This window comes from Streptomyces sp. NPDC006385 (assembly GCF_040612485.1).
Taxonomy (GTDB): Bacteria; Actinomycetota; Actinomycetes; order Streptomycetales; family Streptomycetaceae; genus Streptomyces.
On record NZ_JBEXQG010000003.1, the window covers coordinates 1 to 56,275 of the forward strand.

The following is a 56,275-nucleotide window of genomic DNA, read 5'->3' on the forward strand; positions in this document are numbered from 1 at the left end:
GGTCCACCGGGTGAGCTCGCCGATGGCCACGATGACGCCGAAGGCGAGGGCGATGCCGCGCTCGTCGAGCCCGTGGCGCAGGGGGCAGCGCCCCTTCAGGATGGGACGGGTGGGGGCGGCGGGGGCGAGAAACCCGGCCGCGCTTACACGGCCGTCGCGATCACCAGCGCCAACATCCCCAGCCCGAGGACCACCCCCGCCGCGCCGCAGATGATCCCGGCCAGGGCCTGCCCCGGATTCGTCGCCTCGCCCCGGCGTGCCTTACCACGCCCGATCGCACCGAAGATCAGGGCCAGGATGCCCACGACGATCGCCACCGGCCACAGACAGAAGATCACCGCGGAGCTGATCCCGAGCACGAGCCCGGCCGTGCCCATCCCGTTGCTCGGCATGGGCGCCATGCCGGGCCAGCCGTAATAGCCCCCCGCGCCCGGCCCCGGAGCGTAGCCGTGTCCGCCGGGATAGCCGTAGGGCACCTGCCCCGGCCCGTCGGGCGCGATCGGCGGCGGAGGGACGTGCTCGCCGTGCGCGGCGTAGGGACCGGGCGCCGACGGAGGTGCGAAGGGGTTGGCCGGTGGGCCGTGCCGCGTCGGAGTCGTGAGCCCCGGCGGCGCGAAGGGGGCGGCTGTCGAGCCGTACGGCTGCCCCGCCGTGTCCTGCCCCGCAGACGGGTACGTCCACGGCGAGGCCGGCGGCACCGCGTCCCGTGGCTCGGACGGCAGACCCGTGGACGGCATGGACGTGGACGGCATGGACGTGACCGTCTGCTGGTCGTGCACGGACGGCGTGGACCAGGCCGGCGGCTCCTGCGAGGCGATCGTCTGCCCGGGTCCCGCGGGGCCGGAGGGCGTGGCGGGCTCGGCGGATGCGAAAGGCGCGGAAGAGGCTGAGGGCGCGGAGGGCGCGGAAGACGCGGCGGAAGGCGCCTGCGCGTTCACGCTCGGAGCCGCCCACGGGTCCCGCTCGTCGCGAGCGCCCGATCCCCCCGGCACCGCATCACCCCGCGAGCGCTCCGGCTCCTTGTCCAACGAGGTCCTCGACCCCCCGCCCGCACCACCCGACGGCGAAGCCGCGCCCCCCGCGCCCTCCCCTCCCGGCGCCTCGGAGGCTTCCGGTGCCCCCGACTCTCCCGACCCCCTCGACACCCCCGACACCCCCGATACCTCCGGCGCTTCCGGCGTCCGTTCGTCGTCGGACATGCGCGGGACCCCCTCTGTCGTACGTGCCGTCATGCTAAGGCCCCGACTCCGGCGGTACCGTCCCGGCCTACGATGATCCCGAGTCACCGATCAGCCGATCACCCGCGTCCCGCCGCCCACACCCCGGCCGCGGACGCCGTTCCTGGGGAGGAACCTTGACCGACCGTCTCGTCGACCCACACGCCCCGCGCGATCTGAAGGCGTTCATCGCCGGACTGCCCAAGGCCGAACTGCACGTCCACCACGTCGGCTCCGCCTCCCCCCGCATCGTCGCGGAACTGGCCGCCCGCCACCCCGACTCCAAGGTCCCCACCGACCCGGAGGCCCTGGTCGACTACTTCACCTTCACGGACTTCGCCCACTTCATCGAGGTGTACCTGTCCGTAGTGGACCTGATCCGCACTCCGGAGGACGTACGGCTGCTGACCTACGAGGTGGCCCGCGACCTGGCCCGCCAGCAGGTGCGCTACGCCGAGCTGACCATCACGCCGTTCTCCTCCACCCGCCGCGGCATCGAGGCGGGCGCGTTCATGGCCGCGATCGAGGACGCCCGCAAGGCGGCCGAGGCCGAGTTCGGGACCGTCCTGCGCTGGTGCTTCGACATTCCCGGCGAGGCCGGCCTGGAGTCCGCGGAGGAGACCGCGCGGCTCGCCACCGACGACCGCCTGCGCCCGGAGGGCCTGGTCTCCTTCGGGCTCGGCGGGCCCGAGATCGGCGTACCGAGGCCGCAGTTCAAGCCGTACTTCGACCGCGCGATCGCCGCGGGGCTCCACTCCGTGCCGCACGCCGGCGAGACCACCGGACCGGAGACGGTCTGGGACGCCCTCACCCACCTGCGCGCCGAGCGCATCGGGCACGGCACCAGCTCGGCGCAGGACCCGAAGCTGCTCGCGCACCTCGCCGAGCACCGGATCCCGCTGGAGGTGTGCCCGACCTCCAACATCGCCACCCGCGCCGTCCGCGTGATCGAGGAACACCCGATCAAGGAGTTCGTCGAGGCCGGGGTCATCGTCACCGTCAACTCCGACGATCCGCCCATGTTCGGCACCGACCTCAACAACGAGTACGCGGTCGCCGCGCGCCTGCTCGACCTCGACGAGCGGGGCCTGGCCGACCTCGCCAAGAACGCCGTGCACGCGTCCTTCCTCGACGAACCCGGCAAGGCCAGGATCGCCGCCGAGATCGACACGTACACGGCCGACTGGCTCGCCTGAGCCACCACAATGTCCCCATGCAGAACGTGACCGCCGTCGCCCACCGCGGCGACCCCTACCGCGTCCGCGAGAACACGCTCGACTCGCTGCGCTCCGCGCTCCGACTGGGCGCGGACGCGGTGGAGATCGACGTACGCCTCACCAGGGACGGCGTGCCGGTGCTGCTGCACGACGACACGCTGAAGCGGCTGTGGGAGCAGGACCGGCCGCTGCTCGCGCTGTCGGCGGCCGAGGTGCGGGGGCTGACGGCGGGCGGGGTGCCGACGCTTCAGGAGGCGCTGGCGGCGTGTGACGGGAACCGGGTGATGCTCGACCTGCCGGGCACGCCGGATGTGCGGGCGGCGCGCCGAGTCGTGGACGTCGTACGCGAGTGCGGGGCCCAGGACCGCGTGTACTACTGCGCGGGCGCCCCCGCCATGCTCGCCGTGCGCGCCGCCGACCCGGCCGCCGAGATCGCCCTGACCTGGACGACGCTGGCGCCGCCGCGCCCCGCGCTGCTGGACGCGGTACGCCCGCGCTGGCTCAACTACCGCTTCGGCCTCGTCGACCGCGCCCTCACCGAGCGCGTCCACCGCGGTGGCTGTCTGCTGTCCGTCTGGACCCCGGACACCCGGCGCTCCATGCGCCGCCTGCTGGACCTCGGCGTCGACTCGATCACGACGAACCGCCTCGACGTCCTGCTCGGCCTGCGCACCGCTCCCGGGCGAGCAGGCGAGCCGGGCCGCTACACCCGGGAGCGCTGAGGCACCGTCGCCGGATCGGCCGGTGTCCCGCGGGTCACGTACTGCGGCACCGGCGCGGTGTCCTTGCCGTTGTCGCGGACCAGTCCATAGCGGAGGGCGCCCTGTGGGGGGCCGTACAGCACGTCCTCGTTCACCTTGTCCCAGGTCGAGGGGAAGACGGTCAGACCGTAGTCGCAACCGCGTTCGTTCTGGGTGAGGGTGACCGTGCCGTCGAGGTAGAAGTACTCGTTCTGCCACATCTGCTGGGTGCCGTCCGGCAGGACCGCGTAGCCGATGTCGGGGCCGCCCATGCCGGTGACGTAGCCGCGGTCGGAACCGTCCCCGACGACGTCGTCCATACGCCGGCCGCCGCCGGAGGCGACGTGGAAGATCTCGCCCTTCAGGCCGGTCCAGGTCGGCATGACCAGAGCGCCGGGCCGTGAGTGCGGTGAGATCTGCCAGCGCACCAGGACATAGCCCTGACCGCTGAGCGTCACGCTGTCGCCGCGGTGCTGCATCACGGCCTGCCGGCCGCCGGTGCTGGTGATGCCGGACTCGGGGCGGTGCGGGAGGGCCGCGGGCCTGGTGTCGGGCGCGGGGGCCCGGTCGACGGTGTCGACGACCGTGCCGTACAGATCGACCTTCTTCTGCGGCGCCGACGGCGAGGGCGTGGCCGCCGGCGACACGGGCGGCGAGGGCGAGGGCGGGCGGGCCGTGCTCGACGCCGTGGGGGCGGCCACACGCGGTGGGACGTCCGGGGTCTGCGTGACGACGTACGCGCCGCCCGCGACGATCGTCGCGCCGGCCGTCACCGCGACGGCGGGTTGGGTGAGCGCGGCCATCACCTTGGCCGACCAGCCGACGGAGGTCGCCGTGGCCGTGGCCGCGACCGCCGTCTTGCCGCCGAGGGCGAGGGACAGCGTGAAGCCGACCGGGATCGGGACGAGGGCGATGCCGACGAGCAGCCGTTCCGCCGGTACGACGGACTCGCGGGTGTCGCCGCAGTAGCCGCAGCCCCTGATGTGCCGGGCCAGCCGCTTGCGCCAGACGGAGTCGGGGCGGCCGTTCCAGCGGGCGGTCAGGTCGCGCAGGTCGGGGCAGGCGCCGTCCAGCGCCCGTACGATGCCGCGCGCGGTCTCCAGCCGTTCCTTCACGCGCTGGACGCGCACCGCGGCGTGCTGCCGGCTGATCCCGGCCGCCGCGGCCAGTTCGCGCCGGGTCAGCTCGCCCGCGACCTCCAGCCACCACAGCGACAGCAACTGCCGGTCCTCGTCGTCCAGCCAGCGCACGGCCTCCGCGACCTCGCGCCGCTGCCCCTCCAACTGCAGCCGCAGAACGGTGAGTTCGGCGAAGTCGGTGACCTCGTGCGCGGCCGACTCGTCGAGGTGCGCGGTCTGCCTGCGCCGCGCCCGGTCCCGGATCTGCCGCATGGCGATGGCGACGAGCCAGGAGCGGAAGCTGTCCGGGTCCCGCAGCGAGCCGAGGTTGTCGACGGCGCGCAGCATCGTCTCCTGGACGACGTCGTCGACGTCGGCATGGCCGTTCAGGGCGCGTCCGACCACGTTGTAGACCAGCGGCAGCCAGCCCTCGACCAGCTCGTCCAGCGCCTGCCGGTCACCGGCCTGCGCCGCCGCGATGGTGGAGCGCCACTGCCGGCCGGCTCCCTCGTCCACGTACGTCCTCTCCCAGGTCACTTGCTGCCCGTACGCACCTTCTCAGCCTGACCAGCACATCTGGCTATGTCAGAGATCACATTCCGCTTCCGGTACGGGCGAGGCATGGGGGCGGCTCCCGGGTGTGGGGACGGGGGGACGCGAGTGGAGACGCGGTGAAGGGGACGGCGATAACACTTTTTTCGGCAGCGCGCCCCGCGGCCGGTGGCCCGTAAGGGCGAAACCCTTACAACACCCTTGTGCTGAACGGAACTTGCTCCGGGGTTCCCCAGGGTCGGTCCCCTCCTCACCGACGATCCGGCCGGGGCCGTATCGACCGACGATGATCACGGACATCCCGTCGACCTCAGGAGCAGCAGATGCCCGTACGCCCGCTTCCCGCCCTCCTCACCGCCGCGCTCGCCCTGACCCTGACCGCGCTGCCGCTGGCCGGGGCGGCCTCCGCGCGGCCCGCGTCGTCTTCCTCCTGTTCCGCGCAGGCGATCGAAGCCGCGACTCCCGACGGCCCCGACGTCGAGGCACTGTGCGCCGCGCTCGCCGGACTGCCCGACAAGGACGCGACGGCCGCGCTGATCCGCGTCGGCGGCAAGGGGAGCTGGCACGGGGCGGCCGGGGTGCGGGACAGGAGAACCGGGGCCCCGGCACTGGAGAACGCCCGGTTCCGCGCCGGTTCGACGACGAAGATCGTGACCGCGGCGATCGTGCTGCAACTCGCCGCCGAGAAGCGGATCTCGCTGGACGGCACGGTGCAGCGGTATCTGCCCGGCCTGCTCACCGAGGAGTTCGCGCCCATCACCGTACGGCAGTTGCTGGACTTCACGAGCGGTCTCCAGCCGGGGGCGTCCCTCGGTGAGAACGTCGACGACGGCTACGAGCACCGCTTCGAGACGCTGACACCCGAGGAGGTGGTGGCCGCGTCGGTCGCCAAGGGGCCCGATCCCGACCACGCGCCCGGCGAGCACCAGCGGTACGGCAACATCCACTACACCGTGCTGGGCATGCTGATCGAGAAGGTCACCGGGGACTCGTACGCCCACCAGGCGGCCGTACGGATCTTCCGCCCGCTCGGCATGCGGCACACCTCCTTCCCCGACGGCCCCGACCCCCGCGTCCACGGCCCGCACAACCGGGGATACGACTGGATCGACGGCAAGCTGGTCGACGTGACCGAGTGGAACATGTCCGACCGGTTCGCGGCCGGCGACATGATCTCGACGACGGCGGACCTGGAGCGGCTGGTGTTCGCCCTGTTCCGCGGCCGGGTGGTGCCCGAGCCGCTGCTCAAGCGGATGCTCACGGTCCCGGACCTGCCGGGGGCGACGATGGGCATGGGGCTGGAGCGCTTCGAGCTGAACGGGCGGGAGATCTGGGGCAAGACGGGGGCCCGTCCCGGCTATCACACGGTCGTGGCGGCCACCCCGGACCTGTCCCGGACCCTGGTGTACTCCGTCAACTCGACCGACGCGAAGGGTGACGGCCTCGCCATCGTCCAGCGCTTCGGCTTCCCCGCGTTCAACCGCTGACCACGGCACCGGCGGGCGCTGACGGCACGGCCGCCGTCAGCGCCTCCAGCCGCTTGGTCTTCTTCCGTACGACGTACAGCGGGATGACCCCGAAGACGCCGAACGACATGTCGATCACCGTCCACCAGAAGGGGATGCCGCGGATGGGGCCGCAGATGAGGGCGAGCGGGACGATGCCCGCGCAGGCGATCATCCCGAACTCGACGACCCAGATGTTGCGGACCGGGTCGCGGTAGGGGCCGAGGAAGGCGACGGCGATGACGAGATGGGCGAAGGCCAGCCAGTCCGTGCCGTAGAGGAGGAAGGGGTGGTCGGCGTCGGCGGCGTCGAGTCCTCGCCGGACGCGTTCGATCCAGTCCATGAGGCCGGGGAGGTGGTCGGGGGCGGACAGGGCGCGCAACAGGTCCTCGGTCCAGCGCAGTTCGTGGACGAGAGGGAAGGCCGTGGCGCCGCTGAGCACCAGGCAGACGACGAAGAAGGCCAGCCAGACGCGGATGCCCTTGAGCAGGGCGGCTCTGTCGCTCATGCGGGGTAGCGTACGCCCGTTCTTGAACATGTTCAAAACACTTCGGGCGCTCCCCTGGCCCGTACCGACCTCCGCCGTTCGGCGCTTCACGCACCAGCCCTACGATGTCCGCGGCGAACGGAGGAATCATGGGCTTGGACCTGAGCGAGCGGGCCTACCGGGAACAGCAGTGGGCGGCGCGAGCGGCCTTGGCCGCGGCGGGGCTCGCGCTGCTCGTGCCCCTCGCCTACGGCGGGATCGGCGGCGTCCTGCTGCTGGTGGCCGGGGCCGCCGGCCTGGGCCTCAGCGCGGTCGCGGCGTGGTGGGCACTCACCCTGCGCGGCCCGGCCCGCTGGGCGGCCGCCGGCCTGGCCGTGGCGGTGCCGGCCGCCCTGGTCGCCCTGTTCGCGGCCACCCTCTCCTGGGCGCTGCCGATGTCGGTGGCGCTGTGGGCGGTGGCCGTCTGGAGCGGCAAGCGGGCGCTGCAGGGCACGGGGAGTCCTCGGGTACGGGTGATGCGGGAGCGCAAGGCGGTGCCGCCGCAGCGCCCGTATCTGATCATGAACCCCCGTTCGGGCGGCGGGAAGGTGGGGCGCTTCTCGCTCAAGGAGAAGGCCGAACGACTCGGTGCGCAGGTGGCCCTGCTCGACCCGGAGCAGCACCAGGACGTCACCGCCCTGGCCCGCAAGGCCGTGGCCGACGGCGCCGACCTGCTGGGCGTCGCCGGCGGTGACGGCACCCAGGCGCTGGTCGCGGCCGTCGCCGCGGAGCACGACATCCCGTTCCTGGTGATCAGCGCGGGCACCCGCAACCACTTCGCCATGGACCTCGGCCTCGACCGTGACGACCCCGCCACCTGCCTCGACGCGCTCACCGACGGTGTGGAACTCCGCGTCGACCTCGGGTTCGCCGGGGACCGGCCCTTCGTCAACAACGCGTCCTTCGGGGCGTACGCGGCCATCGTGCAGAGCCCCGGCTACCGCGACGACAAGATCGGCACCAGCCTGGAGCTGCTGCCCGACCTGCTCACCCGCCAGCAGGGGCCGCGGCTGACCGCCCGCGCGGGGGACAAGACGCTCACCGCTCCGCACGCCGTGCTGGTCAGCAACAACCCCTACCGCACCGACGACCCCTTCGGAGTCGGCCGCCGTGACTGCCTCGACTCCGCCGTCCTGGGCGTCCTCGGCGTAAGGGTGGACAACGCGGCCGAGGCCGCCGCACTGCTCCTGGACTCCGCGCCGGGCGGCCTCACCATCCTCACCGCGACCGAGGTGGTCATCGAGGCCGACCGCGCGCAGATCGAGGCCGGCATCGACGGTGAGGCCCTCGTCCTGCCCGCCCCGGTCCACTGCCGCATCATGCCGGGCGCCCTGCGCGTCCGCGTCCCCCGCAAACGCCCCGGCGTCCCCCAGCGCGGCCCCCGCCTGGACTGGCGCCGGCTGCGCAAACTGGCGGCGACGGTGGGGCGCACGGCGGTGCACCGACGGCCCTACTTCTGACTCCGCCCGCACCGCGGGGCCGCGTAGGCGGTCCGGTGCGTCAGCTCGGACACGCCGCTTGTCTCACACGGCCCAGCCGGCGGCGGTGGTACGCGCTCTCCCGTACTCAGCCCAGCCGTACGAACCGGGCGCACATCCAGTCGCCGATGACGACGAGATCGCGGCCGGTGCGCTGATGGTTCATCAGGGCCGGGCTCACCTTGCCGAAGAACTCGTCGTCGTTGATCTCCTCGACGCACTCTCGACGGAGATTCCCGTGCGCTTCTCGAAGGCGTCCAGCGTCGGCCGCCGCCTCGCGTCCGCGCCGTCGGTGTCCCTGTACAGCGGCCAGTCGGCCCAGGTCAGCCGCTCACCGGTGGCAGAGGGATCAGCGGCGGCCCGCTCCCCGGGAGGCACGTACGCGGCGGGCACACCACAGCCGGCGAGCCCGCCGAGCACCACGGCCGCGGCATGCCACCGCGGCCCCGGACGGCACTCGACCGATCCGGGGCCGCGCCGTCCCTCAGGGGTACGACGGTCACACGTCCAGGGACGTCATCACGTGCTTGATCCGCGTGTAGTCGTCGAACCCGTACGCCGAGAGATCCTTGCCGTACCCGGACTTCTTGAACCCGCCGTGCGGCATCTCCGCGACCAGCGGAATGTGCGTGTTGATCCACACGCACCCGAAGTCCAGCGCCTTGGACATCCGCATCGCCCGCCCGTGGTCCTTGGTCCACACCGACGACGCGAGCGCGTACTCGACCCCGTTCGCCCACTCGACGGCCTGCGCCTCGTTCGAGAAGGACTGCACGGTGATGACCGGCCCGAAGACCTCCTTCTGGATGATCTCGTCGTCCTGCTTGACGCCCGAGACCACGGTCGGCGCGAAGAAGTAGCCCTTGTCGCCGACCCGCTTGCCACCGGCCTCCACGCGCGCGTGGGCGGGCAGCCGCTCGATGAAGCCCTCGACCTGCTTGAGCTGGTTGGGGTTGTTGAGCGGCCCGAACAGCACGTCCTCGTCGTCCGGCTGACCGGTCTTCGTGTCGGCGGCGGCCTTCGCGAGCGCGGCGACGAACTCGTCGTGGATGGCCTCGTGGACGAGGACGCGGCAGGCGGCCGTACAGTCCTGTCCGGCGTTGAAGAAGCCCGCGACGGAGATGTCCTCGACGGCCTTGGCGATGTCGGTGTCCTCGAAGACGACGACCGGCGCCTTGCCGCCCAGCTCCAGGTGGACCCGCTTGAGGTCCTTCGACGCGGACTCGGCGACCTGCATGCCGGCCCGTACCGACCCGGTGATGGACGCCATGGCCGGGATCTCGTGCTCGACCATCATGCGGCCGGTCTCACGGTCACCGGTGATGACGTTGAAGACGCCCTTGGGCAGGATCGCACCGATGATGTCGGCGATCAGCACGGTCGACGCCGGGGTGGTGTCCGACGGCTTCAGCACGACCGTGTTGCCCGCCGCGATCGCCGGAGCGAACTTCCACACGGCCATCATCATCGGGTAGTTCCAGGGCGCGACCTGGGCGCAGACGCCGACCGGCTCACGGCGGACGATCGAGGTCAGGCCCTCCATGTACTCACCGGCCGAGCGGCCCTCGAGCATCCGCGCCGCACCCGCGAAGAAGCGGATCTGGTCGACCATCGGCGGGATCTCCTCCGACCGGGTGAGCCCGACCGGCTTGCCGGTGTTCTCCACCTCGGCGGCGATCAGTTCCTCGGCGCGCTCCTCGAACGCGTCCGCGATCTTCAGGAGGGCCTTCTGGCGCTCGGCGGGGGTCGTGTCACGCCAGCCGGGAAAGGCCCGGGCGGCGGCCTCCATGGCGGCGTCGACGTCCGCCTTCCCGGACAGCGGCGCGGTCGCGTACGCCTCGCCCGTCGCGGGGTTGACCACCTCGGTGGTCCGTCCGTCGGCGGCGTCCCGGAACTCACCGGCGATGTAATTGCGTAGTTTGCGCAGCCCACGCAGCTCGGTGCTCACTGCCGGCCTCCTGTCAGGTCGAGCTGTCCATTCTCTGAGACACCCACCCTAATCGGCGAGCCCACGTTTTCAACACCCCCACGGGGGCCACTTCTGCGAAATCCGCAGGTCTCAGTCACGTAAACAACGAATTTCATCAATCTGGCCTTGCGGAACTGTCGATACGTCGTGCACAGTGACCTCGTGGCCAGTCGAAGCGCAGAGCACAGGGACTCCCGCGAGTCCAGGAACGGCGGCGGTCCCCAGCTGGACGCCGTCTCCCTCGCCATCATCGAACAACTTCAGGAGGACGGCCGCCGGCCGTACGCCGCCATCGGCAAGGCCGTGGGCCTGTCCGAGGCGGCCGTGCGCCAGCGGGTCCAGAAGCTGCTCGACCAGGGCGTGATGCAGATCGTCGCCGTCACGGACCCGCTCACCGTGGGCTTCCGCCGCCAGGCGATGGTCGGCGTGAACGTCGAGGGCGACGTGGAGTCCGTGGCCGACGCCCTGACCGCCATGTCCGAATGCGAGTACGTGGTGATGACCGCCGGCTCGTTCGACCTGATGGTGGAGATCGTCTGCGAGGACGACGACCACCTCCTGGAGGTCATCAACAGACGCATCCGTGCCGTCCCCGGAGTGCGCTCCACGGAGAGCTTCGTCTACCTCAAGCTCAAGAAGCAGACCTACATGTGGGGAACCCGATAACCGTGAGGACCCGATAACCGTGAGCACCAACAGCCCTCAGGACCTCAGCAGGACCGCGTACGACCACTTGTGGATGCACTTCACCCGCATGTCCTCGTACGAGAACTCCCCCGTCCCCACCATCGTCCGGGGCGAGGGCACCTACATCTACGACGACAAGGGCAAGCGGTACCTCGACGGCCTCGCCGGCCTGTTCGTGGTCCAGGCCGGGCACGGCCGCGTCGAGCTGGCCGAGACCGCCTTCAAGCAGGCGCAGGAGCTGGCGTTCTTCCCGGTCTGGTCCTACGCCCACCCGAAGGCCGTCGAGCTCGCGGAGCGTCTGGCCGGCCACGCGCCGGGCGACCTCAACAAGGTCTTCTTCACCACCGGCGGCGGTGAGGCGGTGGAGACCGCCTGGAAGCTCGCCAAGCAGTACTTCAAACTGGTCGGCAAGCCCACCAAGCACAAGGTGATCTCCCGCGCGGTCGCCTACCACGGCACCCCGCAGGGCGCCCTGTCCATCACCGGCCTGCCCGCCCTGAAGGCCCCGTTCGAGCCCCTGGTCCCCGGCGCCCACAAGGTCCCGAACACCAACATCTACCGCGCCCCGATCCACGGCGACGACCCGGAGGCCTTCGGCCGCTGGGCCGCCGACCAGATCGAGCAGCAGATCCTCTTCGAGGGCCCGGACACGGTCGCCGCGGTCTTCCTGGAGCCGGTGCAGAACGCGGGCGGCTGCTTCCCGCCCCCGCCCGGCTACTTCCAGCGGGTACGCGAGATCTGCGACCAGTACGACGTGCTGCTCGTCTCGGACGAGGTCATCTGCGCCTTCGGCCGCCTCGGCACGATGTTCGCCTGTGACAAGTTCGGCTACGTCCCGGACATGATCACCTGCGCCAAGGGCATGACCTCGGGCTACTCCCCGATCGGCGCGTGCGTCATCTCCGACCGGATCGCCGAGCCCTTCTACAAGGGCGACAACACCTTCCTGCACGGCTACACCTTCGGCGGCCACCCGGTGTCGGCGGCCGTCGGCCTGGCCAACCTCGACCTGTTCGAGCGCGAGGGCCTCAACCAGCACGTCCTCGACAACGAGGCCGCCTTCCGCGCCACGCTGGAGAAGCTGTACGACCTGCCGATCGTCGGCGACGTCCGCGGCAACGGGTTCTTCTACGGCATCGAGCTGGTCAAGGACAAGGCGACGAAGGCGTCCTTCGACGCCGACGAGACCGAGCGCGTCCTGTACGGCTTCCTCTCCAAGAAGCTGTACGAGAACGGCTTGTACTGCCGTGCCGACGACCGCGGCGACCCGGTCGTCCAGCTCGCCCCGCCGCTGGTCTCCAACCAGGAGACGTTCGACGAGATCGAGCAGATCCTGCGCGCGACGCTGACGGAGGCGTGGACCAAGCTCTGACCGCCCGCGACCGTGATCTCCCGCAGGGTTGATCAACACCGGCCCCGGTGCCGCCCGTTCGAGTGAGAAACGGCGGTCCGGGGCCGTGTGCTGTCCGGGGTGCGGGTAACGCCTGCCTAGCGTTCCTGTGACCGATCGGCCGAGCCTTCGTTCCCCCGCACGGGGGATCAGGTACGGGAAACGGATCAGAAGCGAGGTGTACGTCATGGTGGCCCCGCCGGACAACGACGTGCTCTGGGCGCGCGCCCTGCACTTCACGTACAACGACGGCTCGCCCGCCCTCAGCGGGGTCTCGCTCGGTGTCCAGGAGGGTGAGGTCCTCGCCGTCATCGGGCCGCGCGGCAGTGGCAAGACGACTCTCCTTCGGTGTCTGTCCGGCCTGGTGGCACCGCGGCGCGGCGAGGTCTGGTTCAACAGCGTGCCGGTCCACACCATGGGCCCGATGGACCGCGAACGGCTCCGCCGCGACCGCTTCACCTGGATCGACCCCGCTCCGTCCCTCGTCCCCGAGCTGAACGTCTGGGAGAACGCCGCCCTCCCCCTGATGCTGCGCGGCACCAGCCGCCGACGTGCCCGCACGGTCGCGCTGGAGTGGCTGGAGCGCCTGGACGTCGGCGAGGCGGCCCGCAAGCGCCCGCACCAACTGGTCCAGACCGAGCGCCAGCGCGTCTGCGTGGCCCGGGCGCTGGCCCCCTCGCCCACGGTCCTGTTCGCCGACGAGCCGACGGCCCCGCTGCACCGCGCCGACCACATCCAGGTCCTGCGCACCCTGACGACAGCGGCCCGCTCGCACGGCATCACCGTCGTCCTGGCCACCTACGACGCGGACGCGGCGCCCCTCGCCGACCGCACGGTCGGCCTCCTGGACGGGCGGCGCGTGAACACGCTGCACCTGCCCCCGGTCAGCGAGACGGAAGGCCGGGCCGCGTGCTCGCTCTCCGTCTGAGCCACGGTGCCCGGCCCGCCGTACAACTGCGCCGCCTGCTGGTGGCGGCGGCGTCGGCGGGCACCGGCTTCCTGCTGCTGTGCGCCCTGGGTTACGCCATGTCCCACCCGGACTCCCCCGCCGCGTCGCTCCTTCGCCTGGCCTGGTGCGCTCCCCCACTGGCCGCGACGATCCACTTCGCGGTGGCGGTGGCCCGGACCGACCTCGGCACCCGGCCCCGCCCCGGTCTCTCGGCGATCGGCCTGAGCCCGGCCCGTCTGATGGCCGTCTCGGCGACGACCACGGCCCTGTCGTGCACCCTCGGCTCGATGCTGGCCCTGCTGTTCTTCCTGCACCTCCGCGGCGACCTGACGGGCATGCCCTTCGACGGCGCCGCCTCGGAGTTCCTGGCAGCCGACAGCCCCCTGCCGCTGCCGGCCACCTTGACCCTGCTGACGCTGGTACCGGCGATCGCGTCGGTGACGGTGGCGCTGGTCCTGCGCCCGAAGGACCCCGGGTCCGGCGGAACACGGACCGCAGGACAGTCGTACGGCCGCTTCGCAGCGCACGGCAGGTCGGCGGCACGGCAGACGGGCGGGGTGTACGGCCGCTTCGGGGCGCACGGCAGGTCGGTGACACGGGAGACGTTCGGCGCGTACGGGCGGTTCGGGGCGCACCTGAGGCGGGGCGGCGCGGCCACCGACGGCGCCGCGAAGAACGGCACGGGTTCAGCGCATGCGGCGAGAAGCCGAGCCGGTCAGTCTGCGCACGCCCACGCCGCACCGTCCACGGAAGGTCGTGCCGCCGACGCGGCGCCCGTCCCCCAGGAACACGGCACCCCGCAGGCGCCGGCGGGCGAAACTCCGACCCCGACCCCGACCCCGCCCCGGACGCCGGACGCCGACTGGACCGCCGGCTTGGCCCAGCCGGTCTCCGACCTGCACCTCGTCAGCTCCCCGACTCCCCGTCGGCCCCCCGCCGGCCTCCCTTGGGGCGTCGCCGTCCTCGCCGCGGGCCTCGCCGTGGAGTCCTACGCCGGCCGTACGGCGAGCGGCACCGCGCTCACCGTGCCCGCCGTGCTCCCCACCGGCCCCGCCGGAGTCGTGATCGGCTGGCTCCTCACCGCCCTCGGCCTCGCCCTGGCCGCCCCCGGCCTCACCCACCTCTGCGGCCGGCTCCTGCAGTCCGCGCGGCCGGGCGCCCTGCGCCTCCTGGCCGGCCGTGTCCTCATGGCGGAGGCCACCCGTATCGGCCGCCCCCTCGGCATCGTGTGCGCGGCGGCCTCCGCCGCGTACGCCATGGCACCGCTGTCCGGCACGGCGGCCGCCCCGCCCTTCGGCCCGCTCACCACGGTCGGCGTCACCCTGGTGACCTCCTGCACCGTGGCCACACTTCTCACGGCCGCCGTGGAGGCCAAGCAGGCCCGCGCCGACGCCACGGCCGCCCTGCTGCGTCTCGGGGCTCCCACGACGATGCTGCGCAGCGCGGCCGCTCTGCGCGCCGGCGTCCTGCTGGCCGTCTTCGGCCCGCTCACCCTGACCGTGGCCGAGCTGGCGGCGCTGCCCCTGGCGCGCTGACGGCGGAAAACCCGTCGGAAAAAAATCTCCCGTCCGGCGATGAGTTCGGGACGGCACCCCGGTCTACCCCCTCGAACAGCAGCCACCCCGATGGGAGAGACTCCGATGACCAAGGCATACCAGCAGATGATCTTCGTGAACCTGCCCGTGAACGACCTCGACGCCTCGAAGAAGTTCTTCACGGAGCTGGGTTACTCGATCAACGCGCAGTTCAGCGACGAGAACGCGGCCTCCGTCGTGATCAGCGACACCATCGTCGCGATGCTGATCACCAAGCCGTTCTACTCGACCTTCACCGACAAGGAGATCGCGGACGCCACGCGGACCAGCGAAGTGCTGATCGCCCTGAGCGCCGAGAGCCGCGAGCAGGTGGACGAGCTGGTCGAGAAGGCCGTCGCCGCCGGCGGCACCGCGTCGGACAAGGTCCAGGACATGGACTTCATGTACGGCCGCTCCTTCGACGACCTCGACGGCCACACCTGGGAGGTCGTGTGGATGGACCCGGCCGCCATCGAGGGCTGAAGTCCGCCGCCTCTCGCGGGGTGCCTAGCATGGGCGGGTGCAGACGATGCCCGCCCATGCGGCCCACCACAACGACCGTGAGATCGAGACGCTCGAGGAGTTCGACGCGACCGTCTCGGCGCGCGGCAGCCTCGCCGGATTCCGCGTCCAGGCCGTCGACCTGACGGACCGTACGCGCGAACTGCTCACCACGGACACGGCGGGCGCCGTCTTCCTCGGCTGCCCGATGCGCGAGGACGCGGCGGTGAAGATCCGCACCGACGGCGCGCTGGTGTTCCCGCCGATACCGGGCCTGCCCTTCGACCCGTACCGGGGTCTGGTCTACTCCCCCGACGAACTCTTCGCGTCCCTGGCGGACGGCTACGAGGAGACGCCCGACGCCCGCGCGTACGCCTGGTTCCAGCGGACCAAGGAGGACGGGGACATCTACGCCTCCATGCTCCGCGCCGTCCACGACGACTCCGTCTCGGACGCGCTCGACGAACTCCTGTCCGGCGCCCGGGTGGTGGGCGTCATGGGCGGCCACGCGATGCGCCGCGGCACGGCGGAGTACGAGGGCGCCGCGCGGCTCGGCCGGGAGCTGGCCCGCGCGGGATTCACCGTCGCCACCGGGGGCGGCCCGGGCGCCATGGAGGCGGCCAACCTCGGCGCGTACGCCGCCCCGTACGACGACGACATGCTCGCCGACGCCCTCCCGCTCCTGGCGAAGGCGCCCGGGTTCGCGCCCTCGATCACCGAGTGGGCGACGGCCGCCTTCGAGGTGCGCGGCCGCTGGCCGAAGGGGGGCCGTTCCATCGGCATCCCGACCTGGTTCTACGGCCATGAGCCGCCGAACCCCTTCGCCTCCCACATCGCCAAGTACTTCGCCAACGCCACCCGCGAGGACGGCCTCCTGGCCCGGTCGAACGCGGGTGTCGTCTTCCTCCCGGGCGCCGCCGGGACCGTACAGGAGATCTTCGACAACGCGACGCCGAACTACTACGAGTCGCGCGGCGAGCCCACCCCCATGGTCCTGGTGGACCGCGCGCACTGGACGGAGAAGCTGCCGGCGTGGCCGCTGCTGCAGTCGCTCGCCCGGGACCGGTCGATGGAGTCGCGCATCGTCCTGGTCGACGGGATCGAGGAGGCTCCGGAGGCGTTGAAACGTATCGGCGGTTAATAAGACGGCAAAGCCAACGCCTGTGGGCCTCCTACGCGTTGACACTGCTTATGTCACGCTTATAAACCAGTGAGAATCCCGGGGGTGGTGATGACCCATCACCACCCCCGTTCAACCCCCCTCTGTGGTGCAACTCGTAAGGACAAACGTGCCCATAAACCGCCGTATTGTCGCGCGTTCCGTGCGCGCTCTGGGTGTTGCCTCCGCGTCGGCCGCGCTGGCGCTCGGCCTCGCGGGCAACGCGCTCGCGTGCGACATCAGTGAATTCTCCGCCGAAGCCAAGTGCGACGGGGACAAGGGCATCATCACCGTCACCGACGTGGACCCCAGCGGTGTCCCGGCGACCGTCAGCGTGTTCCTGCAGAACAACGGCGCCGACCTGAAGAAGGTCGGCGAACAGGTGGTCAAGGGCTCGCGCGAGGGTGTCACCATCACCTTCGCCGAGAACTGGAAGCCGGACGCCGAGTACCGCGTCCACGTCAAGGCCGCCGGCTATGTCGACGAGGACATCAAGCCGAACCTGACGACGCCGTCCACGGCCTGCAAGAAGGACGAGGAGAAGCCCCCGGCTCCGTCCGACGCCCCGACCCCGTCGGACTCCGCGTCGCCCCCGGCGGAGGAGACCGACACGCCGGCCCCGACGCCCTCGGAGAGCGAGAGCACCGCCCCTGCGGACACCCAGAGCAACGCTCCGTCCCCGGCGGCCGGTGACTCCAACCTCGCCGAGACCGGTGCGAACTCCAACACCGGCCTGATCGCCGGCATCGCGGTCGCCCTGGTCGCGGTCGGCGGTGGCGCGATCTTCTTCGGCCTGCGCCGCCGCGGGGCGAGCAGCGACCGCTGACACGCCGCCCACCGGCACCACCCTTGTGGCCCGCCCCCGTTGCGGGGGCGGGCCGTCGCGTTCCTGGGCGCCGTCCGCCGAGCACCTCCAACTTGACGCTGCCCAGCGGCAGTCGGCGGTACAAGGCGAGCGAGCAATGTCATGCCCCGCACCCTGTGCGCCGGGCGATCAGCCCAGCACGACGATTTCCGCCGCGTCGAACTCCACGCCGACCGCGTCCCCGACCTCCGGCGCGTCCCGCAGCGCACAGGCCGCCTCCAGGCGCGGCGCGTCCTCCGGCTGGAGATGCACGGCGACGTGCGTGCCCTTGAAGGTGCGCGCCGCGACCGTGCAGCGCAGCCCCGCGTCGGCGGCCACGAGCCGCACCCCGGCCGGCCGTACGAGCAGCGTCCGCGTGCCCTGGCCGACGCCCTCGCCCACCGGGAGCTTGCCCCAGGGCGTGTCCGCGGCCTCGCCGGCGACCATGCCCTCGACCACGTTGTCGAACCCGAGGAAGCGGGCCACGAACTCGTCCACCGGCCGCTGCCACACCTGAAGCGGCGTGCCGCTCTGCGCGATCCGCCCGTCCCGCATCACCACGACCCGGTCGGCGAGCGCGAAGGCCTCGCCCTGGTCGTGCGTCACGGCCAGCACGGTGGTGCCCAACCGACCGAACAGCTCCCGGAGTTCGACCACCAGCCGCTCCCGCAGCGAACGGTCGAGCTGGCCCAGCGGCTCGTCCAGCATCAGCAGCCGCGGCCTGGGCGCGAGCGCACGCGCCAGCGCCACCCGCTGCTGCTCACCACCGGAGAGGGAGGCGACGGCACGGCGGGCGGCGCCCGGCAGCCCGACCAGATCGAGCAACTCCCGCACCCGCTCGACCTGTTCACCCTTGGACGCGCCGTGCATCCGCGCCCCGAAGGACACGTTGCCGCCGACGTCGCGCTGCGGGAACAGCTGATGGTCCTGGAACATCAGCCCGACCCCCCGCCGGTGGGCGGGCACCCCGGCCTGGTCCCGCCCGTCGAGCGACACCCGCCCGGCGTCGAGCGGTTGCAGCCCGGCCACCGCCCGCAGCAGCGTCGACTTGCCGCTGCCGCTCGGCCCGAGCACGCACACGATCTCGTGTTCGGCGACGTCCAGGTCGACGGCGTCGAGCACCGCGCGCCCGCCGAAGCGGACGGTCGCGCCTTCCAGGCTCAGCAGCATCTAGAACTCCCCCGTCCGGTCGGTCCGCAGCCGCTCCAGCACCAGCAGCGCCACCGCGCACACCACCATCAGTACCGTCGAAAGGGCCATCGCCTGGCCGTAGTTGAGCTCGCCGGCCCGCCCCAGCAGCCGTGCCACGGCCACCGGCAGCGTCGGGTTGTCGGGCCGCGCGATGAACACCGTCGCCCCGAACTCCCCCAGCGACACGGCGAAGGCGAACCCGGCGGCGATCAGCAGCGCCCGCCGCACCATCGGCAGATCCACCTCACGCCAGACCCGCCACGGCGACGCCCCCAGCACCGACGCCGCCTCCCGCAACCGCTGGTCCACGGCCCGCAGCACGGGCAGCATCGTCCGTACGACGAAGGGCACCCCGACCAGCGCCTGGGCCAGCGGCACCAGGATCCAGGTACCGCGGAGGTCGAGCGGCGGCTCGTCCAGCGCGATCAGGAACCCGAACCCGACCGTCACCGCGGACACCCCGAGCGGCAGCATCAGCAACGCGTCGAAACCCCGTACGAACCGGCCCGCGTCCCGCCGGGTCAGCGCGGCGGCGGCCAGACCGCCGATCAGCACGGCGATGAGGGTGGCGACGACGGCGTACTGGAGCGAGTTGCCGATCGCCTCGATCGGCGCGACGAGGAAGACCCCGCCGTCGGCATCGGTCAGCGCCCGGTAGTAGCCGAAGTCCGGCGCGTCCAGCGACCGCTGGACCAGGACGGCGAGCGGCAGCAGCAGGAGGACGACGATGACGGCGAGGACGCCGGCCAGCAGCGCCCACTGCCCCGCCCCGCGCGGCCGTCGCGCGGTCACGGACGCGTCGACCAGGCGCAGGGCGCTCTCCCGGCGCCGTACCGTCCAGGCGTGCACGGCGAGGATCGCGCCCACCGCCAGGAACTGGATCATCGTCAGGACGGCGGCCGTGGACAGGTCGAAGATCTCGGAGGTCTGCCGGTAGATCTCCACTTCGAGGGTCGAGAAGGTCGGCCCGCCGAGGATCTGGACGACACCGAAGGAGGTGAAGGTGAACAGGAAGACCATGAGCGCGGCGGCGGCCACGGCGGGCGCCAGCGCCGGCAGGGTGACGGTCCGCCAGGCGGTGAGGCGGGACGCCCCGAGCATCCGCGCGGCCTCCTCCTGGCGCGGGTCGAGCTGCGACCAGAGCCCGCCGACCGTCCGTACGACGACGGCGTAGTTGAAGAAGACGTGCGCGAGCAGGATGGCCCACACGGTGGTGTCGAGCCGTACGCCCCACAGCTCGTCGAGAAGGCCGCCGCGGCCGACGAGCGCGAGGAACGCTGTGCCGACGACGACCGTCGGCAGCACGAAGGGGACGGTCACCGCGGCCCGCAGGATCTGCTTGCCGGGGAAGTCGAAGCGGGCGAAGACGTAGGCGCCCGGCAGCGCGATCAGCAGGGTGAGCGCGGTGGAGGCGAGCGCCTGCCAGGTGGTGAACCACAGGACGTGCCGGATGTCGGACTCCCCGAGCACGTCCATGAGGCGCCCGAACTGCCAGACGCCGTCGACCTTCAGACCGCGCGCGACGATGGCGGCGACGGGGTAGGCGAAGAAGACCGCGAAGAACGCGACGGGCACGGCGACGAGGCCGAGCCCCACCGCCGCGCTCCGCGTGACCCGCTTCCGGGGAGCTGCTACTTCAGTACGAGCGAGGTCCACGACTTGACCCAGTCGTCACGGTTGTCGGCGATCTTCGCCGGGTCCATGGTCTCGGGATCCTCGGCCTGCGGTCCGTACTTCACGAACTCCTCCGGCACCTGGGCGCCCTCCCGCACCGGGTAGACGAACATGTTGAGCGGCATGTCGTCCTGGAAGGTCTTGGTGAGCATGAAGTCGAGCAGCGCCTTGCCGCCCTCGGTGTTCTCGGCGTTGCTCAGCAGTCCCGCGTACTCGACCTGGCGGAAGCAGGTGCCGGTCGCCACGCCCGTGGGCGCGGTGCTCGGCTTCGGGTCGGCGTAGATCACCTCGGCGGGCGGCGAGGAGGCGTACGACACGACGAGCGGCCGGTCGGCCTTCGCCTTCTTGCCGCCGGCGGAGCCGGAGAACTCCTCGTTGTACGCCTGCTCCCAGCCGTCGACGACCTTGACGCCGTTGGCCTTGAGCTTCTTCCAGTAGTCCTGCCAGCCGTCGTCGCCGTACTTCGCGGCCGTGCCCAGCAGGAAGCCGAGGCCGGGCGAGGAGGTGGAGGCGTTCTCGGTGACGAGGAGGTTCTTGTACGCGGGCTTGATCAGATCGTCGTACGACGTCGGCGGGGCCAGCTTGTGCTTGCTGAAGTACGCCTTGTCGTAGTTGACGCAGATGTCGCCGGTGTCGATGGGCGTGACCCGGTGCTCGTCCTGGTCGGCGAGGTACTCGGGCTTGATGGTGTCGGCGCCCTTCGGCTCGTACGACTGGAACAGGTCGTTGTCGAGCGCCCGGGAGAGCAGGGTGTTGTCGACGCCGAAGAAGACGTCGCCCTGCGGGTTGTCCTTGGTCAGGATCGCCTTGTTGACGGCCTGACCGGCGTCGCCGTCCTCCAGGACCTTGACCTTGTAGCCGGACTGCTTCTCGAAGGCGGCGAGGACGCTCTTGGAGACGGCCCACGAGTTGTGGCTGACGAGCGTGACGGTCTTGGACCCGCCGCCGCTGCCGTTGCCGCCGTCGCCGTCGGACGACCCGCACGCGGCCAGCGCGGGCAGCGCGACGAGTCCGAAACCGGCGGCGAGGACCGTGGCCTTCTTGGTGATGCTCACTAATTCCTCCTGGAGTGACCAGGAAGAGACGCGGCCCTGCCCGGGGCCTCTGGGGCTCCGGGCAGGGCGCAACAGCTCGAGTGATGACCGATCTCCCTACCCAGAATGACCTGGGCCAGGTTCGGAGGGTCTGCGGCCGGTACCGCACTCTCAGCGCTGTGGCGCTCCCCTGTCGGAATATGCAGATGTTCTTACGGCGGTCAGACTACCGCTCGGTCGCGGCGAGCTGCCCGCATGCCCCGTCGATCTCCTGACCCCGGGTGTCCCGGATCGTCACCGGTACACCATGCGCGGCGATGGCCTCGACGAACGCCTTCTCGTCCTCGGGCCGGGAAGCGGTCCACTTGGAGCCCGGAGTCGGATTCAGCGGAATCAGGTTCACATGCACCGGCTTGCCCTTGAGCAGCCGGCCGAGCCGGTCACCGCGCCATGCCTGGTCGTTGATGTCGCGGATGAGGGCGTACTCGATGGACAGCCGACGCCCCGATCTGGCGACGTACTCGAATCCGGCGTCGAGCACCTCACGCACCTTCCACCGCGTGTTCACGGGGACGAGGGTGTCGCGCAGCTCGTCGTCGGGGGCGTGCAGCGAGATCGCGAGACGGCACTTGAAGCCCTCGTCGGCGAACCGGTGGATGGCCGGGACGAGGCCGACGGTCGAGACGGTGATCCCGCGCTGGGACAGCCCCAGCCCGTCCGGCTCGGGGTCGGTGAGCCGGCGGATGGCGCCCACGACCCGGTTGTAGTTGGCGAGGGGCTCACCCATGCCCATGAAGACGATGTTGGACAGCCGAGCGGGCCCGCCGGGCACCTCACCGTCCCGCAGCGCCCGCATCCCGTCCACGATCTGGTGGACGATCTCGGCGGTCGACAGATTCCGGTCCAGCCCCGCCTGCCCGGTCGCGCAGAACGGGCAGTTCATCCCGCATCCCGCCTGCGAGCTGATGCACATGGTCACCCGGTCCGGGTACCGCATCAGCACCGACTCGACGAGCGTCCCGTCGAACAGCCGCCACAGCGTCTTGCGGGTGTCGCCCTGGTCGGTCGACAGATGCCGTACGACGGTCATGAGCTCGGGAAAGAGCTCCTCCCGCAGCTTGGCGCGCGCACCGGCGGGGATGTCGGTCCACTGCTCCGGGTCGTGCGCGTACCGCGCGAAGTAGTGCTGCGAGAGCTGTTTGGCGCGAAACGGCTTCTCGCCGATCGCTGCGACGGCGTCCTTGCGCTCACCGGGCGTGAGATCGGCAAGATGCCGCGGCGGCTTCTTGGCTCCGCGCGGGGCGACGAAAGTGAGTTCTCCGGGTGCAGGCATAACCCTTCCAGTGTGGCAGATCAACTGCGGGTGCCCAGGCCGGAGCGGGGTGGGGGCGGTCACCTGTGGATGTCGACTGTCAGCATTGCGTCGGTCGGCCTTGCACGGCCCAGGGACGGCCCAGGACTCAGTCAGCCCTCGACCGGCCGCGCCCAGGCAGCGGCACCACCGCCCGTCACTCCATCTGCACGGGAGCGACCGGGAGCTGTTCCCTGTAGGGCCACGTGAAGGTGCGGTCGGGTTCGAGGTGGGCGTCTCCCCAGTGGATGGCATGGATGCCGTTTTCGGCGTCAGCCGTGAAGAACACACAGACCAACCTGGTGGAAGCTCCGAGCTCCTCGAACGCTTCGTGCAGCCCCAGGTACTCCTCACTCGCCAAGTCCTCATCGACGTCGAACAGACCTTCCGGAGGCTGCGGCCCGTGCGCCCGGAACAGCCGCTGCCGAGTGGGCGACGCATTAGCGGGCAACCGCGCTCGATCCAAGGGCCTCGGCCTGTCCGCGTACCGGAACGGGAAGAGTGCGTGATCGTTGATCACCGCATACTCATATCCGCGGACGTCTCGCACGGCTTCCCCCAGCTCCCGCGCCGTCTCCGCCAGGTTCTCGCGCACCACCCCCGCAAGGGCGACCCCGTACGGACTCCGCTTCTTCAGCCCCGCGGCGAGGTGCGCGGCATGAGCCTTCGCGTGTGCCTTGGCCAGTTGCACCGGGACTGCGGCGGCAAGCGCGCCGGCATGCCGCCCGAACCGCTCTACGGCCCAGGCCGACGGCCCTACCGGATAGCCACCCCACACCGACATGAAGTTGCTCCCCTCCCCAAGGTCCCGCCTTTGAACTGTGTGACACGTACACGAAGGGCACACAAGGGGGCGATCTGGCCAGGAGGCTGGCGCACGCTTGTTTCTCATCAGGGTCAAGAACATGAGATGCCGGGACAGCGAGCAGAGCCTTGTGCTGGAATATCCAGTCACAGCGGTCGCTAACCTCACGATAAGCCGACGCGAATGGAATGGACGTGACCGGGCCTACAGCAGATGACCTCGACAAGGATCAGCTCGATCAACTTCACGCAGCAACAACTAAGGCTTCCGAAGCCTGCCTAGAACTGAAAAAGTTATGTGCTCTGATTCTGGCCCCCGTCGGAACTGTCGTCGCTTCCTTCGGCGATAAAAAGCCGGGGCCTTCATTGTTCGTGGCCGGACTTTTGGTGATCATTGGATTCTGGATAGCCGACAGCTTTAGTTACTATTACCAAAGGAAGCTCCGGGGGCTCATGATCCCAATCTGGCATCGCAGGGCGGATCGCTGCGGCGTTCCGCACTCATTGGTCCCCAGCTCGGGCAAAGTCAAGCCTTGGCGGGCAGCCTTCAATGCATCGATGGCGTACTATCTAATCCTTGCGCTGCTGTTCGTTGTGGCGGCGTGGGCCTACGTGGTTGGCTGGCTGGACGGATAGGGTGTCACCAAATGCGCTACTTCGTTAGCTACGCGAGGCGCGACAACAGCACGGAGCGCTTGCGTGAAATCGGAGCGTTTTTGAGTTGCACCGCCAGTGACGTTTATATAGACGATCTAGAGCCTCACCTGTCGGGTGCAGATAGGGTGCAAGTAGTAGTCGACGCGCTTGCGCTAGCGGATGTCTTCGTAGCCGTGGAATCGAGTAACTACCTCAAGTCGGAATGGACTCGTTGGGAATTCGAGACGGCATTTCGTATGGGGATCGAAGTTGTTGCACTGCGTTCGACATCAACTCTGGTCCGCGCTGCCGACCTCGATTGGCCATGGCCGAATTACTCGCTGACTGGCGGCGCAGCGCATCCCCAGTAGGTCGGCGGAGCGGCTTTGGGCTGGAGCTGCTTCGGGTCGAGTGATCATGGCCCCGTAAGCTTCCGGCGAGCCGGGCAGTCTGTGGACCTGCCCGTTACCCGGGGACGACGACGGAGGAGTCCGCCCAGCTCAAGGCAAAAGATCTGGCGGCACCTCAACCGCCAGGGCCACGAGGTGGCCCGCTGCACCGTCGAGCGCCTGATGCGCGAGATCGGCATCGCCGGCGCGGTGCGCGGCAAGAAGGTGATCACCACCCTCCCGGACCCGGCCGCCGCCAAGGCCCGGACCGCATCGACCGCGACTTCGTCGCCCCGGCCCCCAACCGCACCTGGGTGGCCGACTTCACCCACGTCGCTGCCTGGGCGGGCGTCGTCTATGCCGCGTTCGTCGTGGACACCTTCTCCCGCCGCATCGTCGGCTGGTCCGCATCGATGTCAAGGAGACCCAACTTGTCCTGGACGCCTTGGACATGGGGCTGTGGCAGCGCGACCGCGACCGCCGCCCGCCCGTCCCCGGCGAGCTGGTTCACCACTCCGATGCAGGGTCGCAATACACGTCATTCCGCCTGGCTGAACACCTTGATGCGGCCCGGATCGCGGCCTCGATCGGCTCGGTCGGCGACGCCTACGACAACGCCCTCATGGAGTCCACGATCGGCCTGTTCAAGACCGAGGTCATCAAGCCGCAGCGGCCGTGGAAGACGCTCTCCCACGTCGAGCTCGCCACCGCCGAGTGGGTCGACTGGTACAACCACCGCCGGCTCCACGGTGAGATAGGGCGCATCCCGCCCGACGAATACGAAGCCAACTACTACCAAGCAACCACGAAACCCCAGCCCACAGCCACCAACTGAGATCTCCAACGAACCCGGGGCGGTTCATCTCGGTCGTCGGCGATAAGTCCTGTCCCATCTGGCACAGTGCCCGGTCCGTACGGGTGCGGTTTTCCGCAGGGTGAGTACTGCGGAAAACACCACCGGACCGGACGGCAATCCGCATACCGCCGCTGAGCTGCGGTTTCTAGCTTGGAGGCCAGTCGGGGTGCTTGCCCCGGCCGACCCGCCAGCTGGGAGACTCGCATGCACCTCATGACCTTGGCTCTGCCGCATGAACCCGCCGACGGCATCGCGGGCTGGGCCGCCGATCTCGTCGACACCCTGGGCGGCCCCGGAGCCGGCCTGGCCATCGCGCTGGAAAACCTCTTCCCACCGCTGCCGAGCGAGGTGATCCTGCCGCTGACCGGGTTCGCCGCCGGGCAGGGAGTTCTCACCCTGGCCTCAGCGCTGTTCTGGACCACGCTCGGCTCCGTGGCAGGAGCCGTGGTCCTCTACTGGATCGGCATGGTCTTCGGCCGTGAACGCATGCACGCGATCTGGGCGAAGCTGCCGCTGGTGAAGGCTTCCGACCTGGAGCGCACGGAGCAGTGGTTCGTGAAGCACGGAACCAAGGCGGTCTTCCTCGGCCGCATGGTGCCGATCTTCCGCAGCCTCATCTCCGTCCCCGCCGGGGTGGAGCGCATGCCCCTGGCCGTGTTCGTCATGCTGACCACGCTCGGCAGCCTGATCTGGAACTCCGTCCTGGTGACGGCCGGTTACTGGCTGGGCGACCAGTGGGAGGTGGTGGAGACCTACGTCGGGATCCTCTCCAAGGCGGTGCTGATCCTGGTGGTCGCCGCCTTTGCGGGCTACGTGGCCGTACGGCTGCGCGGCCGCAACCAGGCCCAGCACCGCCGCACTTCCTGACACACCGCAGGCAGGCTCGCACAGTGGCCCCGCCCAGCGCACAGCCTGAGCGATCTTGCTCCGGCTGTGCAGCCCCACTAGGCTCTCCCCTCGTGCAGGGGGATTCCGCAGGCAGCACCGCCGATCACCTGCCGCGCTTATCGGTCCAGGACGACCCCGGCGAGGGCCAGGACGCAGCGGTTCTGCCGGCCTCCTGGCCGCGTCGGAGCATCGGTACGTTCCTCGGCTGCGTCACGGCCTTGCTCAGCTTCCTCTACTTCCTCGTCGTAGGCACCGCCCTCGGCCCCTTCCTGCTGTGGCCGCTCACCCGCGCCAGTGCCCTCGGCATCCTCATGACCGGAGCCCGTCGGCTGACGACCCTGGAGCGGATCCGCCGGGCCGTCTTCTTCGGCGACCGCTTCCCCGAGCATTACAAGGCATCCGACCAGAAAATGCTTCGCTATCTGGCGGTCCGCAGCTACACGGGACTGCTGTGCGGCGTCGTGCTCGGGCTGCTGGGTTTCGGCATCGTCCTGGCGGGGCTGCTGGTGAGGGGAATAGCCCAGGGAACCGTCCTTTGGGACGAGTTGGTGATGCAGATGCTCCTCGGCAGTGTGCTGCTCTTCCTCGATGTCCAGGGGCTCCACTCACTCGCAACCCTGGACGCGCGCACTGCCCGCGAGTGTTTCGGCCCCTCCGAACGGGAACTGCTGGAGCGGCGCATCCATGAACTGGCTGCCAGCCGGGCAGCGGTCGTGCAGGCGGTGGATGTCGAACGCCGGCGCATCGAGCGGGACCTCCACGACGGAATCCAGCAGCGGATGGTGGCACTGGGCATGCTGCTCGGCCGGGCACGCAGGGGACGCAGTCCTGAGCAAGCAGACGCCCTGCTGCGTCAGGCGCACGAGGAGTCCCGGGACATCCTCGCGGAACTGCGCGAAGTGACCTGGCGGGTCTATCCCTCGGTGTTGGACAGTTTGGGGCTCAAGGAAGCGCTGGGCGGAGTGTCCGAGCGGTGCAGCATCCCCGTCCGTACGGAGTTCGACGTTGGTGGGCCACTTCCACAACCGGTGGAAACCGCAGCGTACTTCGTGGTGTCGGAATGCGTGACCAACACGGCCAAGCACTCCAGTGCCACGGCCGTCGCCGTGCGGGTGGTGCTCCGCGGCAGAGTGCTCACGGTGCAGGTCCAGGACAACGGCAAGGGCGGCGCGAACCCTGCGGGCAGCGGGCTGAGCGGACTGCGCAGCAGGACGGCCGCGCTCGATGGCGTCCTGCGCGTCGACAGCCCTGAAGGGGGACCCACCACCATTACCGCGGAGCTGCCATGCGCCTGATGATCGCCGAGGACTCGACCCTGCTGCGCGAGGGGCTGGTCCGGCTCCTCGTCGAGGAGGGACACCAGGTCCTGGGCGCGTTCGGCGACGCCGTTTCCCTGCTGGAGGAGATGGCCTTGCGGCAACCCGACATCGTCGTCCTCGACATCCGGATGCCTCCGACGCACACCGACGAGGGGCTGCGCGCAGCGCTGGAGATCCGCGAGCGGTGGCCGGAGGTCGGCGTGCTGGTGCTGTCTCAGCACATCGAGCGCAACTATGCAGTGCGACTGCTGGCCTCCCATGCAGAACGCGTGGGATACCTCCTCAAGGACCGCGTTGCTCAGGTGGAGGAGTTCCTGGACGCGTTGGAACGCATCAAGGCGGGGGGCGCTGCCATCGACCCCGAGGTGGTGCGGCAGCTGGTCGTCCGCACGACGCACGCAGATCCGCTGACCCGTCTCACGCCCCGCGAACGCAGCGTTCTGGAGACCCTGGCCCAGGGGCATACCAACACGGCGATCGCGCAGAAGCTGCACATCTCGCTGAGCTCGGTGGAGAAGAACCTCAACGCGATTTTCGACAAGCTGGAGTTGTCCCATACCACCGGTTACAGCCGGCGGATCCTGGCGGTCCTGAGGTATCTAAAGTCGTAGGGACGCCGGTCGCAGGTCACGCCCGCGCTCCTCGCCTGGACCGCCTCATGTTCCCTGGTTCAGCGGTAGGGAGTGGGCCCTTCCCCGGTGCCGATTCAAGATTCTGGTGCACTCCGCACGTCATGGATGCGCGGCTGAGCGCAGTTGGCTGAGCGCCTCTGTGATGCCTGATCACCGAGGCGAGCGTCGGCATACGACCGTTTCCCGGCACTCACACCGCTGCGGGCATCTTCTCGGCCGCGCGACGGCGCTTCCAGTACGCGACGGTCAGCACGGCCAGCAGCGGCCCCCAAAGGATCAGCGGCGCGTAGCAGAAATAGAACCAGGCAGCCTCCCAGCCGGTGGCCTGGCCCGGGTAGCCGGCCGGCAGGTCGTCGCCTCGGATCGTGGTGCCCCTGATCTCAGAGGCAATGAACAAGACGGTGAACAGGAGGGTGAGGATCGTGGCCCCGACGGCGGCCGGGATGACCGCTGCCTTCGTCGGGACACGGCGGCCGCGCAGGAACGGGACCCCGCGCGGGAACACTTCGCCCCAGCGGGCGATCAGGCCGATCGCGGTGAACGCGAAAACCTCGGACACTATGGACAGGAAGACAAGGTACGCCCGCTCACCGACCCCGATCCCGTCGTCGAACGCGGCCGGCAGCCGCCAGATACTCGAGGGCAGGACGGTTAACGGCACGGCGTAGGCCACGAGTTGCATCTGTCGGGACACTCCGGCAACGGGCTCGTGGGCCGCCCGCCATGCAGCGCGGAGTCGTCCGGGGCGGGCGGCAGTGAGTTCTTCGACGTGCAGGCGCGGCTGCATATGCGGTCCTCGGTTTCGGTGGACTGGTGGCCAGCCCGTTCAGTAATGAAGATCCCAGCCAGGGGTGCCACCGAGGATCGCTCTGCGGGCTGAACTCGGCTCCGCCTGAAGGCCGAAGGCCGGTAGAGCGGTGCGACCGAAGGATGACGGCAGGTGCTGCCCGGCAACCAGAGGTCGGACTGTGCAAGCCTGGCCAAGATACGGATCTTCATCTGGCCCTCCGAGTGCTTGACAGCCAGTGGAACCCGCTCCCCACGCCGCCTCCAAGGTGGGCAGGCAACCGGGTTCGTCGTCCTGCCAGTGCCAGAATCCACGAACCCGCGCGTTTCCGCCCGTACCGACAACAAGACCGCCTTGCTGCTCGCCTTCGTCGGCGCCACCCTGGCCGGTGCCTGGACCGTCGCCAAGGACGCACCACTGAACCTCGCCACTGTCCTCGTCGGCGGCGCGGGCATGGTCCTCCTGGTCGCGGCCATCGGCCTTCTGCTCAGCTCCGTCCGCCCCAACCTGGGCGGGACTCACCACGTCGGCTTCCCGCTGTGGGCCACGCTGACCGCCGAGCAGATCGCCGCCGAACTGGCCGACGACCGGCACGCCCAGCAGATCGCCAACCTGTACCAGATCGCCATCGCCAAGTTCACCGGCCTGCGACGGGCAGTCGACCTCACCCGCATAGGCGGCGCACTGCTGATCACCGCAGCCCTGATCGCAGCCAGAGGCGCCGCATGACCCACCCCGCGACCATCGCGGGCCTGGACCCGACCACCCTGGGCGATCTGCTCCGGGTGGCCGGGTCTCCCGGCTTCGACCGCCCTGTCCACATCGGCGAGTTCGTGCGGGACCTGGAGAACGACTCGATAGGCGGCACCTACGCCCGCAACATCTACGCCAACGTCCGCGCGGTGTTGTCAGCCGCAGTGGATGACGGCTCTCGAGTGCTCGCGGTCCGCGACGCCCTGCCCGAGCGCTACCGAGCCATCGTCGACGTGGGCAGCGGCTGCGGCCCCCGACAGGGCGAGATCATCGGCCTGGCCGGAGACACCCTGCAGCTCGACAGCGACACCCTGCGGGTCACCACTCAGGTCAAGCTGATCCGGGGCGTCGCGGTCTTCGCTCCGCCCAAGGGCAACAAGGAGCGGGACGTGCCACTGCCGTGCTCGGCTGCCTCGGCCCTGCGCCAGCGCATGGAGCACTACCCGCCCGTGACCATCAAGCTGCCGTGGGCAAGGCCGGACGGCCCGCTCACCGAACGGCGCCTGATCTTCACCAACACGGCCGACGGAATATCTGGCGAAGCAACTTCAACATCCAGGAATGGAAGCCCGCCCTCGCGGCCGCCTGCCTCATCCCGACGCCCGAACCCGGCGAGCCGTGCGCCTCCGCTCGACAGCACGGAATGCACGCCCTACGCCACTTCTACGCCTCGGTCCTCCTGGACGCGGGCGAGAGCATCAAGGCCGTGAGCGAATACCTCGGGCACTCCGACCCGGCGATGACGCTGCGCGTGTACGCCCACCTGATGCCCAGCAGCAGCGAGCATGCCCGGCCGGGCCTTGGACGGGGTCTTCGGCACGGCCCAGGAACCCTGACGGCCCAGGGACGGCCCAGCGGGCATAAGACGGCCCCCTACACTCTCGTGGCTCGCGGCCCGAGTGCCGCCCCGGCCGCGTGCGGGCATCCTGAAGGCCCGCACGCGGGCGAAGGAGGCAGCGATGATCGCGAGGGTGGCCGTCTGGGAACCGATGCCGACCGATGACCGGGACTGGGTGCTGGAGGCCGCCGCCACCGTGCCCGGTGCGCACGGCGCGTAGCACCTCGTCGATCCCGCGACGGGCAGGGGGCTGTCCATCGCCTTCTTCGAGGACGAGGCGGCGGCTCAGGCGGCACGGGCCGCCATCGAGCGGCGTGCCGAAGAGATCGGCTGGAACGACTCCCCGCACCCGGCGCCCGTCTCCCACACGATCCACCACGTCATCCGGCACACATAGTCCGGCCCAGGTGCGCCCTCAGCCGCTCGGGCGCTCCAGCTTGTCCTTGAGGAGTTGCTCGTCGCGGGGCAGTTCCTTGCGGATCTGTGGGCGGACGACGAGGGGCACCAGGAGCTTGCCGACGCCGTGCCCTTCGAAGTCGATGTCGATCGTCACCCGGGAGCGGCGGCCGTCGTCGAGCGGCTCTATCTCACCGTGGGTGCGTGGCCTGACGGGGCCGTCGACTCCGTGCAGGTCCCAGCTGCGCGGAGGGTCGAGCTCGTCGAACTCGACGGTCATCTGCCTCTCGCGGGTGCCGATGCGCCGGGTGACCCGGACTCGGGAGCCGGTGTGGACGGGTCCCTCGTCGAGTTGTTCCGCCGATACGGCGCTCAGCTGCCATTCCGGCAGGTGGGACGGGTCGGTGATGTACGCGTAGACCTCGTCCGGCGGGCGGTCGACGTCGATGACTTCTCGGATGGCGGTCATGATGACCCCCTTTTTGAAGTGCTGTGCGGTGCCTTGCGGGCGTACACGGAAATCGTCCCACCAGGCGACCCGCGACACCATCGCGCACGTCGCCCGGGGACGCGCACCGCACCCGACGACGCGCACCGCACCCGACGAACCGAGGAGCCCCCGCTCGGGAAGATCGGAGGCTCCAGCAGCTGTGGACCGGGGGGACCTGTCAGCCCGACCCCACGAAGATCACCATGAGCAGCCACACCACGGGCGCCGTGGGCAGCAGCGAGTCCAGCCGGTCCATGATCCCGCCATGCCCCGGCAGCAGCGTGCCCATGTCCTTGATGCCCAGGTCCCGCTTGATCATCGACTCGCCGAGATCACCCAGGGTGGCGCTCGCCGCGACCGCGAGGCCCAGCAGCAGCCCCTGCCACCAGGTGCCGTCGTCGATCAGGAACTCCATGCACAGCGCGCCCGCCACCATCGCGAAGCTCACCGCGCCGAGCAGGCCCTCCCGGGTCTTGCCCGGGCTGATGCGCGGGGCCAGCTTGTGCTTGCCGAAGCGCCAGCCGACGGCGTACGCGCCGGTGTCGCTGACGACCGTCAGGAGCAGGAACGTCAGGACACGGAACGCCCCGTCGTCGGCGGTGAGCATCATCGCGACGAACGTCGCCAGGAACGGCACGTAGAACGCCGCGAAGACGCCCGCCGTGACGTCCTTGAGGTAGCCCTCGGGCGGTTCCGTCATCCGCCAGACCAGCACGGCCAGCGCGGTCAGCGCCATCGACACCCAGGCGCCCTCGGCGCCCCGGACGTACCCGGCGACGACCATGGCCGCACCGCCGACGGCGAGCGGGACGAGCGGCGCCTTGATGCCCTTGCGCTCCTCGAGCCGCTTGGTCAGCTCCCACAGGCCCACGACGACCGCGACCGCGACCACGCCGACGAACACGGCCTTGACGACGAACAGCGACGCGACGATCACCACGCCGAGCCCGACGCCGACCCCTATGGCCGCACCCAGATCGCGCCCCGCGTTCTTCTTCTGCGGCTGGGGCGCCGGCTGCGGGGCGTCGGGCATGGGCTCCGGATTCTGCGGCGCCGCCTCGAAGGACCGCGCCTGCGGCGTGTCGTAAGGCCGCGCATGCGGCGGCTCGTCGCGGAACAAGGGGCCGCTCAGCCGAGCGGCCCCCCGGTCGTCATCCTGGTCTCCGCCATGCGCGGGAACGTCGGGCACGATGGGCATGGGGCGAGTCTGCTGCGCCTCAGGCGCATCGTACGCGGGACCCGCCGGGGCAGCCCCCTGGACAGGTCCGCGCTCGGCGGCCCCCCAGTACCCGGCCTGCCCGGCTTGTGGCGGCGCACCCCAGGAAGAGTCGTTCATCAGACCTCGAGCAGCTCTGCTTCCTTGTGCTTGAGGAGCTCGTCCACCTGAGCGACGTACTTGTGCGTGGTGTCGTCGAGCTCCTTCTCCGCACGGCGGCCCTCGTCCTCGCCGATCTCGCCGTCCTTGATCAGCTTGTCGATGGCGTCCTTGGCCTTGCGGCGGACGGAGCGGATGGACACCTTGGCGTCCTCGCCCTTGCCCTTGGCGACCTTGATGTACTCGCGGCGGCGCTCCTCGGTGAGCTCGGGGAACACCACTCGGATGATGTTGCCGTCGTTGCTCGGGTTGACGCCCAGGTCGGAGTCCCGGATCGCCTGCTCGATGTTGCGAAGCGCGGTCTTGTCGAACGGGGTCACGACCGCCATGCGCGGCTCCGGCACGGAGAACGAAGCCAGCTGGTTGATCGGCGTCGGCGCGCCGTAGTAGTCGGCCACGATCTTGTTGAACATCGCCGGGTGCGCACGGCCGGTGCGGATCGCGGCGAAGTCCTCCTTGGCGACCACGACGGCCTTCTCCATCTTCTCCTCGGCCTCGAGGAGGGTCTCTTCGATCACCACTTGCTCCTGCGTGTCTTGAGTAAAAGGCCCGGCTGCGGTTCCTGGGTGGGGGCGGCGGCCGGCTGCGTCGCGTCTTCTTCCTGCACGGTTCCCGACCGGCAGGACATTGTCCATCCCCCGGTCAGGGTCCGTCCCGTCCGTCCCCCGGACGGGGTGGTTCTCGGGCGTCAGCCCTGACTTCCCTGCTCACCCACAAGCGTGCCGATCTTCTCACCCTTGACGGCGCGGGCGATATTGCCCTCCGTCAGAAGCTCGAAGACGAGGATCGGCAGCTTGTTGTCGCGGCACAGGGTGATCGCGGTGGCGTCGGCGACCTTGAGGTCGCGGGTGATGACCTCGCCGTAGCCGAGGGAGTCGAACTTGACCGCGTCGGGGTTGGTCTTGGGGTCGGCGTCGTAGACCCCGTCCACACCGTTCTTGCCCATGAGCAGCGCCTCGGCGTCGATCTCCAGGGCGCGCTGGGCGGCGGTGGTGTCGGTGGAGAAGTACGGCATGCCCATACCGGCACCGAAGATGACCACGCGGCCCTTCTCCAGGTGACGCACGGCGCGCAGCGGGATGTACGGCTCGGCGACCTGGCCCATGGTGATGGCCGTCTGCACCCGGCTGTCGATGCCCTCCTTCTCCAGGAAGTCCTGGAGGGCGAGGCAGTTCATGACCGTGCCGAGCATGCCCATGTAGTCGGAGCGGGCCCGGTCCATGCCGCGCTGCTGGAGTTCGGCACCGCGGAAGAAGTTGCCGCCGCCGATGACGACCGCGATCTGAGCGCCGTCCCGTACGACCGCCGCGATCTCCCGGGCGATCTTGTGCACCACGTCGGGGTCGACACCGAGACCGCCGCCACCGGCGAAGGCCTCTCCGGACAGCTTCAGCAGAAACCGGCCGCCTACTTTGCCGTCGTCGCTTTTCTGGGCCTTGGTGGTCATCGAGATCCCGCCTTTGTTACGTGGTGCACATACGAAGAAGGCCACTGCCGGTGGGGCGTGTTTCGCATCCCATGCGCGGCAATGGCCTCCTCGTCAGATCTGCTGTCGTCCGTCACGCGCGCGTGCGTGGTGACGGCGTCCGCGGACGACTGCCTTCGACCTTATCGGGGTCGAGTGTCGATCGCGGTACGGACTCAGATGCCGACCTTGATGCGCGCGAAGCGCTTCAGGGTGACACCGGCCTCGTCCAGGACCTTCTGGACCGACTTCTTGTTGTCGAGCGCGTACGGCTGACCGAGCAGCGTGGCGTCCTTGAAGAAGCCGTTCAGGCGGCCCTCGACGATCTTGGCGATCGCGGCCTCGGGCTTGCCCTCGGCGCGGGTGGTCTCCTCGGCGATACGGCGCTCGGACTCGACGACCTCGGCCGGGACGTCCTCCTTGGAGAGGTACTTCGGCGCGAAGGCGGCGATGTGCTGGGCGACGCCCTTGGCGACCTCGGCGTTCGGCTTGTCGAGCTCGACGAGGACACCGATCTGCGGGGGCAGGTCGGGCATCGTGCGGTGCATGTACGCGATCACGAAGCCGTCCGTGAACTGCGCGAAGCGGTCCAGGACGATCTTCTCGCCGAGGTTGGCGTTGGCCTCGTCCACGAACGCCTGGACGGTCTTGCCGGCCTCGATCTCGGAGGCGAGCAGGGCCTCGATGTCGGCCGGGGAGGCCTTGGCGACGTGCTCGGCGATAGCGGTGGCGACGGCCTGGAACTTCTCGCCCTTGGCGACGAAGTCCGTCTCGCACTTCAGCTCGACGAGGACACCGGAGGAGTTGTCGTCGGCGATGAGCGAGACCACGGCGCCGTTCTCGGCGGAGCGGCCCTCGCGCTTGGCGACGCCCTTCTGGCCCTTGATGCGGAGCGCCTCGACGGCCTTCTCGACGTTGCCCTCGGCCTCGTCCAGCGCCTTCTTGCAGTCCATCATGCCGGCGCCCGTGAGCTCACGGAGCTTCTTGACGTCGGCGGCGGTGTAGTTCGCCATGAGTCTGTGAATCTTTCTCGAAGTCTGGAAGATCGAAGATCTACGGGGTACGACCTCCATGGTGAACGGAGATCGCTGTCCTACCGCTGACCTACGGGTGAACGGCGGGAGCGGACTTCACCGCGCCGGGGGCGCTGGTGGAGGCGGTACCGCTCCCGCCGTCAACGCTGACGGGACGGTCAGGCCTGCTCGCCCTCGGCGGCCGGAGCCTCAGCGGCCGGGGCCTCGGCAGCCGGAGCCTCAGGGGCCGGAGCCTCAGCAGCGGCCTCGGCCGGCTTCTCGGCCTCGTCGGCCTTCTTCTCACCCTCGAGCAGGTCGCGCTCCCACTCGGCGAGCGGCTCGCCCGCGGCCTTCTCGCCCTTGCCCTCGGTGGCGACACCGCTGCGGGCGATGAGGCCCTCGGCGACGGCGTCGGCGATGACGCGGGTGAGCAGGGTGACGGAGCGGATCGCGTCGTCGTTGCCCGGGATCTTGTAGTCGACCTCGTCGGGGTCGCAGTTGGTGTCGAGGATCGCGACGACCGGAATGTTCAGCTTCCGGGCCTCACCAACGGCGATGTGCTCCTTCTTGGTGTCCACGATCCAGACGGCGCTGGGCACCTTCTGCATCTCGCGGATACCACCGAGGGTCTTCTCCAGCTTGGCCTTCTCGCGCGAGAGCACGAGAAGCTCCTTCTTGGTCAGACCGGACGCGGCGACGTCCTCGAAGTCGATCTGCTCGAGCTCCTTGAGGCGCTGCAGACGCTTGTAGACGGTCGAGAAGTTGGTGAGCATGCCGCCCAGCCAGCGCTGGTTGACGTAGGGCATGCCGACGCGGGTGGCCTGCTCGGCGATGGCCTCCTGCGCCTGCTTCTTGGTGCCGACGAACATGACCGTGCCGCCGTGGGCGACGGTCTCCTTGACGAACTCGTAGGCGCGGTCGATGTACGACAGCGACTGGAGCAGGTCGATGATGTAGATGCCGTTGCGCTCGGTGAAGATGAAGCGCTTCATCTTCGGGTTCCAACGGCGGGTCTGGTGACCGAAGTGGACGCCGCTCTCCAGCAGCTCCCGCATCGTGACGACGGCCATGGCCGTATCTCCTTGATTGTTCTCGGTTGTGCCGCGGATGCCGGACGGCTTCCGCGCCTGACGCCCACGCGCGCCCTGCCACGAAGGACCGAGGGGCGCTGACACGGACCGTTTCCGGTGGCCGTATCGGGGCGTGCGAAGTCGACCCGGTGACCCGGATCGCCAGAAGAAGTGTACGGGACCCACGGGGCACCGGGTGACGCCGCTGTCCACAACCCGGCAGTTGTCCACAGATCCCGGCCATGATCGGCGGGGGTGCGGGACGGTTCAGTCATGCGAGTGAAGCGATGCGCGAGGACGGAGCGCACGACGAGGACGGCAAGGACGGCGAGGACGGCAAGGACGGCGAGGACGGCGAGGACATGCGGACGGCTGCTGTTGCTGCTGCTCCTGACGGCGGCCGCCCTGCTGACACCGGCCCCACGACTGACCCCGACCGCCACGAGCGCGCCTGCCGCGCCGGCCCCGGCCCCGGCAGTGCCGGCGGTCGGCCGAGCGTGGCCCGTGGGGGTACGCCCGCCGATCCTCCGCGGCTGGGAGCCCCCGGCGACACCGTACGGCCGCGGCCACCGGGGCGTGGACCTCGCGGCTCCTGCCGGGGCGGCGGTGCGTGCGGTGGCGGCGGGGCGGGTGTCCTTCGCGGGCCGGGTCGCGGGGAGGGGCGTGGTGTCGGTGGAGCTGACGGGGACGGGCGACCCGCCGCTGCGGACGACGTACGAGCCGGTACGGGCGTCGGTGAAGAAGGGGGACGAGGTGGCGGCGGGGGAGGTCGTGGGGACGGTGGAGGCCATGGGTGGCTCGCACTGCAAGGCGTCCGCGTGCGTGCACTGGGGCCTGCGAAGAGGCGAGACGTACCTGGACCCGTTGCAGCTTCTGCCTCCGTGGCTGCTTCACAGGGGTCCGTCGAGGCTGCTGCCGGTGCTGGGTGTGCCCTTGCCCGCTTAGCGCACCTGTGACGCACCTCGGCCTTCTTGGCGGCACACCGGCACACCGGCACATCGGCACATCGGCACATCGGCACATCGGCACATCGGCACATCGCCGGCGCGAGTGGAGCGAGCCCACCCGCGCCGGCCTCCACGGGCTCAGCCCCGAACGCCCCGCAAGGCCATGGCCACAGCGGCCTCAGTGATAGCCGCAGGCTCCTCCGCCGCCCCCAACTCGATCCGCCGCACAGCCGCATCCACGACACCCTGCAACAGCATCGCCGCCAGCCGGGGCTCCGCGTGCCCCATCTCCCCCAGTGCCTCGACGATCATCGCGACCAGCCCGCCGTGCGCCGCCCGGATCTTCTCCCGTGCCCCCGCGTCCAGCTCACTCGCGGAGATCGCCACCACAGCCCGGTGCCGTCGGTCCCCGACCAGCGCGAGCTGCTGCCGCACATACGCCTCGACCTTGCCCTCGGCCGTCGACTCCCGCTCCATCGCCGCCGAAACCTCCGCCGCCCACACGGGAAAGTCGACCTCGCACAGCTCCTCGACCACGGCGGCCCGCGAGCGGAAGTACTCGTACACGGACGACCGCGCGAGCCCCGTCCGCTCGGCGAGAGCCGGGAAGGTCAGCGCCTCCGTTCCGCCCTCGGACAACAGGGAACGAGCCGCGTCCAGCAGGGCGGCTCGCTGCATCGACCGGTGCTCGGCCACGGAGGCCGCTCGAATCCTTGGCACGTCCACCACTTTACGGACGCGCCACCACCGACGGGAGTCTCTCCACGCAACCCCACACACGTCCCGCCAGGTCAACGACCGAAGCCGGCCAGCTTCGCCCGCAACTGCAGCACCGACTTGGTGTGGATCTGGCTCACCCGGCTCTCGGTCACACCCAGCACGTTGCCGATCTCGGCGAGGGTCAGCCCCTCGTAGTAGTACAGCGTGACCACGGTCTTCTCCCGCTCGGGCAACGTGTTGATCGCCCGTGCCAGAAACCGCCGCAGCTCCCGGTCCTCGGCCACCTCCACGGGATTGTCCGCGGCGGTGTCCTCCAGCGTGTCCATGACGCTCAGCCCGTCGCCGCCCTCGCCCCCGCCGTGCAGCAGCTCCTCCAGCGCCACCACGTTCGCCAGCGACAACTGGCTGAAGACGGCGTGGAGTTCCTCCACCGCGATCCCCATCTCGACGGCCACCTCGGCCTCCGTCGGCGTCCGCCGCAGCCGCGCCTCCAGCGTCGCGTACGCCCGCTCCACGTTCCGCGCCTTCTGCCGTACCGACCGCGGAATCCAGTCCAGCGCCCGGAGCTCGTCGATCATCGCGCCCCGGATGCGCGTGATCGCGTACGTCTCGAACTTGATCTCCCGGTCGATGTCGAACTTCTCGATCGCGTCGATCAGCCCGAACACCCCCGAGGACACGAAGTCCGCCTGCTCGACGTTGGGCGGCAGACCGACGCTGACCCGGCCCGCCACGTACTTGACGAGCGGCGAGTAGTGCAGGATCAGCTGCTCGCGCAGCCGCTCGTCCCCCGTCGCCTTGTACGACCGCCACAGCTCGTCGAGTGTCGAGGGAGCGGGCGGCCGCACGCTGCCACCGTCACGGGCGGCTGGGGGGATCGCCGCCCGGTCGGACCCGGAGGTGTGCTGGGGCATTCGTTGCCTTGTGCCGTTCTGCCGTGAAGTGGGGCTGCCTGGGGGAGCTGCCGGTCTGACGTCGTTCTGTGCTGTTCGGGGTGTCGAGGTGCCGTTCTGCGCCGGAATCCTCGTGAGCGTAGCGTGACTGCGGCGTCGCGGTGCGCGAAGGGCGGAGCACGAGCCGTACGCAGATACGTTCCGCTGGACGCCCCGCCGGGGCATGGCGATCGCTCTACGTGATCACCCGAACACCCCAACTGGGGGAATTCACAAGGGCATCCGTGTTCCCCCGTACGGCCGAACACACTCGGTCAGCATCGACTTCGACCGGCTCGAACGGACATCATTGCCTGGCGTGTCAACTTCCAGCCGTCGCCGTGTCGTTCGACGTAACCAAGTGAGCGGAGTTCGTACAGTCGCGCGATCGCGTCGTCCTCGCTGGTCTGCGCGCCGCGTGCGACCTCGTCCGCCCTCGCCGCACGACGAGCGGGCAGCGCGGCCAGGACGCGGCGCGCGCCCGGCTCCAGCAGATCGCGCGGCAGGACGGGCCCGCGCCGCTCGGGGGCCAGCTCTCCCATGTCGCCCACGAGTTCGACGACCTCCGCGGCGTCGGTGACCAGCACCGCTTCCCCGCGCAGCAGTTCGTGCGCGCCGGCGGAGAGCCCGCTGGTGGCCGGGCCGGGCACCGCCATCGTGTGACGGCCCAACCGCTGAGCCGCCCGAGCGGTGACCAGTGAGCCGCTGCGGTGGGCGGCCTCGACGACGACCGTGCCTCGTGTCAGTGCCGCGATCACCCGGTTCCGCACGATGAATCTGCTGGGCGTCGGATGATCGCCCGGTGGCAGCTCCCCGATCACGAGTCCCTGGTCGGCGATCCTGTTGATCAACTGGGTGTGACCGCGTGGATAGGGCCGGTCGACCCCGCAGGCGAGCACGGCGACGGTGGCCCCGCCGGCGCCCAGGGCACCCCGGTGGGCGGCGCCGTCGACCCCGTAGGCGCCGCCGGACACGACCACCCAACCCCGCTCCGCGAGCCCGCCGGCGAGTGTGGCCGCCATGTGGGCGCCGTACTCGGTACAGGCCCGCGCCCCGACGACGGCCACGGACCGCAACGCCCACATCCGCAGACTGGCCGGCCCTCGCACCCACAATCCGATGGGACGGGCGTCCCCCAGATCGGCGAGTTGCCCCGGCCATTCGATGTCCCCAGGAGACAGGAACCGCACCCCCGCCTCCCGTGCGACGTCGAGGTCCCGACCGGGTTCGGCCCGCAGCGCCCGAGCCCGCAGCCCGTCCCACCGCTTGTAGCTCACCCCCGGTAAGGGCTCCACCCCCTCCCGCAGCCGCCGCACCACTTCCCCCACCCCGTACTCCCGCACCCACCGTCCGGCCACCTCGTCCCCGGGCTCGACGACCCGGCTGAGAAAGACCCGCCCGAGCAGTTCCTCGTCCGCATCCCCTCCCCCGGTCACGCCATCGCCCCGATGGCCATGGGCACGCCCCGCGGCACACCGGTACGCAGTTGCAGTGCCAGGGCGACGTCCGTCGCGTCGGGCCGGTCGTGACCGACGAGGTCTGCGACGGTCCAGGCCACGCGCAGCACACGGTCGAGTCCGCGGGCGGTCAGTACGCCGCGCTCCAGGTTCCGCTCCGCCTCGTCCATGGCGCCGATCGCGGCATACCAGCGGCTGCGCAGTTCCCGTCCGGGGATCTCGCTGTTCGTCCGCCACGGGGTGCCCGCGAGCCGGGCCGCCGCCCGCTCCCGGGCGGCCCGCACCCGATCGGCGACCGTGGCGGTGGACTCGCCCCGGGCGCCGCGATCGGTCAGCTGCGCGCGTGTGACACGGTCCACCTCCACCCGGAGGTCGACTCGGTCGAGCAGCGGCCCGGACAGCCGTGCCTGATAGCGGCGGATCGCCGAGGGCGGGCATTCGCACATGTCGTCCGTCTGGGAGAAGCGGCCGCAGGGGCAGGGGTTGGCCGCGAGCACCATCAGGAACTTGGCCGGGAAGCGCACGACGCCCGCGCTGCGAGCGATGACGACATGCCCGGCCTCCAGGGGCTGTCGCAGGGCGTCGAGGGCCTGGCTGGTGAACTCGGGCGTCTCGTCGAGGAAGAGGACGCCGCGGTGGGAGAGTGACACCGCGCCGGGCCGCGCGATGCCGGGACCGCCGCCGACCAGCGCCTGCATCGTCGCCGAGTGATGCGGCGCGCAGTAGGGGGCCACGTCGATCAGGGGCTTGCCCGCGGGCAGCAGCCCGGCCACCGAGTGCACCGCCGTCACCTCCAGCGACTCCTCCCTGCGGAGCCGGGGCAGGATGGCCGGCAGCCGTTCCGCGAGCATCGTCTTGCCCGCACCGGGCGGCCCTTCCAGGAACAGGTGATGCCCGCCCGCCGCGGCGACCTCCACGGCCGTGCGCGCCGAGATCTGGCCCACTACATCGGCGAGGTCGTGGCCGTGCTCGGGCTGGGCGGCACCCATGCTGTGCATACCCGTGGCCGCGCCGGTCCCCGGCACGCGCAGACCCGCGAGCAGCGGATCCGGGCGCCCCAGCTCGGCGGGTTCCTCCTCGGGTACCGGCTCGTCCGCGAGGACGGCGATCAGTTGGCGCAGGCTGCGCACGCCCAGTACGGACACTCCCGGCACCAGCGAAGCCTCCGCCGCGGCGCACTCGGGGACGACCACCTGTTCATAGCCGGCGTCCGCCGCGGCCAGGACGGCGGGCAGGATGCCCCGCACGGGACGCACGCGTCCGTCCAGGCCGAGTTCGCCGATCATCACGATGTCGGCGAGGACCCGCGGATCGATCCGTTCGCAGGCGCCGAGAACGGCGCAGGCGACGGCCAGGTCGAATCCGCTGCCCGCCTTGGGCACCGATGCCGGGCTGAGACCGACGGTGAGCTTCTTCTGCGGCCACTCACCGCCCGAATTCACGACGGCCGCCCGCACGCGGTCCCGGCTTTCCGTCAGGCTCTTGTCCGGCAGTCCCACCAAGGTGAACGCCGCCACCCCCGGCTCCAGATCCGCCTGAACCTCCACCACCACACCCTCGACGCCCACGAGGGCCACCGAGCAGGTACGCGCGAACCCCATGTCAGGCCACCCCCCGCGCGTGCTCGACCACCGGCGCGCCGCGCTCGGGCAGGACGACGCCGACGAGGTCGACTCGGACTCCTCCCGGTGGAGCCCCTCCGTGAGCGTGGATCCAGTGTTCGGCGAGGCCGCGCAGGCGCCGCGCCTTCTCGGGCGTGACCGCGGCCATGGGATGCTCGTAGCCGCCGGTCCTGCGGGTCTTCACCTCACAGACGACCAGCACGTCACCGTCCCTGGCGACAATGTCGATCTCGCCGGTCCTGCCACAGCGCCAGTTGCGCTCCAGAACCGTCATCCCGGCTTCGACCAGCCGGCGCGCGGCGAGATTTTCGCCGTACTTGCCGAGTGCACTGCGTGCGTTCATGTCGGCACCACCTCCGGCACCGACAATGAGGGCAGCTCAGCGAGCTATTGGATCTTGGTGGACAAGTCCGCGACTGTGGACAACTTCCTCACCCCTGGGGTGAACGTCACCCACCGGGAAGCTCCAGGTCACTCTTGTTCAGCTCCTCGATGTTCACGTCCTTGAACGTGAGTACCCGGACCTGCTTCACGAACCGAGCCGGCCGGTACATGTCCCACACCCAGGCATCCGCCATGGAGACCTCGAAGAACACCTCACCCTGGACGGAGTGCACCTGCATCTCATAGTCGTTGGTCAGGTAGAAACGCCGCTCGGTCTCGATCACATACTTGAACAGACCGACGACATCGCGGTACTCCCGATAGAGCTTGAGCTCCATCTCGGTCTCGTACTTCTCGAGGTCCTCGGCGCTCATGGCATGTTCCCCTTCAGCCGTGCGATCCCACCATTGTGCGCCAGTCCCGTCAGTACCTAGACAATTTCGGGGTCAAGGGTCACGGGACCGGCGGGGGGACCTTCGTCGAGCAGCCTGCGCAGCAGCTCGGCGAGTCTGGTCGGATACACCGTCTCATGTGCCCGGGCAAGTTCCTGACACGTCCACCAGCGCGCTCCGGCGACGCTGCGCCGCTCCAGCTCGGTCAGGCCCGCGGCCCGGGTCGCCGTCTGCGTCGTACGGGCCAGGTAGTACCACTCGTCCTGGTCCCAGCGACGGCCCGCGAACGGGAAGGAGCACATCCGCCGCCACAGCACGGGGCCGAGTTCGACCTCCGTGATGCCGGTCTCCTCGGCGAGTTCCCGCAGGGCGGCTTCGTCACGGCTCTCATCGCCCTCGACGCCGCCGCCCGGCGTGAACCACCAGTCGTCGGCCGGATCCTCCGGCTCATGGCCGTGCAGCAGCAGAATGCGGTCCTGCGGATCGAGCAGCACCACGCGGGCGACCTTGCGCAGCCCACCGTCGTACGAGTCACCGTACGAGTCGCCGTACGGACTCTCCCCCACGCCCGCCTCGCGGTACGGCCCGTCCGCCACGCCCGCCACCTCAGCGGGCACCCGTGGGCTCCGGCCGGGTGCGGGGGCCGCCTCCGAGCCGCTTGGCGACCGGACCGTACGCCCCGCCACCCAGGACCAGCACGGCACCCGCGACGATCAGCACGACGATCGTCCGCAGCGGGCCGGGCGAGGACAGCGGACCGAGTCCCTCGAACCCCGTGGGGCGTTGCAGCATGCCGTCCATCGGCCAGACAACGGCGTCCACCCGGGCCGACACGGCACTGCGCGCGACGGTCCCCTTGGCGGCGTCGGTGAGATGGGCGGTGGAGTCCAGGGAGCCGCTGCGCTCGTCGCCCAACAGGAAGAGTCGGCCCTTCGGCACCGTAACCGTCGGGAAGTTCTGGATCTCGGCCAGGCCGTCCTCGGCCAGATAGGGCTCGTCGATCTGCTTGCCGTTGACGGTCAGCTTGCCGTCCGTGCAGCAGGCGACCGTGTCCCCGCCGACGGCGACCACGCGCTTGACGACGGGCGCGTTGCTCACCCAGGTCTTGTCGGTGAAGACGACGACGTCACCACGGCGCACCTCATCGCCGTCGACGCGCTGGGCCAGCACCCGGTCCCCCGCGCCGATCGTCGGCGCCATCGAACTGGTGGGCACGGTGTACGGCAGGTAGAGCACCGCTCCCCAGGCGAACCCCCCGAGGAACACCACCAGGCCCAGTGCCACGGCCAGCCCGGACAACCGCTGTCCGGTCCGGCTGCCCGCCGGGCCACCGCTCGCGCCACCGCTACGCGGCGCCGTACGTGTCGTGCTCTCGCCACCCATGGGTCCGCACCCTACCCGGCGGTACCGACACCCGGCAGCCCCTCCTGAGCGCCCGGGGTCACCGGCTCGGCAAAGCTTTCCTCCCAAGCCCGCGCGGCGGCGGTCCCGCTCCATGCGAGGCCGCGAGGCCCGCACCGCCCCCGAAGGGGCCGCCTCAGGCCGTCAGCGGGTCCGGGCCGCGGTCTTGGCGCGCTGCCGGCGCCACAGCACCAGCGGCACCGCACCGGCGAGGGCGAGGCCCTGGGGCGCGACCGTCAGCGCGGCGGACCGGGCGTTGAGGTTCTGGTCGAAGGTGTCCGGGACCGGCAGGTTGTCCCAGCGGTTGACCGGCCAGGCGATCACGATGGCGCGGCCGACGACCTTGTCGACGGGGACCATGCCGTGGTTCTTGTCGGACTGGTTGTAGCGCGAGTCGCGGGAGTTCTGGCGGTGGTCGCCCATGACCCAGATGTAGCCCTTGGGGACCTTCACCTTGAACTGGCCACCCTGGTCGTCCATGCTGCACGGCGTGTTGCCGGGGTAGACGTACGGCTCGTTCAGCGCCTTGCCGTTGACCGTCAGCGGGCCGGTGTTCTTGCACTCGATCGTGTCACCGCCGACGCCGATCACGCGCTTGATGAGGTCCTTCTCCTCCGCGGACGGCATCAGGCCGATCCAGCTGAGGAAGGTCTGGAGGACGTTGGGGTCGGGAGTGGGCTCGCCGAACAGCCACTTGTCGGGGTCGTGGAAGACGACGACCTCGCCGCGCTCGGGCTCGGAGCCGAACCAGGGGGTGAGCTTGTCGACCAGGACTCGGTCACCCTGCTGGAGGGTGTTCTGCATCGAGTCGGAGGGGATCGAGAACGCCTGTACGAGGAACGTCTTGATCAGCAGCGCGAGAACGAGCGCGATGCCGATCAGGATGGGCAGCTCCTTCCAGAAGGAGCGCTGCTTCTTCGGAGTGGGGGAAGCCCCGCCCGAACCCTGACCGCCGGTCGGGGGCTGTCCGCCCGACCCTCCGCCGTCACCGGCCGCTCCGGGGTGGTCATTCCCGGAGGTCACGGCGCCGTCCGCGGCCGGGTCGGCTGCTTCCACGGGGCGTCCGCGGTGCTCCTCGCCGTCGTGCCCGGACCGTGCGCCAACCGCCACATCCCCCACGCCAACTCCTCACTCTGTGCCGCTGCCTGCCCCAAGCGCGGCGCAGGCCCACTACTCCCATAACGAGCGGGAGTTCCGCAGGGCTCGGGAGCTGGATCGTTCCGTTCGATTCGTCGTGAGCAACCCTATGCGACAGCCGGGGGGCCGCGGTCGACCCGGTCGCCGAGTCGGACACCGAAGCGTAGGTTTTCGGTTCGTCCAGGGAAGTCCAGTGGCCGAGCGGCCAGGCGATCCACATGGCCCGTCCGACGACCTCGTCCTCGGAGACGGTGCCGCCGTAGTCCTGGTCCTGGTGCGAGCGGGAGTCCGCGGAGTCGGCCCGGTGATCGCCCATGACCCACAGCCGCCCCTGCGGGACGGTGATGTCGAACTCCGCGTTGGAGGGGGCGTTGCCCGGATACAGGTAGTCCTCGTTCAGGGGAACGCCGTTGACGGTGACCCGCCCCTGCGTGTCACAGCACTTCACCCGGTCGCCACCGACGCCCACCACGCGCTTGATGAGGTCCTTCTCGTCGTCGGAGGGCAGCAGACCGATGAAGGTGAGGGCCTGCTTGACCTGCTTGACGACGATGGGGTCCTCCTTCTTCACCGTCGTCTGCTCGTCCCGGAGCCAGCCGCCGGGGTCCTTGAAGACCACGACGTCCCCGCGCTGCGGCTTGGAGCCGAACCAGGGGGTGAGCTTGTCGACCAGGACGCGGTCGCCGACCTGGATGGTCTGCTCCATGGAACCGGACGGGATCACGAACGCCTGGACGAGAAAGGTCTTCAGTACGAGCGCTATGAGGACCGCGACGCCGACGAGGAGGGGTATCTCCTTCATCGCGGAACGCCTGCGGCGCCGTTTGACCTTGCGCTGGAGCTTGCGCCGCTCCGCGCGCGTACGACCGCCGGCCGGGCTGGCGGCGCGCCGGGCACCGGTGGGCAGCAGATTGTCGACGGGGCTGCTGGGTACGCCACGCGGCTTGCCACGGTTACCCATGCGCACCCTCCACCGCGGGCACGCGCGCGTAGGCGTCCGGACGCTGGAGGTGGGTCCAGTGGTCAGTCGGCCATACGATCCAGTCGGCGCGGCCGATGACGTCGTCGACCGGGATCATGCCGCCCCCCGGCGAGCCCAGATGGTCGCGGGAGTCGCTGGACTCGCTGCGGTGGTCGCCGAGGAGGAACAGGCTGCCGTCGGGCACGACCGCGTCGAAGCGCACCTGGGACGGCTTGTCGCCGGGGTGCAGGAACGTCGACTCGTCGACCGACCGGCCGTTCACCTGGATCCTCCCCTCCTTGTCGCAGCAGACCACGTGGTCGCCCCCCACACCCACAACGCGCTTGATGTAGTCGGCATCCCCGAAATACCCGGTTCCGTCGAACACGACAACATCGCCGCGCTGCGGCTCGGCACCGAAACGGTACGCCAACTTGTTTACGAGAACCCGGTCTCCGACCCTCAATCCGGACTCCATGGATCCGCTCGGGATCTGGAACGGCTGCAGCACGAACGTGTTGAGCAGCAGCAGAAACACGAGGAAGACCAGCAGGGTCAGGCTGATCCGCCCGCCCGGGAGCCAGTCCGCGATCCGCGACATCAACGCGAAGCGCGACCGTCCCTCCTGCCCCTCTGTGTCCGAGATCTCCTCGGAGTCGGAAGGGTGGGAGGAGCGGTCGCGCTCCGTCGGCTGTGCTTCGGTGTCCATCGGGGCCAGATGTTATCCGGCCCCCTGTGGACCCTGCGGGGGCGATCCCCCGCAAGCGCTCAGCTCTCGCGCTTCTCCTTGATCTTCGCGGCCTTGCCGCGCAGGTCGCGCAGGTAGTACAGCTTGGCGCGACGCACGTCACCGCGGGTGACGAGCTCGATCTTCTCGACGATCGGGGTGTGCACCGGGAAGGTGCGCTCGACGCCGACGGAGAAGGAGACCTTGCGGACCGTGAAGGTCTCGCGCACGCCGGCGCCCTGACGGCGGATCACAACGCCCTTGAACTGCTGCACACGGGAGCGGTTGCCCTCGATGACGCGGACGTGGACGTTGACGGTGTCGCCCGGGCGGAAGGCCGGGACGTCGCTGCGCAGCGACGCGGCGTCGACGGAGTCGAGCAGGTGAGACATTTCGTCTGCTTTCTTCGCTGATGCCACAGGTCATCAACGGGAACTAGGTGTTCTGGATGAGAGTCGTGCGCGTCGGGGCGGGCGTCGTGTCCCCCTGTGGCAGGGGCGCACGCCGGACGGCGCACAACAGCGACCTATTCTTCCACGCCGTCGGTCCTGCGCCAAAATCGGCCGAACCGCTCCCCTTCGGGGTCGGGCATCCAGCCCAGGATGGAGAGCATCTCGCGGTCCTTCTTGTCGAAGGCCTTGGGGTCGCAGCGCTCGATGAGGTCGGGGCGGTTCGCCGTCGTACGCCTGAGCGCCTCGTCGCGGCGCCAGCGGGCGATCTTGCCGTGGTGGCCGCTGAGCAGCACGTCGGGGATGCCCCGGCCGCGCCACTGGGGCGGCTTGGTGTAGACGGGGCCCTCCAGGAGGTTGGCCATGGCGCCGGGTGCGAAGGAGTCGTCCCGGTGCGATTCGGCGTTCCCGAGGACGCCGGGCAGTAGCCGGGCCACGGCCTCCGTGATGACCAGTACGGCCGCCTCGCCGCCGGCGAGGACGTAGTCGCCGATGGACACCTCGTGGACGGGCATCCGGGTCGCGTACTCGTCGATGACGCGGCGGTCGATGCCCTCGTAGCGGGCCGGCGTGAAGATCAGCCAGGGCCGCTCGGAGAGCTCGACGGCGAGTTCCTGGGTGAAGGGGCGGCCGCTGGGCGTGGGGACGATCAGGGACGGCGCGTGCGCGCCCGTCTCGTAGCCGTCCGCCAGGACGGAGTCCAGCGCGTCCGCCCAGGGCTCGGTCTTCATGACCATGCCGGGGCCGCCGCCGTACGGCGTGTCGTCGACCGTGTGGTGGCGGTCGTACGTGAAGTCCCGCAGGTCGTGCACCCGCACGTTCAGCTGTCCACGCGCGCGTGCCTTGCCGACGAGGGAGACGTTCAGCGGCTCCAGGTACTCGGGGAAGATCGTGACGACGTCGAGCCGCATCAGCTCTCGGCCTCCGTGTCACGGGACGAGGCGATGTCGGCCCGGTCGTCGATCAGACCCGGCGGCGGGGTGATGACCGCCCGCTGCTCCTGCAGGTCGATCTCGACGACGATCTCCTCGACGAACGGGATCATCACCTCGCTGCCGTCGGGCCGTTCCACGATGAAGAGGTCCTGGGAGGGCAGGTGCGAGATCTCGGTGATCCGGCCGACCTCCGCGCCGTCGGCGGTGACCACGTCCAGGTCGATCAGCTGGTGGTCGTAGTACTCGTCCTCCTCCTCGGGCAGCTCGTCCGGGTCGACCTCGGCGATCAGGAGGGTGTTGCGCAGGGCCTCGGCCGCGGTGCGGTCGGTGACGCCCTCGAAGCGGAGCAGGAGGCGGCTGCTGTGCACCCGGCCAGTCTCGATGGTGAGCGGGCCCACCGCGGCGGGATCGGTGAGCAGGACGGCGCCGGGCGCGAGCCGCAGTTCCGGCTCGTCGGTACGGACCTCGACGGTGACCTCGCCCTTGATGCCATGGGCGCGGCCGATCCGCGCGACTACGAGCTGCACTTTCGAAGATCTCCTGTCATCACGACGTCGGGCCGGGGACGGCCCAGTGGCCCTCCCCGGCCCGAGCCGGTGCTGCGTTCGGCGTCAGCGGACGTGGTCCACGTCGACGAGGTCGACGCGGACACCGCGACCGCCGATGGCGCCCACGACGGTGCGCAGAGCACGTGCGGTGCGGCCGTTGCGGCCGATCACCTTGCCGAGGTCGTCGGGGTGGACCCGGACCTCGAGCACACGCCCACGACGCAGGTTGCGCGAGGCGACCTGCACATCGTCAGGGTTGTCGACGATGCCCTTCACGAGGTGCTCGAGAGCCTCCTCGAGCATGCTCAGGCCTCGGTCGGCTCAGACGAAGACGACTCGGCCGCGGCCTCGTCCTTCTTGTCAGCCTTCTTCTTCTGGGTGATCGCCTCACCCTTGCCCTCGTCGTCGCCACCGAGGGCCTCGAACGACGGGCGCGCCTTCTTCGGCTCGGCGACGAGCAGCGGAGCCGGGGCGGGCTCGCCCTTGAACTTCTGCCAGTCGCCGGTCTTCTTCAGGATGGCGAGCACGGGCTCGGTCGGCTGGGCGCCGACACCGAGCCAGTACGCCACGCGCTCGGCGTCGACCTCGATGACCGACGGGTTGTACGTCGGGTGGTACTTGCCGATCTCCTCGATCGCACGGCCGTCACGACGGGTGCGGGAGTCGGCGACGACGATGCGGTAGTGAGGCGAACGGATCTTGCCCAGACGCTTCAGCTTGATCTTGACTGCCACGGGAGTGGGTTCTCCTGGATTTGACGTGGTTGGGCACGGCGAGAGAAGCCGCGTGGGGTTGCGGTACCCGAGTGCCCGATGGACGCGTCAGCCGGAGGAGAGAGGGGTCCTGTGCGGCTGTCGAGTACAGCTAGCCATTGTGCCACACCCCGCGGGTCGCTTTCGGCCGAGGGGGCGGGGCGGACGCACGGGCATGACTCAGTGGCACCCGGCGACAAGGGTGCCGTCGGGGCAGGCCGCGCAACCCGGCGCCGACAGGGTGCCTCCACGAGAGGCGGCACCCCGGCGGCACGCGTACCGACGAAGGCGTTCGCCCGACCGGCAGCCACGAGTTGCCGGTGCTGGACGCCACGCGATCACGCCGCTCCCATGACCTCCGGGATCCGGAACGGCTTCCCGCAGCCGCCGCACACGATCGGCGCCTGCGCCAGCACCGACGGGACGACCCGGACGTTACGGCCGCAGTCGCACACCGCCTTGACGCGGACGCCACCGCCGGAGGAGCCGTGGCGGGCGGCCGGGCCCCGGAAGGTCCTGCTCGTGTCGGCGGAGGTCGCCGCGGTGTGGGCCTTCAGGGCGCGCTGGAGGCGTTCGATGGTCGGGCGGTAGCGGCGCTTGGCCTCCGGGTTGAGCGTGACCAGGGAGAAGCCGCTGCTGGGGTGCGGTTCCTCGGGGTGGTCCAGGCCCAGTTCCTCGGCGATGGCGAGGAATCTGCGGTTGTGGTAGCGGCCCGCGCGGGAGGTGTCGCGGACGCCGCGCGAGGCGGCGATGCCATGGACTGCCTCATGGAGCAGTCGCTCGAAGGAGAGCTCGTGACCGCACGCGGACGACGACTCCCCGATCAGGGACTCTGGCGCGGCGAGATCTGGCAGCTCGGGGTGGTACCGCTGAATGTCGGCCCACGCCTGTGCCAGCTCTGCGGCGAGAACAGGTGGTGTCTGTGTCGTGCTCACGTAATGACAACGAGCCGGGGTGCCGCTGTGTTCCGATTCCGGGGCATCCCAAATAATTTGCACGTACCCGTCAGTTGCGAATGATGCGCCACGACGAGGGCGGGTGCGTCGATCTGCGGAGAAGCCTCACAGCTCATACCAAGCCGGTGCGTAGCCTGACGTACGCACCGGCGCGTAGACCTCGTCCACACGCCGATGCGGCTGAGGTCCCCGAATGCGCAAGAGGCGTTTCGGCCGCTCTCGTTCCGCACGGGCGTCATCTCAGTAAGCGCGCGCCACGACCGCGACGTTACCCGGGGCGTCATCGGCCTCCGGCACCGACCCGTCCTCGGCGACCAGACACCGTACGGTCACGGCGTGCTCGGCGAGCTTGGCCTCGCCCGCTTCGCCGAGCGTCGACCACGGGATGCGCGCCCAGCCGCCGGCGGTGGCCGCGTCGACGGCCTGCTCGATCGTGGACACCTCCGACGTACGGGACTCGCGGCGCTCACGGGACTGGGTCAGCAGCAGCGCCTGGTCCTCTTCGAGGATCGCGGGGAGCAGGCCCACCAGGGCGTCCAGCGCGACCGGCTCCTTGCCGCCGGGGATCCGTCGGGCCAGCATCGCGGTGCCGTTCTCCAGGTCACGGGGGCCGACCTCGATCCGTACGGGCACGCCCTTGAGCTCCCAGTCGACCGCGCGGCGGCCGAAGGGGGTGTCGGTGCGGTCGTCGACGTGGGCGCGGATGCCGGCGGCCTTCAGCCGATCGCCGATCTCGCGGACCTTGGCCAGAACCGCTTCGTCGCCCTTGATGGCGAGGACGACGGCCTGGGTCTGGGCCAGGCGTGGGGGGACCCGCAGGCCGTTGTCGTCGCCGTGCATCATGACGAGGGCGCCGATCATGCGGGTGGTCGAGCCCCAGGAGGTCTGCCAGACCAGCTCCTGGGTGCCGTCCTTCGACAGGTACGAGGTGTTGAAGGCCCTGGCGAAGTTCTGGCCGAGTTCGTGGCTGGTGGCCATCTGCAGGGCCTTGCCGTCGCCCATCATCCCTTCGAGCGTGAGCGTGTTGATGGCCCCGGCGAAGCGTTCCCTGGCGGTCTTGCGGCCGGGGAGGACGTCCATCGCGAGGACGTTCACCATGAAGTCCTCGTAGACCCGGCGGTGGATGTGCGCGGCGAAGTCGCGGGCGTCCTCGCGGGTGGCGTGCGCGGTGTGCCCCTCCTGCCAGAGGAACTCGGTCGTACGCAGGAAGAGGCGGGGCCTGAGCTCCCAACGGACCACGTTCGCCCACTGGTTGATCAGCAGGGGCAGGTCGCGGTAGCTCTGCACCCACTTCGAGAAGTAGTCGTTGATGATCATCTCGGAGGTGGGGCGGACGACCGCCGGCTCCTCCAGTTCCTTGCCGCCGCCGTGCGTGACGACCGCGAGCTCCGGCGCGAAGCCCTCGACGTGGTCCGCCTCGCGCGTGAGGTACGACTGCGGGATCAGCAGCGGGAAGTACGCGTTCTGAGTGCCCGTCTCCTTGATGCGGGCGTCCATCTCGGCCTGCATCCGCTCCCACAGTCCGTACCCGTACGGTCGGATGACCATGGTGCCGCGCACCGGACCGTTGTCGGCCAGTTCGGCCTTGTTGATCAGATCCTGGTACCAGCGCGGGAAGTCGTCCGCCTGCGGGGTGAGAACGGGTGCCTTGGCCATGGCGAGATGGTACGGGGACACGTTGCCGGAATGTGAATTCTGGCCACGCACACAGGGAAGCCACAAACCGGGCCCCGCGACCCCTGGACGCGGCGACGGGTGCGGAGTTTCCTGGCATACGGGAGAGCCCGAGCGCATGTCACGGGGGCCACGGAATCGGGCACAGAGACAACTCTCGGCGGATTGGGGCGCTTTCGATGACACCTACGCTCGTGCGGCAGCACCTACCTCACGCGGGAGCGGCAGCCCGCGTGGATCTGTGTGCACGCGCGCGTGACTGGTCCGAGATCCAGGAACGGATGCTGGTTCCGCTCTACGAGGCCGTCTACGAGCGACTGGCGGTCGGGCCCGGCACCCGGCTGCTGGGCCTCGGCTGCGGCAGTGGGCTCGCCCTTTTGATGGCGGCGTCCAGAGGCGCGGCCGTCACGGGTGTCGAGTCCTCCTCCCCCGAACGGCTGGCGCTCGCGCGAGAGCGGCTGCTGCCCGAGGCGGGGGACACGCGCGCGCGTGCCGGCACCCGGCTCGTCGACGGCTCGCCTCGCGGCGCGGCGGACGCGCGGACCTCCGCGTACACCCTGGTGACCGCTTTCGAGCCCATCGGGTGCCTCGCGGGCGACTCGGACGGGCTCGGTGAGGCGCTTGCGGACGCGAGGCCGTTCGTCGAGCGAGGGGCGCCCGTGGTGCTCGCCGGCTGGGGTCCGCCGGAGCGCTGCGCCACGTCGTCGGTGCTGCGGGTCGCCACGAAGCTGGCCGATCCCCTGCGCGGGACGGCCAGTTGGCGGCCCGCCCTGCGCGACGACCTGGAGGAGGTCGTCCAGCGGGCGGGGCTGCGGCCCGACGGTTCCGGGCGGGTGGCGTGCCCCTTCGGGTACGCGGACGTCGAGAGCGCCGTGCGCGGACTGCTGTCGACGGGCTTGTTCGACGGGGCGATCGCGGCGACCGACCAGGCGCAGGTGGACAAGGAGTTGGCCGAGGCGCTGCATCCGCATCAGCGGCGGGACGGGACGGTGTGGATGCCGAACGTGTTCCGGTACCTGATCGCGCGCGTGCCCTGATCCGGCGGTCGCCCCTGGGCGGGCCCCGCCCTACTGGGCGTCGTCCTTCGTCAACCGCGTGATCCTGGCGATCCGGGGCGTCCGACTGCCCGCGGGGTTCGCGGCATGCCTCCTCGTAGCACTCGTCGACGATCCGGCGCATCTCGGTGTCGATCACGTCGAGGGTCTGCGGGGCGGCCGAGAGCCCGTACGCCCGCTGGGCGTCGCCGGGCAGGGCGGACGGCCGGCCGACGCACTCGCTCAGTAGGGTCGGCGCCCGTCCTGCTTGCGCTTGACCGTGAGCAGGGCGGCCTCGTTGGCGAGATTGGCCAGATCCGCACCTGTCATGCCGGGGGTCGTGCGGGCCGGCCGGGCCAGGTCCGCGTCCGGGGCGAGCGGGATGTCGCGGGTGTGGATCCGCGGGATCGCCTCGCGTCCGCCGCGGTCGGGCGGTGCCACGTCGACCACCCGGTCGAAGCGGCCGGGCCGGGTCAGCGCCGGGTCGGGGATGTCGGCGCTGCTCGCGCTCGTCGTGACCGCTCACCGAGGCGCCGCCGCCCCGTATCCGTCCGATGGTGTCGATCTCGTCGATGAAGATGGTCGACGGCGCCACCTCGCGGGCCTCGGCGAACAGCTCCCGGAGGCGGGACGCGCCGACCCCGACGACCATCTCGATGAACTCGGAGGCGGAGGCGGAGAGGAACGGCACCCCCGCCTCGCCCGCCACGGCACGCGCCAGCAGGATCCTGCCGGTGCCGGGCGACCCTGCGAGCAGTCCCGGGCGCTCCTGAGCTCGCCCCGGATCACGTCACAGTGCCCGCCAGCGGCCGCGTGTCCCGTCGGCCACCCATGCGCTGAGGGCGCCCCTCCCGCGAGGAAGGGGCGCCCTCAGTGACGTACGCGCCGAGACGGTCGTAGGAAACGAGCCGTCAGCCCATGAACTTCTTGAACTCGTCCGGCAACTCGAAGTCCTGCCCCGCCTGCTGACCCGGCAGACCGAAGGCGCCTCCGGCCTGAGCGGCGGCGGCGCGGCGGGCGGCCTCCTCCTGCTCCTGCTGCTTGCGCTTCATCGGGTTGCCCGAGCGCTGCTTGCCCTTGGCCTTCTTCGGCTGCTTCTTGGCGCGGCCGGGGCCGCCGCCCATGCCCGGGATCCCCGGCATACCGGGCATACCGCCGCCCTGTGCCATGCGGGACATCATCTTGCGGGCCTCGAAGAACCGCTCGACGAGGTTCTTGACCGCGCTGACCTCGACGCCGGAACCGCGGGCGATCCGGGCGCGTCGCGAGCCGTTGATGATCGTCGGGTCCTGACGCTCGCCCGGCGTCATCGACTTGATGATCGCGGCGGTGCGGTCGACATCGCGCTCGTCGAGGTTGTTGATCTGGTCCTTGATCTGGCCCATGCCCGGGAGCATGCCGAGCAGCTTGGAGATGGAGCCCATCTTCCTGACCTGCTCCATCTGGGCCAGGAAGTCGTCGAGGGTGAAGTCCTGGCCCTTCTTGGAGGCCAGCTTCTCGGCCATCTTCTGGGCTTCGGCCTGGTCGAAGGTCTTCTCCGCCTGCTCGATCAGGGTGAGCAGGTCACCCATGTCGAGGATGCGGGAGGCCATCCGGTCCGGGTGGAAGGCGTCGAAGTCGTCGAGCTTCTCGCCGTTCGACGCGAACATGATCGGCTTGCCGGTGATCTGCCGGATCGACAGGGCCGCACCACCGCGGGCGTCACCGTCGAGCTTGGAGAGCACCACGCCGTCGAAGCCGACGCCGTCGCGGAAGGCCTCGGCGGTGTTGACGGCGTCCTGACCGATCATCGCGTCGACGACGAACAGGATCTCGTCCGGGGAGACCGCGTCCCGGATGTCCGCGGCCTGCTGCATCATCTCCTGGTCGATGCCCAGGCGGCCGGCGGTGTCCACGATCACGATGTCGTGGACCTTGGACTTGGCGTGCTCGATGGAGTCCTTGGCGACCTTGACCGGGTCGCCCACGCCGTTGCCCGGCTCGGGCGCGTAGACCGCGACACCGGCGCGGTCGGCGACGACGCTGAGCTGGTTGACGGCGTTCGGGCGCTGGAGGTCACAGGCCACGAGCAGCGGCGAGTGGCCCTGCTCCTTCAGCCAGCGGCCGAGCTTGCCCGCGAGGGTGGTCTTACCGGCACCCTGCAGACCCGCCAGCATGATCACGGTGGGCGGCTGCTTGGCGAAGCGCAGGCGCCGGGTCTCACCGCCGAGGATCGTGACGAGCTCGTCGTTGACGATCTTCAGGACCTGCTGGGCGGGGTTCAGCGCCTTGGAGACCTCGGCGCCGAGGGCGCGCTCCTTGACGTTCTTGATGAACGTCCGGACGACCGGCAGCGCCACGTCCGCTTCGAGGAGTGCGATGCGGATCTCGCGCGCTGTGGCGTCGATGTCCGCCTCGGAGAGCCGTCCCTTGCCGCGCAGGTTCTTGAAAGTCGCTGAGAGGCGATCGGAGAGAGTATCGAACACGGCGCTCGCGGTCCTCGGGGTCGGTGGCAGCTGGGAATCGCCCTCCAGGGTATCCCGGCGACACAGGTTGCCGGGATCCCCGGTTCAGCCCCGCAAGGTCTCCTCCAGTTTCCGGGCCACGGACGCGGCCTCCTCGCCGGGCAGCGGGGCGCCTTCGGGGCCTGTGACATAGAACGCGTCGACGGCGTTCGCGCCCAGCGTGCTGACATGCGCACTGCGCACCCGTACGCTCGCGTCCTCCAGCGCCCGGCCGATCCGGAACAGCAGTCCCGGCGCGTCCTGGGCCCGTACCTCGATCACCGTGGCCAGCCGGGAGGCGGCCGGGTGCACCGACACCCTCGGCGGCGGCGCCACGACACCCCGGCGGCGCGGGTACGCGGCGTCCCGCTCGGCGA

The 56,275-nt window shown here is 70.2% G+C and carries 55 protein-coding genes, 4 pseudogenes and 1 riboswitch (1 of these 60 cut by a window edge); of the genes and pseudogenes, 21 read left to right on the forward strand and 38 right to left on the reverse strand.

The features are described 5' to 3' along the window. Window positions 1-143: 143 nt before the first annotated feature. Window positions 144-752 (reverse strand): DUF4190 domain-containing protein, encoded by a 609-nt coding sequence (locus ABZ078_RS02655; protein ID WP_356570907.1) that lies wholly within the window; start codon window positions 750-752, stop codon window positions 144-146. A 536-nt stretch (window positions 753-1,288) separates the two neighbouring features. Between ABZ078_RS02655 and ABZ078_RS02660 the strand changes: the two genes are divergently transcribed. Together ABZ078_RS02660 and ABZ078_RS02665 are read left to right on the forward strand one after the other, a co-directional pair. Beyond that, complete coding sequence (locus ABZ078_RS02660) at window positions 1,289-2,413, forward strand: adenosine deaminase (RefSeq protein WP_356571295.1); 1,125 nt, start codon at window positions 1,289-1,291, stop codon at window positions 2,411-2,413. A 17-nt stretch (window positions 2,414-2,430) separates the two neighbouring features. Then, entirely contained in the window at window positions 2,431-3,156 is a 726-nt protein-coding gene (locus ABZ078_RS02665) for a glycerophosphodiester phosphodiesterase (protein WP_356570909.1), read from the forward strand. Here ABZ078_RS02665 and ABZ078_RS02670 read toward each other — a convergent pair. Beyond that, the gene (locus tag ABZ078_RS02670) at window positions 3,138-4,829 is read right to left on the reverse strand and encodes a sigma-70 family RNA polymerase sigma factor (RefSeq protein ID WP_356570911.1); all 1,692 of its coding nucleotides are present in this window, start codon (window positions 4,827-4,829) and stop codon (window positions 3,138-3,140) included. The two genes, ABZ078_RS02665 and ABZ078_RS02670, sit on opposite strands and share 19 nt — an antisense overlap. A 338-nt stretch (window positions 4,830-5,167) precedes the next feature. Here ABZ078_RS02670 and ABZ078_RS02675 point away from each other — a divergent pair, with 338 nt between their 5' ends. Beyond that, the gene (locus tag ABZ078_RS02675; protein WP_356570913.1) at window positions 5,168-6,331 is read left to right on the forward strand and encodes a serine hydrolase domain-containing protein; all 1,164 of its coding nucleotides are present in this window, start codon (window positions 5,168-5,170) and stop codon (window positions 6,329-6,331) included. Here the strand turns inward: ABZ078_RS02675 and ABZ078_RS02680 are convergent. Next, window positions 6,321-6,857 carry a hypothetical protein gene (locus ABZ078_RS02680; RefSeq protein WP_356570915.1) on the reverse strand — a complete coding sequence of 179 codons (537 nt, stop codon included), beginning with the start codon at window positions 6,855-6,857 and terminating at the stop codon, window positions 6,321-6,323. The two genes, ABZ078_RS02675 and ABZ078_RS02680, sit on opposite strands and share 11 nt — an antisense overlap. 128 nt (window positions 6,858-6,985) lie before the next feature. Here ABZ078_RS02680 and ABZ078_RS02685 point away from each other — a divergent pair, with 128 nt between their 5' ends. After that, window positions 6,986-8,335 carry a diacylglycerol kinase family protein gene (locus tag ABZ078_RS02685; protein WP_356570917.1) on the forward strand — a complete coding sequence of 450 codons (1,350 nt, stop codon included), beginning with the start codon at window positions 6,986-6,988 and terminating at the stop codon, window positions 8,333-8,335. Window positions 8,336-8,444: 109 nt separating this feature from the next. Here the strand turns inward: ABZ078_RS02685 and ABZ078_RS02690 are convergent. Both ABZ078_RS02690 and ABZ078_RS02695 read right to left on the reverse strand, forming a co-directional pair. Beyond that, a pseudogene (locus ABZ078_RS02690) lies at window positions 8,445-8,841 on the reverse strand (spermidine/putrescine ABC transporter substrate-binding protein); the annotation flags it as partial. 11 nt (window positions 8,842-8,852) lie between these two features. Then, a complete protein-coding gene (locus ABZ078_RS02695) occupies window positions 8,853-10,301 on the reverse strand; it encodes a gamma-aminobutyraldehyde dehydrogenase (RefSeq protein ID WP_356570919.1) in 1,449 nt (482 codons plus the stop codon). A 168-nt stretch (window positions 10,302-10,469) separates the two neighbouring features. Between ABZ078_RS02695 and ABZ078_RS02700 the strand changes: the two genes are divergently transcribed. From ABZ078_RS02700 to ABZ078_RS02730, 7 genes are all read left to right on the forward strand, one after another. Further along, complete coding sequence (locus ABZ078_RS02700; RefSeq protein ID WP_356570921.1) at window positions 10,470-10,988, forward strand: Lrp/AsnC family transcriptional regulator; 519 nt, start codon at window positions 10,470-10,472, stop codon at window positions 10,986-10,988. A gap of 19 nt (window positions 10,989-11,007) precedes the next feature. Then, window positions 11,008-12,381, forward strand: a complete 1,374-nt coding sequence (locus ABZ078_RS02705) for an aspartate aminotransferase family protein (RefSeq protein ID WP_356570923.1) — start codon at window positions 11,008-11,010, stop codon at window positions 12,379-12,381. 205 nt (window positions 12,382-12,586) lie between these two features. Continuing rightward, complete coding sequence (locus ABZ078_RS02710) at window positions 12,587-13,327, forward strand: ATP-binding cassette domain-containing protein (RefSeq protein ID WP_356570924.1); 741 nt, start codon at window positions 12,587-12,589, stop codon at window positions 13,325-13,327. Then, on the forward strand, window positions 13,309-14,883 hold the full coding sequence (locus tag ABZ078_RS02715; RefSeq protein ID WP_356570926.1) for a hypothetical protein: 1,575 nt from the start codon (window positions 13,309-13,311) through the stop codon (window positions 14,881-14,883). Before ABZ078_RS02710 ends, ABZ078_RS02715 begins: the two co-directional genes overlap by 19 nt. Before the next feature lie 105 nt (window positions 14,884-14,988). Continuing rightward, window positions 14,989-15,405, forward strand: coding sequence for a VOC family protein (locus tag ABZ078_RS02720; protein ID WP_356570928.1), 417 nt, complete (start codon window positions 14,989-14,991; stop codon window positions 15,403-15,405). 37 nt (window positions 15,406-15,442) lie between these two features. After that, window positions 15,443-16,564: an LOG family protein gene (locus ABZ078_RS02725; protein ID WP_356570930.1), complete on the forward strand. Its 1,122-nt coding sequence runs from the start codon at window positions 15,443-15,445 to the stop codon at window positions 16,562-16,564. Window positions 16,565-16,745: 181 nt separating this feature from the next. Then, entirely contained in the window at window positions 16,746-17,408 is a 663-nt protein-coding gene (locus ABZ078_RS02730) for an LAETG motif-containing sortase-dependent surface protein (RefSeq protein WP_356570932.1), read from the forward strand. Window positions 17,409-17,576: 168 nt separating this feature from the next. On the opposite strand, the gene ABZ078_RS02735 is transcribed toward ABZ078_RS02730, so the two are convergent. The 5 genes from ABZ078_RS02735 to ABZ078_RS02755 form a co-directional block, all read right to left on the reverse strand. Further along, window positions 17,577-18,596 (reverse strand): ABC transporter ATP-binding protein, encoded by a 1,020-nt coding sequence (locus ABZ078_RS02735; protein ID WP_356570933.1) that lies wholly within the window; start codon window positions 18,594-18,596, stop codon window positions 17,577-17,579. Then, window positions 18,597-20,273, reverse strand: coding sequence for an iron ABC transporter permease (locus tag ABZ078_RS02740; RefSeq protein ID WP_356570935.1), 1,677 nt, complete (start codon window positions 20,271-20,273; stop codon window positions 18,597-18,599). Next, window positions 20,249-21,346: a thiamine ABC transporter substrate-binding protein gene (locus ABZ078_RS02745; RefSeq protein WP_356570937.1), complete on the reverse strand. Its 1,098-nt coding sequence runs from the start codon at window positions 21,344-21,346 to the stop codon at window positions 20,249-20,251. Before ABZ078_RS02745 ends, ABZ078_RS02740 begins: the two co-directional genes overlap by 25 nt. A 75-nt stretch (window positions 21,347-21,421) precedes the next feature. Further along, a riboswitch (TPP riboswitch) is annotated at window positions 21,422-21,527 on the reverse strand. A gap of 24 nt (window positions 21,528-21,551) precedes the next feature. Further along, window positions 21,552-22,658: a 23S rRNA (adenine(2503)-C(2))-methyltransferase RlmN gene (rlmN, locus tag ABZ078_RS02750; protein ID WP_356570939.1), complete on the reverse strand. Its 1,107-nt coding sequence runs from the start codon at window positions 22,656-22,658 to the stop codon at window positions 21,552-21,554. A 175-nt stretch (window positions 22,659-22,833) separates the two neighbouring features. Beyond that, window positions 22,834-23,460, reverse strand: coding sequence for a hypothetical protein (locus tag ABZ078_RS02755; RefSeq protein ID WP_356570941.1), 627 nt, complete (start codon window positions 23,458-23,460; stop codon window positions 22,834-22,836). Between the two features lie 215 nt (window positions 23,461-23,675). Here ABZ078_RS02755 and ABZ078_RS02760 point away from each other — a divergent pair, with 215 nt between their 5' ends. The 6 genes and pseudogenes from ABZ078_RS02760 (at window position 23,676) to ABZ078_RS02785 (ending at window position 28,179) form a co-directional block, all read left to right on the forward strand. Further along, window positions 23,676-24,116 (forward strand): hypothetical protein, encoded by a 441-nt coding sequence (locus ABZ078_RS02760; protein WP_356570943.1) that lies wholly within the window; start codon window positions 23,676-23,678, stop codon window positions 24,114-24,116. A gap of 11 nt (window positions 24,117-24,127) precedes the next feature. Next, the gene (locus ABZ078_RS02765) at window positions 24,128-24,487 is read left to right on the forward strand and encodes a toll/interleukin-1 receptor domain-containing protein (protein WP_356570945.1); all 360 of its coding nucleotides are present in this window, start codon (window positions 24,128-24,130) and stop codon (window positions 24,485-24,487) included. 135 nt (window positions 24,488-24,622) lie between these two features. After that, a pseudogene (locus ABZ078_RS02770) lies at window positions 24,623-25,340 on the forward strand (IS3 family transposase); the annotation flags it as partial. Between the two features lie 225 nt (window positions 25,341-25,565). Beyond that, entirely contained in the window at window positions 25,566-26,228 is a 663-nt protein-coding gene (locus ABZ078_RS02775; protein ID WP_356570947.1) for a DedA family protein, read from the forward strand. A 182-nt stretch (window positions 26,229-26,410) separates the two neighbouring features. After that, a complete protein-coding gene (locus tag ABZ078_RS02780; protein ID WP_356571297.1) occupies window positions 26,411-27,544 on the forward strand; it encodes a sensor histidine kinase in 1,134 nt (377 codons plus the stop codon). Next, window positions 27,535-28,179, forward strand: coding sequence for a response regulator transcription factor (locus ABZ078_RS02785; protein ID WP_356570949.1), 645 nt, complete (start codon window positions 27,535-27,537; stop codon window positions 28,177-28,179). The genes ABZ078_RS02780 and ABZ078_RS02785 overlap by 10 nt, the downstream gene beginning before the upstream one ends. Window positions 28,180-28,390: 211 nt before the next feature. Here ABZ078_RS02785 and ABZ078_RS02790 read toward each other — a convergent pair whose 3' ends face one another. Then, a complete protein-coding gene (locus ABZ078_RS02790; protein ID WP_356570951.1) occupies window positions 28,391-28,987 on the reverse strand; it encodes a hypothetical protein in 597 nt (198 codons plus the stop codon). A 300-nt stretch (window positions 28,988-29,287) separates the two neighbouring features. On the opposite strand from ABZ078_RS02790, the gene ABZ078_RS02795 reads away from it, so the two are divergent. Together ABZ078_RS02795 and ABZ078_RS02800 are read left to right on the forward strand one after the other, a co-directional pair. Then, a complete protein-coding gene (locus tag ABZ078_RS02795; RefSeq protein ID WP_356570953.1) occupies window positions 29,288-29,716 on the forward strand; it encodes a Pycsar system effector family protein in 429 nt (142 codons plus the stop codon). A gap of 80 nt (window positions 29,717-29,796) precedes the next feature. After that, window positions 29,797-30,576, forward strand: a pseudogene (locus tag ABZ078_RS02800) (site-specific integrase); the annotation flags it as partial. Window positions 30,577-30,993: 417 nt separating this feature from the next. On the opposite strand, the gene ABZ078_RS02805 reads toward ABZ078_RS02800, so the two are convergent. From ABZ078_RS02805 to rpsB, 6 genes are all read right to left on the reverse strand, one after another. Further along, complete coding sequence (locus ABZ078_RS02805; protein ID WP_356570954.1) at window positions 30,994-31,443, reverse strand: SRPBCC family protein; 450 nt, start codon at window positions 31,441-31,443, stop codon at window positions 30,994-30,996. 199 nt (window positions 31,444-31,642) lie between these two features. After that, entirely contained in the window at window positions 31,643-32,800 is a 1,158-nt protein-coding gene (locus ABZ078_RS02810) for a phosphatidate cytidylyltransferase (RefSeq protein ID WP_356570956.1), read from the reverse strand. After that, window positions 32,800-33,357 carry a ribosome recycling factor gene (frr, locus tag ABZ078_RS02815; protein WP_031485072.1) on the reverse strand — a complete coding sequence of 186 codons (558 nt, stop codon included), beginning with the start codon at window positions 33,355-33,357 and terminating at the stop codon, window positions 32,800-32,802. Before frr ends, ABZ078_RS02810 begins: the two co-directional genes overlap by 1 nt. A 170-nt stretch (window positions 33,358-33,527) precedes the next feature. Further along, window positions 33,528-34,286, reverse strand: a complete 759-nt coding sequence (pyrH, locus tag ABZ078_RS02820; RefSeq protein ID WP_356570958.1) for a UMP kinase — start codon at window positions 34,284-34,286, stop codon at window positions 33,528-33,530. A gap of 194 nt (window positions 34,287-34,480) precedes the next feature. Beyond that, window positions 34,481-35,317: a translation elongation factor Ts gene (gene tsf / locus ABZ078_RS02825; RefSeq protein WP_356570960.1), complete on the reverse strand. Its 837-nt coding sequence runs from the start codon at window positions 35,315-35,317 to the stop codon at window positions 34,481-34,483. Between the two features lie 179 nt (window positions 35,318-35,496). Continuing rightward, window positions 35,497-36,387, reverse strand: a complete 891-nt coding sequence (rpsB, locus tag ABZ078_RS02830; protein ID WP_356570962.1) for a 30S ribosomal protein S2 — start codon at window positions 36,385-36,387, stop codon at window positions 35,497-35,499. A gap of 375 nt (window positions 36,388-36,762) precedes the next feature. Between rpsB and ABZ078_RS02835 the strand changes: the two genes are divergently transcribed. Continuing rightward, on the forward strand, window positions 36,763-37,332 hold the full coding sequence (locus ABZ078_RS02835; RefSeq protein WP_356571299.1) for a peptidoglycan DD-metalloendopeptidase family protein: 570 nt from the start codon (window positions 36,763-36,765) through the stop codon (window positions 37,330-37,332). Between the two features lie 140 nt (window positions 37,333-37,472). On the opposite strand, the gene ABZ078_RS02840 is transcribed toward ABZ078_RS02835, so the two are convergent. The 18 genes from ABZ078_RS02840 to proS all read right to left on the reverse strand — a co-directional run bounded on the left by ABZ078_RS02840 (window position 37,473) and on the right by proS (window position 52,363). After that, on the reverse strand, window positions 37,473-38,030 hold the full coding sequence (locus ABZ078_RS02840) for a helix-turn-helix domain-containing protein (protein ID WP_356571301.1): 558 nt from the start codon (window positions 38,028-38,030) through the stop codon (window positions 37,473-37,475). A gap of 95 nt (window positions 38,031-38,125) precedes the next feature. Continuing rightward, the gene (gene whiG / locus ABZ078_RS02845) at window positions 38,126-38,968 is read right to left on the reverse strand and encodes an RNA polymerase sigma factor WhiG (protein WP_356570963.1); all 843 of its coding nucleotides are present in this window, start codon (window positions 38,966-38,968) and stop codon (window positions 38,126-38,128) included. A 293-nt stretch (window positions 38,969-39,261) separates the two neighbouring features. Next, entirely contained in the window at window positions 39,262-40,422 is a 1,161-nt protein-coding gene (dprA, locus tag ABZ078_RS02850) for a DNA-processing protein DprA (protein WP_356570965.1), read from the reverse strand. Further along, window positions 40,419-42,044, reverse strand: a complete 1,626-nt coding sequence (locus ABZ078_RS02855; RefSeq protein ID WP_356570967.1) for a YifB family Mg chelatase-like AAA ATPase — start codon at window positions 42,042-42,044, stop codon at window positions 40,419-40,421. Before ABZ078_RS02855 ends, dprA begins: the two co-directional genes overlap by 4 nt. A gap of 1 nt (window position 42,045) precedes the next feature. Beyond that, complete coding sequence (locus ABZ078_RS02860; protein ID WP_356570969.1) at window positions 42,046-42,408, reverse strand: YraN family protein; 363 nt, start codon at window positions 42,406-42,408, stop codon at window positions 42,046-42,048. Between the two features lie 106 nt (window positions 42,409-42,514). Further along, a complete protein-coding gene (locus ABZ078_RS02865) occupies window positions 42,515-42,823 on the reverse strand; it encodes a DUF2469 domain-containing protein (protein ID WP_003965949.1) in 309 nt (102 codons plus the stop codon). 56 nt (window positions 42,824-42,879) lie between these two features. Then, the gene (locus ABZ078_RS02870; protein ID WP_356571303.1) at window positions 42,880-43,407 is read right to left on the reverse strand and encodes an NUDIX hydrolase; all 528 of its coding nucleotides are present in this window, start codon (window positions 43,405-43,407) and stop codon (window positions 42,880-42,882) included. Between the two features lie 40 nt (window positions 43,408-43,447). Then, a complete protein-coding gene (lepB, locus tag ABZ078_RS02875; protein ID WP_356570971.1) occupies window positions 43,448-44,224 on the reverse strand; it encodes a signal peptidase I in 777 nt (258 codons plus the stop codon). Between the two features lie 162 nt (window positions 44,225-44,386). Then, on the reverse strand, window positions 44,387-45,361 hold the full coding sequence (gene lepB / locus ABZ078_RS02880; RefSeq protein WP_356570973.1) for a signal peptidase I: 975 nt from the start codon (window positions 45,359-45,361) through the stop codon (window positions 44,387-44,389). After that, window positions 45,249-46,340 (reverse strand): signal peptidase I, encoded by a 1,092-nt coding sequence (gene lepB / locus ABZ078_RS02885; protein ID WP_356570975.1) that lies wholly within the window; start codon window positions 46,338-46,340, stop codon window positions 45,249-45,251. Before lepB (ABZ078_RS02885) ends, lepB (ABZ078_RS02880) begins: the two co-directional genes overlap by 113 nt. Beyond that, window positions 46,333-47,049, reverse strand: a complete 717-nt coding sequence (gene lepB, locus ABZ078_RS02890) for a signal peptidase I (protein WP_356570977.1) — start codon at window positions 47,047-47,049, stop codon at window positions 46,333-46,335. The genes lepB (ABZ078_RS02885) and lepB (ABZ078_RS02890) overlap by 8 nt, the downstream gene beginning before the upstream one ends. A 59-nt stretch (window positions 47,050-47,108) precedes the next feature. Then, window positions 47,109-47,459, reverse strand: a complete 351-nt coding sequence (gene rplS, locus ABZ078_RS02895) for a 50S ribosomal protein L19 (RefSeq protein ID WP_019760519.1) — start codon at window positions 47,457-47,459, stop codon at window positions 47,109-47,111. A 134-nt stretch (window positions 47,460-47,593) separates the two neighbouring features. Further along, entirely contained in the window at window positions 47,594-48,427 is an 834-nt protein-coding gene (trmD, locus tag ABZ078_RS02900; protein WP_356570979.1) for a tRNA (guanosine(37)-N1)-methyltransferase TrmD, read from the reverse strand. Further along, window positions 48,427-48,978: a ribosome maturation factor RimM gene (gene rimM / locus ABZ078_RS02905; RefSeq protein ID WP_356570981.1), complete on the reverse strand. Its 552-nt coding sequence runs from the start codon at window positions 48,976-48,978 to the stop codon at window positions 48,427-48,429. Before rimM ends, trmD begins: the two co-directional genes overlap by 1 nt. A gap of 84 nt (window positions 48,979-49,062) precedes the next feature. Beyond that, window positions 49,063-49,302: an RNA-binding protein gene (locus ABZ078_RS02910; protein WP_003973401.1), complete on the reverse strand. Its 240-nt coding sequence runs from the start codon at window positions 49,300-49,302 to the stop codon at window positions 49,063-49,065. 2 nt (window positions 49,303-49,304) lie between these two features. After that, window positions 49,305-49,733, reverse strand: coding sequence for a 30S ribosomal protein S16 (gene rpsP, locus ABZ078_RS02915; protein WP_019758764.1), 429 nt, complete (start codon window positions 49,731-49,733; stop codon window positions 49,305-49,307). A gap of 356 nt (window positions 49,734-50,089) precedes the next feature. Then, complete coding sequence (locus tag ABZ078_RS02920) at window positions 50,090-50,686, reverse strand: hypothetical protein (RefSeq protein WP_356570983.1); 597 nt, start codon at window positions 50,684-50,686, stop codon at window positions 50,090-50,092. 261 nt (window positions 50,687-50,947) lie between these two features. Next, a complete protein-coding gene (proS, locus tag ABZ078_RS02925; protein ID WP_356570985.1) occupies window positions 50,948-52,363 on the reverse strand; it encodes a proline--tRNA ligase in 1,416 nt (471 codons plus the stop codon). A 197-nt stretch (window positions 52,364-52,560) separates the two neighbouring features. On the opposite strand from proS, the gene ABZ078_RS02930 reads away from it, so the two are divergent. Then, entirely contained in the window at window positions 52,561-53,418 is an 858-nt protein-coding gene (locus ABZ078_RS02930) for an SAM-dependent methyltransferase (RefSeq protein WP_356570987.1), read from the forward strand. A 91-nt stretch (window positions 53,419-53,509) separates the two neighbouring features. On the opposite strand, the pseudogene ABZ078_RS02935 reads toward ABZ078_RS02930, so the two are convergent. The 3 genes and pseudogenes from ABZ078_RS02935 to ABZ078_RS02945 form a co-directional block, all read right to left on the reverse strand. Next, window positions 53,510-54,172, reverse strand: a pseudogene (locus ABZ078_RS02935) (AAA family ATPase); the annotation flags it as partial. 154 nt (window positions 54,173-54,326) lie between these two features. Then, window positions 54,327-55,880 (reverse strand): signal recognition particle protein, encoded by a 1,554-nt coding sequence (gene ffh / locus ABZ078_RS02940; RefSeq protein ID WP_356570989.1) that lies wholly within the window; start codon window positions 55,878-55,880, stop codon window positions 54,327-54,329. Window positions 55,881-55,964: 84 nt separating this feature from the next. After that, window positions 55,965-56,275 carry the final stretch of a [protein-PII] uridylyltransferase gene (locus tag ABZ078_RS02945; RefSeq protein WP_356570991.1) on the reverse strand. Its footprint extends 2,137 nt past the window's final position, so only the last 311 of its 2,448 coding nucleotides appear in the window; its start codon lies beyond the right edge, outside the window; the stop codon is at window positions 55,965-55,967.

What these genes read in the sequence shown, in the direction of transcription:
- ABZ078_RS02655 (WP_356570907.1), bottom strand. Translation starts at nt 752, where the DNA reads ATGCCGTCCACGTCCATGCCGTCCACGGGTCTGCCGTCCGAGCCACGG.
- ABZ078_RS02665 (WP_356570909.1), top strand. Translation starts at nt 2,431, where the DNA reads ATGCAGAACGTGACCGCCGTCGCCCACCGCGGCGACCCCTACCGCGTC.
- ABZ078_RS02675 (WP_356570913.1), top strand. Translation starts at nt 5,168, where the DNA reads ATGCCCGTACGCCCGCTTCCCGCCCTCCTCACCGCCGCGCTCGCCCTG.
- ABZ078_RS02680 (WP_356570915.1), bottom strand. Translation starts at nt 6,857, where the DNA reads ATGAGCGACAGAGCCGCCCTGCTCAAGGGCATCCGCGTCTGGCTGGCC.
- ABZ078_RS02685 (WP_356570917.1), top strand. Translation starts at nt 6,986, where the DNA reads ATGGGCTTGGACCTGAGCGAGCGGGCCTACCGGGAACAGCAGTGGGCG.
- ABZ078_RS02710 (WP_356570924.1), top strand. Translation starts at nt 12,587, where the DNA reads ATGGTGGCCCCGCCGGACAACGACGTGCTCTGGGCGCGCGCCCTGCAC.
- ABZ078_RS02720 (WP_356570928.1), top strand. Translation starts at nt 14,989, where the DNA reads ATGACCAAGGCATACCAGCAGATGATCTTCGTGAACCTGCCCGTGAAC.
- ABZ078_RS02735 (WP_356570933.1), bottom strand. Translation starts at nt 18,596, where the DNA reads ATGCTGCTGAGCCTGGAAGGCGCGACCGTCCGCTTCGGCGGGCGCGCG.
- rlmN (WP_356570939.1), bottom strand. Translation starts at nt 22,658, where the DNA reads ATGCCTGCACCCGGAGAACTCACTTTCGTCGCCCCGCGCGGAGCCAAG.
- ABZ078_RS02755 (WP_356570941.1), bottom strand. Translation starts at nt 23,460, where the DNA reads ATGTCGGTGTGGGGTGGCTATCCGGTAGGGCCGTCGGCCTGGGCCGTA.
- ABZ078_RS02765 (WP_356570945.1), top strand. Translation starts at nt 24,128, where the DNA reads ATGCGCTACTTCGTTAGCTACGCGAGGCGCGACAACAGCACGGAGCGC.
- ABZ078_RS02775 (WP_356570947.1), top strand. Translation starts at nt 25,566, where the DNA reads ATGCACCTCATGACCTTGGCTCTGCCGCATGAACCCGCCGACGGCATC.
- ABZ078_RS02785 (WP_356570949.1), top strand. Translation starts at nt 27,535, where the DNA reads ATGCGCCTGATGATCGCCGAGGACTCGACCCTGCTGCGCGAGGGGCTG.
- ABZ078_RS02790 (WP_356570951.1), bottom strand. Translation starts at nt 28,987, where the DNA reads ATGCAGCCGCGCCTGCACGTCGAAGAACTCACTGCCGCCCGCCCCGGA.
- ABZ078_RS02805 (WP_356570954.1), bottom strand. Translation starts at nt 31,443, where the DNA reads ATGACCGCCATCCGAGAAGTCATCGACGTCGACCGCCCGCCGGACGAG.
- ABZ078_RS02810 (WP_356570956.1), bottom strand. Translation starts at nt 32,800, where the DNA reads ATGAACGACTCTTCCTGGGGTGCGCCGCCACAAGCCGGGCAGGCCGGG.
- pyrH (WP_356570958.1), bottom strand. Translation starts at nt 34,286, where the DNA reads ATGACCACCAAGGCCCAGAAAAGCGACGACGGCAAAGTAGGCGGCCGG.
- tsf (WP_356570960.1), bottom strand. Translation starts at nt 35,317, where the DNA reads ATGGCGAACTACACCGCCGCCGACGTCAAGAAGCTCCGTGAGCTCACG.
- rpsB (WP_356570962.1), bottom strand. Translation starts at nt 36,387, where the DNA reads ATGGCCGTCGTCACGATGCGGGAGCTGCTGGAGAGCGGCGTCCACTTC.
- whiG (WP_356570963.1), bottom strand. Translation starts at nt 38,968, where the DNA reads ATGCCCCAGCACACCTCCGGGTCCGACCGGGCGGCGATCCCCCCAGCC.
- ABZ078_RS02855 (WP_356570967.1), bottom strand. Translation starts at nt 42,044, where the DNA reads ATGGGGTTCGCGCGTACCTGCTCGGTGGCCCTCGTGGGCGTCGAGGGT.
- ABZ078_RS02860 (WP_356570969.1), bottom strand. Translation starts at nt 42,408, where the DNA reads ATGAACGCACGCAGTGCACTCGGCAAGTACGGCGAAAATCTCGCCGCG.
- ABZ078_RS02865 (WP_003965949.1), bottom strand. Translation starts at nt 42,823, where the DNA reads ATGAGCGCCGAGGACCTCGAGAAGTACGAGACCGAGATGGAGCTCAAG.
- lepB (WP_356570971.1), bottom strand. Translation starts at nt 44,224, where the DNA reads ATGGGTGGCGAGAGCACGACACGTACGGCGCCGCGTAGCGGTGGCGCG.
- lepB (WP_356570975.1), bottom strand. Translation starts at nt 46,340, where the DNA reads ATGGGTAACCGTGGCAAGCCGCGTGGCGTACCCAGCAGCCCCGTCGAC.
- lepB (WP_356570977.1), bottom strand. Translation starts at nt 47,049, where the DNA reads ATGGACACCGAAGCACAGCCGACGGAGCGCGACCGCTCCTCCCACCCT.
- rplS (WP_019760519.1), bottom strand. Translation starts at nt 47,459, where the DNA reads ATGTCTCACCTGCTCGACTCCGTCGACGCCGCGTCGCTGCGCAGCGAC.
- trmD (WP_356570979.1), bottom strand. Translation starts at nt 48,427, where the DNA reads ATGCGGCTCGACGTCGTCACGATCTTCCCCGAGTACCTGGAGCCGCTG.
- ABZ078_RS02910 (WP_003973401.1), bottom strand. Translation starts at nt 49,302, where the DNA reads ATGCTCGAGGAGGCTCTCGAGCACCTCGTGAAGGGCATCGTCGACAAC.
- proS (WP_356570985.1), bottom strand. Translation starts at nt 52,363, where the DNA reads ATGGCCAAGGCACCCGTTCTCACCCCGCAGGCGGACGACTTCCCGCGC.
- ABZ078_RS02930 (WP_356570987.1), top strand. Translation starts at nt 52,561, where the DNA reads ATGACACCTACGCTCGTGCGGCAGCACCTACCTCACGCGGGAGCGGCA.